The 57671-nt window shown below is 71.9% G+C and carries 49 protein-coding genes and 1 pseudogene (1 of these 50 running past the window's edge); 27 read left to right on the forward strand and 23 right to left on the reverse strand.

The genetic code is table 11. The features are described from left to right. Positions 1-16: 16 nt before the first annotated feature. From ACFVS6_RS29575 to ACFVS6_RS29620, 10 genes are all read right to left on the reverse strand, one after another. Complete coding sequence (locus ACFVS6_RS29575; protein WP_389708575.1) at positions 17-1261, reverse strand: cytochrome P450; 1245 nt, start codon at positions 1259-1261, stop codon at positions 17-19. A gap of 57 nt (positions 1262-1318) precedes the next feature. Then, complete coding sequence (locus tag ACFVS6_RS29580; protein WP_389708577.1) at positions 1319-2713, reverse strand: NAD(P)/FAD-dependent oxidoreductase; 1395 nt, start codon at positions 2711-2713, stop codon at positions 1319-1321. After that, a complete protein-coding gene (locus ACFVS6_RS29585) occupies positions 2703-2939 on the reverse strand; it encodes a ferredoxin (protein ID WP_389708579.1) in 237 nt (78 codons plus the stop codon). Before ACFVS6_RS29585 ends, ACFVS6_RS29580 begins: the two co-directional genes overlap by 11 nt. 136 nt (positions 2940-3075) lie before the next feature. Beyond that, positions 3076-3684: a hypothetical protein gene (locus ACFVS6_RS29590; RefSeq protein WP_389708581.1), complete on the reverse strand. Its 609-nt coding sequence runs from the start codon at positions 3682-3684 to the stop codon at positions 3076-3078. 102 nt (positions 3685-3786) lie between these two features. Continuing rightward, positions 3787-4704 carry a hypothetical protein gene (locus ACFVS6_RS29595; RefSeq protein WP_389708583.1) on the reverse strand — a complete coding sequence of 306 codons (918 nt, stop codon included), beginning with the start codon at positions 4702-4704 and terminating at the stop codon, positions 3787-3789. Between the two features lie 81 nt (positions 4705-4785). Continuing rightward, on the reverse strand, positions 4786-5877 hold the full coding sequence (locus tag ACFVS6_RS29600) for an LOG family protein (protein ID WP_389708585.1): 1092 nt from the start codon (positions 5875-5877) through the stop codon (positions 4786-4788). 26 nt (positions 5878-5903) lie between these two features. Continuing rightward, positions 5904-6986, reverse strand: coding sequence for a hypothetical protein (locus ACFVS6_RS29605; RefSeq protein WP_389708587.1), 1083 nt, complete (start codon positions 6984-6986; stop codon positions 5904-5906). Then, positions 6968-7717, reverse strand: a complete 750-nt coding sequence (locus tag ACFVS6_RS29610) for an ABC transporter ATP-binding protein (RefSeq protein ID WP_389708589.1) — start codon at positions 7715-7717, stop codon at positions 6968-6970. The genes ACFVS6_RS29605 and ACFVS6_RS29610 overlap by 19 nt, the downstream gene beginning before the upstream one ends. 222 nt (positions 7718-7939) lie before the next feature. After that, positions 7940-9319 carry an aspartate aminotransferase family protein gene (locus tag ACFVS6_RS29615; RefSeq protein ID WP_030227477.1) on the reverse strand — a complete coding sequence of 460 codons (1380 nt, stop codon included), beginning with the start codon at positions 9317-9319 and terminating at the stop codon, positions 7940-7942. Next, positions 9304-9807 carry an Lrp/AsnC family transcriptional regulator gene (locus tag ACFVS6_RS29620; RefSeq protein WP_281207348.1) on the reverse strand — a complete coding sequence of 168 codons (504 nt, stop codon included), beginning with the start codon at positions 9805-9807 and terminating at the stop codon, positions 9304-9306. Before ACFVS6_RS29620 ends, ACFVS6_RS29615 begins: the two co-directional genes overlap by 16 nt. Positions 9808-9976: 169 nt before the next feature. On the opposite strand from ACFVS6_RS29620, the gene ACFVS6_RS29625 reads away from it, so the two are divergent. The 3 genes and pseudogenes from ACFVS6_RS29625 (at position 9977) to ACFVS6_RS29635 (ending at position 13322) form a co-directional block, all read left to right on the forward strand. Continuing rightward, positions 9977-11416, forward strand: coding sequence for a gamma-aminobutyraldehyde dehydrogenase (locus ACFVS6_RS29625; protein WP_389708592.1), 1440 nt, complete (start codon positions 9977-9979; stop codon positions 11414-11416). 101 nt (positions 11417-11517) lie between these two features. Further along, positions 11518-12696, forward strand: a complete 1179-nt coding sequence (locus ACFVS6_RS29630) for a spermidine/putrescine ABC transporter substrate-binding protein (protein WP_389708594.1) — start codon at positions 11518-11520, stop codon at positions 12694-12696. A 79-nt stretch (positions 12697-12775) separates the two neighbouring features. Further along, positions 12776-13322 (forward strand): annotated as a pseudogene (locus ACFVS6_RS29635) (hypothetical protein). A gap of 40 nt (positions 13323-13362) precedes the next feature. Here the strand turns inward: ACFVS6_RS29635 and ACFVS6_RS29640 are convergent. The 5 genes from ACFVS6_RS29640 to ACFVS6_RS29660 all read right to left on the reverse strand — a co-directional run bounded on the left by ACFVS6_RS29640 (position 13363) and on the right by ACFVS6_RS29660 (position 18416). Further along, positions 13363-14577, reverse strand: a complete 1215-nt coding sequence (locus ACFVS6_RS29640) for a serine hydrolase domain-containing protein (RefSeq protein ID WP_389708596.1) — start codon at positions 14575-14577, stop codon at positions 13363-13365. A 148-nt stretch (positions 14578-14725) separates the two neighbouring features. Continuing rightward, the gene (locus ACFVS6_RS29645) at positions 14726-15448 is read right to left on the reverse strand and encodes a response regulator (RefSeq protein ID WP_389708598.1); all 723 of its coding nucleotides are present in this window, start codon (positions 15446-15448) and stop codon (positions 14726-14728) included. After that, positions 15445-16659, reverse strand: coding sequence for a sensor histidine kinase (locus tag ACFVS6_RS29650; protein ID WP_389708600.1), 1215 nt, complete (start codon positions 16657-16659; stop codon positions 15445-15447). The genes ACFVS6_RS29645 and ACFVS6_RS29650 overlap by 4 nt, the downstream gene beginning before the upstream one ends. A gap of 7 nt (positions 16660-16666) precedes the next feature. Next, a complete protein-coding gene (locus tag ACFVS6_RS29655; protein WP_389708602.1) occupies positions 16667-17356 on the reverse strand; it encodes a glycerophosphodiester phosphodiesterase in 690 nt (229 codons plus the stop codon). A 34-nt stretch (positions 17357-17390) separates the two neighbouring features. After that, positions 17391-18416 carry an adenosine deaminase gene (locus ACFVS6_RS29660; RefSeq protein WP_389708604.1) on the reverse strand — a complete coding sequence of 342 codons (1026 nt, stop codon included), beginning with the start codon at positions 18414-18416 and terminating at the stop codon, positions 17391-17393. A 109-nt stretch (positions 18417-18525) separates the two neighbouring features. On the opposite strand from ACFVS6_RS29660, the gene ACFVS6_RS29665 reads away from it, so the two are divergent. Next, complete coding sequence (locus ACFVS6_RS29665) at positions 18526-19227, forward strand: DUF4190 domain-containing protein (protein ID WP_389708606.1); 702 nt, start codon at positions 18526-18528, stop codon at positions 19225-19227. Between the two features lie 58 nt (positions 19228-19285). Here ACFVS6_RS29665 and ACFVS6_RS29670 read toward each other — a convergent pair whose 3' ends face one another. Together ACFVS6_RS29670 and ACFVS6_RS29675 are read right to left on the reverse strand one after the other, a co-directional pair. Further along, the gene (locus ACFVS6_RS29670) at positions 19286-19705 is read right to left on the reverse strand and encodes an NUDIX hydrolase (RefSeq protein ID WP_389708608.1); all 420 of its coding nucleotides are present in this window, start codon (positions 19703-19705) and stop codon (positions 19286-19288) included. Beyond that, entirely contained in the window at positions 19702-20256 is a 555-nt protein-coding gene (locus tag ACFVS6_RS29675; protein WP_389708610.1) for an NADAR family protein, read from the reverse strand. The genes ACFVS6_RS29670 and ACFVS6_RS29675 overlap by 4 nt, the downstream gene beginning before the upstream one ends. A gap of 182 nt (positions 20257-20438) precedes the next feature. Here ACFVS6_RS29675 and ACFVS6_RS29680 point away from each other — a divergent pair, with 182 nt between their 5' ends. The 8 genes from ACFVS6_RS29680 to ACFVS6_RS29715 all read left to right on the forward strand — a co-directional run bounded on the left by ACFVS6_RS29680 (position 20439) and on the right by ACFVS6_RS29715 (position 30297). After that, entirely contained in the window at positions 20439-21953 is a 1515-nt protein-coding gene (locus tag ACFVS6_RS29680) for a gamma-aminobutyraldehyde dehydrogenase (protein ID WP_389708694.1), read from the forward strand. A 49-nt stretch (positions 21954-22002) separates the two neighbouring features. After that, complete coding sequence (locus ACFVS6_RS29685) at positions 22003-23253, forward strand: spermidine/putrescine ABC transporter substrate-binding protein (protein WP_389708612.1); 1251 nt, start codon at positions 22003-22005, stop codon at positions 23251-23253. 83 nt (positions 23254-23336) lie between these two features. Then, a complete protein-coding gene (locus ACFVS6_RS29690; protein WP_389708614.1) occupies positions 23337-24506 on the forward strand; it encodes an ABC transporter ATP-binding protein in 1170 nt (389 codons plus the stop codon). Further along, positions 24503-25438, forward strand: a complete 936-nt coding sequence (locus ACFVS6_RS29695; RefSeq protein WP_389708616.1) for an ABC transporter permease — start codon at positions 24503-24505, stop codon at positions 25436-25438. The genes ACFVS6_RS29690 and ACFVS6_RS29695 overlap by 4 nt, the downstream gene beginning before the upstream one ends. Beyond that, positions 25438-26244, forward strand: coding sequence for an ABC transporter permease (locus ACFVS6_RS29700; protein ID WP_281207335.1), 807 nt, complete (start codon positions 25438-25440; stop codon positions 26242-26244). The genes ACFVS6_RS29695 and ACFVS6_RS29700 overlap by 1 nt, the downstream gene beginning before the upstream one ends. A 23-nt stretch (positions 26245-26267) precedes the next feature. After that, on the forward strand, positions 26268-27686 hold the full coding sequence (locus ACFVS6_RS29705) for an NAD(P)/FAD-dependent oxidoreductase (protein WP_389708618.1): 1419 nt from the start codon (positions 26268-26270) through the stop codon (positions 27684-27686). A gap of 243 nt (positions 27687-27929) precedes the next feature. Further along, positions 27930-28418: a hypothetical protein gene (locus tag ACFVS6_RS29710; protein ID WP_389708619.1), complete on the forward strand. Its 489-nt coding sequence runs from the start codon at positions 27930-27932 to the stop codon at positions 28416-28418. Between the two features lie 70 nt (positions 28419-28488). Continuing rightward, the gene (locus ACFVS6_RS29715; RefSeq protein WP_389708621.1) at positions 28489-30297 is read left to right on the forward strand and encodes a chitinase; all 1809 of its coding nucleotides are present in this window, start codon (positions 28489-28491) and stop codon (positions 30295-30297) included. Here the strand turns inward: ACFVS6_RS29715 and ACFVS6_RS29720 are convergent. Both ACFVS6_RS29720 and gabT read right to left on the reverse strand, forming a co-directional pair. Next, positions 30282-30875 carry a phosphatase PAP2 family protein gene (locus ACFVS6_RS29720; RefSeq protein WP_389708623.1) on the reverse strand — a complete coding sequence of 198 codons (594 nt, stop codon included), beginning with the start codon at positions 30873-30875 and terminating at the stop codon, positions 30282-30284. The genes ACFVS6_RS29715 and ACFVS6_RS29720 overlap by 16 nt on opposite strands. 409 nt (positions 30876-31284) lie before the next feature. After that, complete coding sequence (gene gabT / locus ACFVS6_RS29725; RefSeq protein WP_389708624.1) at positions 31285-32619, reverse strand: 4-aminobutyrate--2-oxoglutarate transaminase; 1335 nt, start codon at positions 32617-32619, stop codon at positions 31285-31287. Between the two features lie 242 nt (positions 32620-32861). Here gabT and ACFVS6_RS29730 point away from each other — a divergent pair, with 242 nt between their 5' ends. The 11 genes from ACFVS6_RS29730 (at position 32862) to ACFVS6_RS29780 (ending at position 49410) form a co-directional block, all read left to right on the forward strand. Beyond that, positions 32862-35231 (forward strand): ATP/GTP-binding protein, encoded by a 2370-nt coding sequence (locus ACFVS6_RS29730; protein ID WP_389708626.1) that lies wholly within the window; start codon positions 32862-32864, stop codon positions 35229-35231. Positions 35232-35327: 96 nt separating this feature from the next. Further along, the gene (locus tag ACFVS6_RS29735) at positions 35328-36908 is read left to right on the forward strand and encodes a PucR family transcriptional regulator (RefSeq protein WP_389708628.1); all 1581 of its coding nucleotides are present in this window, start codon (positions 35328-35330) and stop codon (positions 36906-36908) included. Positions 36909-37151: 243 nt separating this feature from the next. Continuing rightward, positions 37152-38597 carry an aldehyde dehydrogenase family protein gene (locus tag ACFVS6_RS29740; RefSeq protein WP_389708630.1) on the forward strand — a complete coding sequence of 482 codons (1446 nt, stop codon included), beginning with the start codon at positions 37152-37154 and terminating at the stop codon, positions 38595-38597. 164 nt (positions 38598-38761) lie between these two features. Then, positions 38762-40723: an acyl-CoA dehydrogenase family protein gene (locus ACFVS6_RS29745; protein WP_389708632.1), complete on the forward strand. Its 1962-nt coding sequence runs from the start codon at positions 38762-38764 to the stop codon at positions 40721-40723. A gap of 75 nt (positions 40724-40798) precedes the next feature. Next, positions 40799-42109, forward strand: coding sequence for a hypothetical protein (locus ACFVS6_RS29750; protein WP_389708634.1), 1311 nt, complete (start codon positions 40799-40801; stop codon positions 42107-42109). 21 nt (positions 42110-42130) lie between these two features. After that, on the forward strand, positions 42131-43384 hold the full coding sequence (gene dxr / locus ACFVS6_RS29755) for a 1-deoxy-D-xylulose-5-phosphate reductoisomerase (protein ID WP_389708635.1): 1254 nt from the start codon (positions 42131-42133) through the stop codon (positions 43382-43384). Further along, positions 43381-44682, forward strand: a complete 1302-nt coding sequence (locus ACFVS6_RS29760; RefSeq protein WP_389708637.1) for a M50 family metallopeptidase — start codon at positions 43381-43383, stop codon at positions 44680-44682. Before dxr ends, ACFVS6_RS29760 begins: the two co-directional genes overlap by 4 nt. 174 nt (positions 44683-44856) lie before the next feature. Next, positions 44857-46014 carry a flavodoxin-dependent (E)-4-hydroxy-3-methylbut-2-enyl-diphosphate synthase gene (ispG, locus tag ACFVS6_RS29765; protein WP_385572591.1) on the forward strand — a complete coding sequence of 386 codons (1158 nt, stop codon included), beginning with the start codon at positions 44857-44859 and terminating at the stop codon, positions 46012-46014. Between the two features lie 138 nt (positions 46015-46152). Next, a complete protein-coding gene (locus tag ACFVS6_RS29770) occupies positions 46153-46998 on the forward strand; it encodes a GNAT family N-acetyltransferase (RefSeq protein WP_389708639.1) in 846 nt (281 codons plus the stop codon). An 83-nt stretch (positions 46999-47081) separates the two neighbouring features. Further along, positions 47082-47666 carry a GNAT family N-acetyltransferase gene (locus tag ACFVS6_RS29775; RefSeq protein WP_389708641.1) on the forward strand — a complete coding sequence of 195 codons (585 nt, stop codon included), beginning with the start codon at positions 47082-47084 and terminating at the stop codon, positions 47664-47666. Between the two features lie 43 nt (positions 47667-47709). Then, a complete protein-coding gene (locus ACFVS6_RS29780) occupies positions 47710-49410 on the forward strand; it encodes a proline--tRNA ligase (protein ID WP_389708643.1) in 1701 nt (566 codons plus the stop codon). Here ACFVS6_RS29780 and ACFVS6_RS29785 read toward each other — a convergent pair. From ACFVS6_RS29785 to ACFVS6_RS29800, 4 genes are read right to left on the reverse strand one after another with little or no spacing between them, the layout of a single operon-like run. After that, the gene (locus ACFVS6_RS29785) at positions 49407-50258 is read right to left on the reverse strand and encodes a slipin family protein (protein WP_389708644.1); all 852 of its coding nucleotides are present in this window, start codon (positions 50256-50258) and stop codon (positions 49407-49409) included. The two genes, ACFVS6_RS29780 and ACFVS6_RS29785, sit on opposite strands and share 4 nt — an antisense overlap. Before the next feature lie 42 nt (positions 50259-50300). Next, positions 50301-51203 carry an aminoglycoside phosphotransferase family protein gene (locus ACFVS6_RS29790; protein WP_389708646.1) on the reverse strand — a complete coding sequence of 301 codons (903 nt, stop codon included), beginning with the start codon at positions 51201-51203 and terminating at the stop codon, positions 50301-50303. 45 nt (positions 51204-51248) lie between these two features. Next, positions 51249-51689 (reverse strand): ferritin-like domain-containing protein, encoded by a 441-nt coding sequence (locus tag ACFVS6_RS29795; protein WP_389708647.1) that lies wholly within the window; start codon positions 51687-51689, stop codon positions 51249-51251. After that, a complete protein-coding gene (locus tag ACFVS6_RS29800) occupies positions 51686-52255 on the reverse strand; it encodes a hypothetical protein (RefSeq protein WP_389708649.1) in 570 nt (189 codons plus the stop codon). The genes ACFVS6_RS29795 and ACFVS6_RS29800 overlap by 4 nt, the downstream gene beginning before the upstream one ends. Positions 52256-52413: 158 nt before the next feature. Here ACFVS6_RS29800 and rimP point away from each other — a divergent pair, with 158 nt between their 5' ends. The 4 genes from rimP to infB form a co-directional block, all read left to right on the forward strand. Next, the gene (gene rimP, locus ACFVS6_RS29805) at positions 52414-52926 is read left to right on the forward strand and encodes a ribosome maturation factor RimP (RefSeq protein ID WP_389708651.1); all 513 of its coding nucleotides are present in this window, start codon (positions 52414-52416) and stop codon (positions 52924-52926) included. A 2-nt stretch (positions 52927-52928) separates the two neighbouring features. Beyond that, the gene (gene nusA, locus ACFVS6_RS29810) at positions 52929-53990 is read left to right on the forward strand and encodes a transcription termination factor NusA (RefSeq protein WP_389708652.1); all 1062 of its coding nucleotides are present in this window, start codon (positions 52929-52931) and stop codon (positions 53988-53990) included. Between the two features lie 133 nt (positions 53991-54123). Continuing rightward, positions 54124-54411, forward strand: a complete 288-nt coding sequence (locus ACFVS6_RS29815) for a YlxR family protein (protein WP_281209765.1) — start codon at positions 54124-54126, stop codon at positions 54409-54411. A gap of 151 nt (positions 54412-54562) precedes the next feature. Further along, a protein-coding gene (infB, locus tag ACFVS6_RS29820; protein WP_389708654.1) for a translation initiation factor IF-2 crosses the window boundary here: on the forward strand, positions 54563-57671 show its 5' portion. It continues 14 nt past the right edge of the window; 3109 of the gene's 3123 nt are visible here — the first part of the coding sequence; its start codon is at positions 54563-54565; the stop codon falls past the right edge of the window.

Below are 57671 nucleotides of genomic sequence, written 5' to 3' on the forward strand. Positions count from 1 at the left end.
GCTCCGCCGAACGGGATCAGTCGCGGATGCCGTCGCAGGCGATCCGCAGGTGGCGGGGGCCGCGCAGCACCGCGTTCTGGCGGTACGGCGGCGGGTCCTCCAGCAGTCGGGGGTTCACCAGTCGACGGGCCAGCTCGCTCAGTGCCAGCTGGGCTTCGAGCCGGGCCAGCGGCGCGCCGAAGCAGCTGTGGATCCCGCTGCCGAGGCCGAGGTGCTGGATGTCCCCGCGGTCGGGGTCGAAGCGGTCCGGGTTCTCGAACTTCTTGGGGTCGCGGTTGCCGGACGCGAGGACCAGCCAGAGCGAGGCGCCCTTGGGGATGGTCACGCCGGCGACCTCGATCTCGGACAGCGTGGTGCGCTGCGGCAGCAACTGCACCGGCGGCTCGTAGCGCAGCAGCTCCTCGACGATCGGAACGGCCAGTTCGGGGTCCTGGCGCAGCCGCTCCAGGACGTCCGGGTGGCGCAGCAGGGTCAGCATCCCGTTGGTGATGAGGTTGACCGTGGTCTCGTGCCCCGCGATCAGCAGCAGCGCCGAGGTGCTCAGCGCCTCGATCGTGGTCATGGCGCCATCGGGCCCGTCCGCGGTCGCCAGGTGGGACAGCATGTCGTCCCCGGGGTTCTTGCGGCGCTCCTCGATCAGACCGGCCAGGTACATGCCGAGTTCCATCCGGGCGTCGGCCGGCACGCGGCGCTTCGTCGGGTCGGCGTCCGGGTCGGGGTCGAGGCTGGCGGCGATCGCGTCGGCCCATACGTGGAAGCGCGGTTCGTCCTCCTGGGGCACGCCGAGCAGCCGGCAGATCACCGTGACCGGGAACGGGTAGGCGAACTGGTCCACCAGGTCGATCCGGTCCATCGAGTCCGCGGCGACGATGCCCTCGATCAGTCCGGACACGATGCCGCCCAGCTCGTCCCGCATGTCGTGCACCTTGTGCGGGGAGTGCGGCGGCCCGAACGGCCGGTTCGTCATCCGACGGAGCCGGTCGTGGTCGGGCGGGTCGAGCTTGAGGAAGGACGGCGGCAGCGTCGTCGACCCCTCGTCCTCGCCGCCGGCCAGCGGGTCGCCCGCGGTGGACGCCAGGTTGGCGGCGTCGGAGCTGATCCGAGGGTCGTGCAGGAGGCTCTGGATCTCGTAGTACGTGCTGATCACGTACGGCCCGTCCCCGTCGTGGGCCACCGGCGTCTCGCGGAGTTTTTCGTACAGCGGATACGGATCTGCGCGGTTCGCGTAGTCCATGATCTCCCGCAGGATGGCTTGTGTCATGGCAGGTCCTCGTGCTCCTCGGAGTCCTCGGGGCGGGGCGGGCGGTGCACGTGCGGTTCAGTGGCGGGCGGGGGTGAAGGTCATCTTCCGGTCGTCCGGGGAGTACCCGCTGAGGGTGATCGTCGGGCCGTGCGTCGGCACCGACGGGTCCGGGAAGTCCGCGGGCATCGGCTTCTGCCCCTCGGGCCTGCGGTCCACGGTCGGGAACGGCGGCGGGAACGGCGTCGTGGACTCGATCATCTGCTGGTAGAAGGGCAGCCAGCGGCAGTTGTCGAAGGTCACCGCCCCGATCACCCGGCCCTGGTACCCGTACACCCCGGCGAAGTGCCGCTCGGAGCGCGAACCCTGGGTGATCATGATCTCGGTGCCCATCGAGGGCACCCCGACCGACTTGATGTTGACGCCGAACTGGGAGGACCAGAACGCCGGCACCCACATGTGCGGGCGACGGTCCGCGCTCTCGCTGAGCATGTTGTGCGCCGCCGTCTCGGCCTGGGCCACGGCGTTGCCCCAGTGCTCCAATGAGAGGAACTGGTACCCGAACAGGGCGTGCGGGGACCGTGCCACGTCACCCGCCACGTAGATGTCGTCGGTGACGATGCCCCGGATGTCGAAGGCCCGGCAGCCCGCGTCGCAGGCGATGCCGCGGGGCCCCGCCCCCAGCCCGGAGCCGGCCAGCCACTCGGTGTTGCGCTGCGCGCCGAGCGAGACGATCACCACGTCGGCCTCGATGGACGAACCGTCGGACAGGTGCGCGGTACGGACCCGACCGGCGGGATCGCCCTCCAGGCCCGTCACCATGACCCCGGTCCGCAGGTCGACGCCGTTCTCGCGGTGCATCTCGGCCGCGACGTCGCCGATGACCCCGCCGAGCGCGCCGACCAGCGGCGCCGCCCCGCGTTCGGCGACGGTGACGGGCAGCCCGCGTTCCCGGCAGGCCGAGGCGATCTCGGAGCCGGTGAATCCGGCCCCGATCACCAGTACCCGACGGGGACCGGCCGCGAGACTGCGTTCCAGTGCGACGGCGTCGTCACGGGTGCGCAGGACGAAGACGCCGTTGAGCGAGCCCTCCTCCTCGTTCGGCCAGGGCCTGGCCCGTACCCCGGTCGCGATGAGCAGCCGGTCGTACTCCACCTCCCCGCCGTCGGCGAGGAGGACCCGGCGGCCCGCCATGTCCAGCCCCGAAGCGGGGACGCCGAGCCGCCACTCGGCGCCGATGTCGCGGCGCCGGGGGAGCGCGGTGTGGTCCGCGGTCGCCTTGCCCAGCAGGACCTGCTTCGACAACGGGGGCCGGTCGTAGGGCTCGTAGGGTTCATCGCCGATCATGGTCAACGAACCCGTGAAGCCCTTGTCGCGCATGGTCTCGGCGGCCCGCAGGCCGGCCAGGGAAGCGCCGACCACGACGATGCGTCCGTCGCGCTTGAGCCGTTCCAGGTTCCCGTCAGCGTGCACCTTGCGCCTCCGGGGTGAGCGCCGACATGTCCCGCTCGTCGAGCTCGATGAGGATGGCCCCGACGGGACAGGCCGCGACGGCGCGCATGACGTTCTCGCGCTGCTCCTCGTCCGCCTCGGGGTTGTACAACAGCGATTCGTCGCCGTGCATGGAGAACACGTCCGGAGCGAGGAAAGCGCACTGGGCGTATCCCTGACAGCGGTTGAGGTCGACGACAAGCCTCATGAGGCACCAGCCCTTCCGTGGCCCGAACATGGCCGTTCGCACCTGTTCGTCCCCGAGTCCCCCGCAGCTTTCCCATCCAGAATGCACGGGGGAGGCGGGGTCCGCCTGCCGGGCGCGGGAGGGCCCGGGCGCACGGCTACCGCCGGGCGGAACGCATGATGTAGGCACCGACGATCACTGCCCAGGCGGGGAGGATCATCTCGCTCCAGGGCACGCCGGAGCCGATGACGATCAGGACCAGGCCCGTCAGGTACCCCAGCAGGGCGAGAGGGCGCGGGAAGATCCCCAGCCGGCGTCCGATGCTGGAGGTGGCGAAGACGAAGACGGCCGCCATGCGCATCGCGTACGTGGTCAGGATCGTGTAGGCGTAGTCGCGGCCGAAGGCGGTGTCGGTGCCCTCCTCCAGCACGGTGCCGGCGGCCCCGGCGGCGACGAACAGGGTGGCGACGAAGACGAATCCGCTGCCGAGGAAGACGGTGGAGACGAACCGGTCCTCGGCCTCTCCGGCGTGGGCGCGCAGGGCGCCCATGAACCAGAGGAACAGGATCCCCGCGAACGGGACGATCTCCAGGGCCAGCCGTACGGCCCACCGGTCACCGGGATCGACCGCGGCATCGGGGGCGCCGCCCTCCGGGACGGCGATGCGCATCAGCGTGATCGCCCCCGCGAGCAACACGGCGAAGGCGATCCCGGCCATGCCGGCGGCCCGGGGCGTGCGCAACCGCGCGGTCGTGGACTCCTCCATGGACCTCTCGCTCTCTCCCCCGTCCAGCAAGCGCCGGCGACGGGCCGGCCGCCACCAGGGGGCGGCCGGGCGGGTGAGCGAGGGGTCCGACGGGGAGCCGGGTCAGTGGACCGGTTCGGGGACGGGAGCCGCGACGGCCCCCTCCTCCTCGTCCTCCTCGGAGCCGTGCTTGCCGTACCAGGCCACGGCGACCGCGCCGGCCACCGCCAGGACGAAGCCGAGGACGGCCAGCCAGGCCAGGCCCGGCCGGGAGGCGTCGCCGAGCCAGACCACGCCGATGGCGCCGGGCAGCACGGTCTCGCCGACGACGAGGGCCGCGGTCGCGCCGTTCACCGAGCCGATCTGCAGGGCGACGGTGTGCAGGTACATGCCGCCGAAGCCGGCCGCCAGGATCGCGTAGAGCGCCGGGTCACCGAGGAGGGAGCCGAGGTCGAAGGGGTCGATCCCGTTCAGGATGCGGACGCCGACACCCAGGGCGCCGAAGCCGAGGCCCGACAGCAGACCCGCCAGGATCGCCGCGTTCCCGCCGAGGAGACGGACGGCGACCGTGCCGCCGACCATCAGGAAGAGGGTGATCCCCAGCAGCCACCAGTGGGTGGACATCGGAGCGTGGTGGCCGCCCTCGTGACCCGCCGCCGTGGCCAGCAGCACCAGCGCCGTGCAGACGACGCCGATCGACGTCCACTCCTTGCGGGTGAGCCGGATGCCGAGCATCTTCACGCTCAGCACGGCCGTGATCACGAGGTTGGCGCTGATGACCGTCTGCGAGAGGAACAGCGGCAGCATGCGCGCGGCCAGCGCGCCGAGCCCGAACCCCACGAAGTCGAGGATGGTGCCGACGATGAACTCCCAGGTCATCGCGGCCTTGGCGGTGGAAGTCAGGTTCGGTCCGCCGTGCGCGGTCACCCCGGCGGCGGCCGGTGACATCCGGGCCGCCCGCCGCGAGCCCACGGCTTGCAGGACGGATCCCGTGCCGTAGCAGATGGACGCCGCGACAGCGGTCAGCAGGCCTATGAGCACAGAGGGCTCCGTTCACGTCTGGCAGGTTTTCGCGTTACCTCTGCCAGACGTGAGAAACGGATGAGAAGTTGCCTCCGGGGGTCAGCCCATTGCGGCGAGTGCGGCCGGGACCTCGTCCACCGAGTCCACCAGCGCGATCCGGGACTCCATCGCACGGCCCCGGGCCAGTGCCGTGAGCAGCGGCCAGGCCGGCAGGTGCTCGGTCCAGTGCGTACGGTTCACCAGCACCATCGGGGTCGGCTCCCCGCGCGACGAGTAGTAGTTCGGCGTCGCGTTGTCGAAGACCTCCTGGACGGTGCCGGCCGCGCCGGGCAGGAACACGACGCCCGCGTTCGAGCGGGCCAGCAGCCCGTCCTCACGGGTGGCGTTCGCGAAGTACTTGGCGATGTGGCCCGCGAAGGCGTTCGGCGGCTCGTGCCCGTAGAACCAGGTCGGAATGCCGGTCGAGTCGCCGCCGTCGGGCCAGCGCTCCCGTACGGCGAAGGCCGCGCGGGCCCAGTCGGAGACCGACGGGACGAAGGAGGGCGCCTTGGCCAGCAGCTCCAGCGCCTCGGGCAGGGCCTCGTCGGCCGCGGGGGCCAGATAGGCGCCGAGGTTCGCGGCCTCCATGGCGCCCGGCCCGCCACCGGTGGCGACCGTGAAACCGGAACGGGCCAGGGTCCGCCCCAGCTCGGCCGCGCCGCGGTAGTCCGCGCCGCCGCGGGCCATGGCGTGGCCGCCCATCACGCCGACCACCCGGGCACCCGTCAGGTGCTCGTCGAGGGCGTCGGAGACGGCGTCGTCGTGGATCGAACGCAGCATCGAGGAGAAGACGTCGCCGTCGGTCCCTGTCTCCTGGAACCAGGCGTACGCCTGGGCGTCCGGGGTCGCCTCGTAGCCTTCGGCCAGCCCCGAGAACAGCTCCTCGGCCGTGTAGAGCAGGCCCCGGTACGGGTTGAACGGCAGGTCCGGTACCGGGGGGAAGACGAGCGCGCCGTCGGCGCGGACCTTCACGGAGGCGTCGGGCTCCATCGGGCAGCCCAGGAAGACGGCCGCGGAGGTGTCGGCCGACAGCAGCGCGAAGGTCCGCTCCAACAGGTTGACCGACTGGATCCGGTAGCCGCTCAGGGAACCCCTGGCGGCGACGCGGTCGAATTCGGCGAGCGTCTCGATCTCGATGTCTGCGTTGACCATTCGGCCCACACTAAGGGCCGTTTCGGTCAGCGCGTCAACGCCAGGGACGTCAGTTGCGCCACACCCCAGCTGAGCGGAAGGCACACCGCCAGCAGTGCTCCGGCACGCACCGTGGCGGCCGTACGCAGCACCGTTCCGGGGGTTCCGAGGTCGAGGAGGGCGGCCCGGGCGGCGGACCGGGACTGCCTGGATTCGACCGCCGATGTGAGAAGGGTCGCGGCCGCGCACAGCGCCACCAGGGCCGCGGCCGGCCAGGTCAGGGGACCCAGCGGGGGAAGCGGCCCGGTCCCGTCGCGCAATGCCAGGGCGGTCAGCGCGGCCACGGCGACCGCGCACAGCACCCCGAGGGGGCGGCCCAGCCGGGGCGCCTCCTCCTGCAGGGCCCGTCCGGCCAGCAGCCGCAGGGCGCCCGGACGGGCGGCCTGCACGAGGGTTCCGCAGGTGTAGGCCAGGCCGGGCCCGGCGAGGGCGAGTCCGGCGACGATCAGGGCCCAGCCCGCCGGCATCGCGGCGCCGTCCGGGCCCGTGTAGGCCTCGACGGTGAGTCCGCACGCGGTGAGCGCGACCCCCCAGGGCACCCCGGTCAAGGGGGCCGGTCCGGCGGGCGAGGCCCGGTGGCGCAGGGCGAGGGCCGTGGCGACCGACGCCGTCAGCGGGATCAGGGCCAGCAGGGTGAGCGCGGCCGCCACGGGCAGCGGCTGCTCGGCGTGGAGCAGCCGGGCGCCCGCGCCGTCGAAGGGCAGACCGGTCAGCTCGCCCCGCAGGTGCAGGAACACGGCCAGGGCCAGGAGGGCGCCCAGGGTGCAGGCGACGGCGGTGGAGACCGCCGCGGCCAGGCCGAGCCGTACGGGTCCCAGCCCGACGGCGTCCAGCCCCTGCCGGGGCCGGGTCGCCGGGTCGGTCCGGGCCACCGCCACGGCGAACTGCACGGTGGCGGCCAGCGGCACCAAGGCCCACAGCAGGCGGGGGAACGATCCGGCGGGCCGGTCCATCGCCCCCGCGAGGACGTACAGGAAGAGGAATCCGGTGCCGGCCGATGCGGTGGCGACGAGCAGCCGCCGCATCTGTACGAGGGGCCGGGAACCGCGGGCTAGGCGGAGAGCGAGCACGCGGCCTGGTCCTCCGTCGCCTGTGGGGGTGCGGCCGCGGCGGAGGCCGGGCGGCCGTCGAGCAGGGCCGTGGTGCGGTCGGCCGCGGCGGCGGTCTCCTCGTCGTGGGTGGCCAGCAGCACGGTGATGTCGTGCGAGCGGGCCGCCGTGGTGAGGGTGCGCAGGAGCAGGGACCGCTCGGCGCGGTGCAGGGGGGCCGTCGGCTCGTCGGCGAAGAGCACGGCCGGCTCGGACACGAGGGCCCGGGCCAGCGCCACCCGCTGCGACTCGGCCCGGGTCAGGGCGCCGGGGCGCTTGCGGGCGAAGGCGCCGATGTCCAGGCGCTCCAGCCATTCGCAGGCGGCGTGCTTCGCGGCGCGGTTCGCGGCGCCGGCCAGCAGCAGGGGCAGGGCCACGTTCTCCCACACCTTGAGCTCGGGCAGCAGCTGCGGCTCGGGCCCGATCCAGGAGAACCGGTCGCGGCGCAGGCGCTCGCGGGCCAGGGCTCCCATGGTGTGGACGGGAACGCTGTTGAACCAGACCTCGCCCTGTTCGGGGGCCAGCTGTCCGCTCAGGCAGCGCAGCAGCGTGGTCTTCCCGCTGCCGCGGGGGCCGGTCACGGCCAGGATCTCGCCCTGCCGGACTTCGACGGAGACCCCGATCAGGCCGGGGGAACCGCTGTGGGAGTAGTGCAGGGACCGCGCCCACAGGACGTCATTGTCAGGCGGGGCAGTGTCCGGTGGAGCCACCATGGCGTACACCTCCGTCCGGGGGAACGAAGCGGAGCCCTTTCAGTCACTGGCGCCGCAATGAGATGTAAAGAGATGAACCGCTTGGATGGTGACAGCACACGGCCCGGACCCTCGCGTTCTCACTCGAACGGAGGATCCGGGCCGTGTGTTCGGACCAGTCGTGCTCGGACCGGTCGCGCGCCGGGCGGTCGTCGTCGGACCGGACGGTCGTGCCGGGTGCTGCTACAGCTTGGTCCACGCCTCGGTGAGCACCGAGCGCAGGATGCCTTCGATCTCGTCGAAGGTCCCCTGGTCCGCGATCAGCGGCGGGGCCAGCTGGATGACCGGGTCCCCACGGTCGTCGGCGCGGCAGTACAGGCCGTTCTCGAAGAGCGCCTTGGAGAGGAAGCCGTAGAGCACGCGCTCCGTCTCCTCGTCCGTGAAGGACTCCTTGGTGACCTTGTCCTTGACGAGCTCGATGCCGTAGAAGAAGCCGTTGCCGCGCACGTCGCCGACGATCGGAAGGTCGTGCAGCTTCTTCAGGGTGTTGAAGAAGTTGCCCTCCTGGTCCAGCACGTGCTGGTTCAGGCCCTCCTTGTCGAAGATGTCGAGGTTGGCCAGCGCCACGGCGGAGGACACCGGGTGTCCGCCGAAGGTGTAGCCGTGCAGGAAGGTGTTGTCGCCCTTGTAGAAGGGCTCCGCGAGGCGGTCCGAGATGATGCAGGCGCCGATCGGGGAGTAGCCCGAGGTCATGCCCTTGGCGCAGGTGATCATGTCCGGCACGTAGTCGAACTTGTCACAGGCGAACATCGTGCCGAGGCGACCGAACGCGCAGATGGTCTCGTCGGAGACGAGGAGCACGTCGTACTCGTCGCAGATCTCGCGGACCCGCTGGAAGTACCCGGGCGGCGGCGGGAAGCAGCCGCCGGCGTTCTGCACGGGCTCCAGGAAGACGGCCGCGACGGTGTCGGCGCCCTCGAAGAGGATCTCCTGCTCGATCTGGTCGGCGCACCAGCGGCCGTAGGCCTCCGGGTCGTCGCCGAAGATCGGGGCGCGGTAGATGTTGGTGTTCGGCACCTTGTGCGCGCCGGGGACCAGCGGCTCGAAGGGGGCCTTGAGGGCCGGCAGACCGGTGATGGACAGGGCGCCCTGCGGGGTGCCGTGGTAGGCGACCGCACGCGAGATGACCTTGTACTTGGTGTGCTTGCCCTGGAGCTTGAAGTACTGCTTGGCCAGCTTCCAGGCGGTCTCGACGGCCTCGCCGCCACCGGTGGTGAAGAAGACCTTGTTCAGGTCGCCGGGGGCGTAGTGGGCGAGGCGCTCGGCGAGCTCGACGGCCTTGGGGTGCGCGTACGACCAGATGGGGAAGAACGCGAGTTCCTGCGCCTGCTTGTAGGCGACCTCGGCCAGTTCCTTGCGGCCGTGACCGGCGTTGACCACGAACAGGCCCGCGAGGCCGTCCAGGTAGCGCTTGCCCTTGTCGTCCCAGATGTAGGTGCCCTCGCCCCGGACGATGGTGGGTACGGGGGAGTTCTCGTAGGACGACATGCGGGTGAAGTGCATCCACAGGTGGTCGTACGCGGTCTTGGAGAGGTCCTGGCTCACGGTTATCTGGTTCCCCACATGTAGGTCTGCTTCTTCAGCTTCAGGTAAACGAAGCTTTCGGTTGATCGCACGCCGGGGAGCGTGCGGATCTTCTTGTTGATCGTTTCGAGCAGGTGGTCGTCGTCCTCGCAGACGATCTCCACCATCAGGTCGAACGACCCCGCGGTCATCACCACGTACTCGCACTCGGCCATGTCGGTCAGCGCGTCGGCCACCGGGTCGAGGTCGCCCTCGACGTTGATGCCGACCATGGCCTGCCGTCGGAGGCCCACGGTGAGCGGGTCGGTGACGGCGACGATCTGCATGACTCCCTGGTCGAGCAGCTTCTGTACGCGCTGGCGTACGGCCGCTTCGGACAGGCCGACGGCCTTGCCGATCGATGCATAGGGACGGCGGCCGTCCTCCTGCAGTTGCTCGATGATCGCCAGGGACACAGCATCGACCGAAGGGGACGGTTGTCTGTTCCTGGAATCTGCGCTTCGACTGACCACGACCTCACTGTGCACGAGGAGTCGTCTGTTCCGCAACCCATGGGCGATGAAATCCGTTGTGTGGAGTCTCTGATTACACGGATTTCGTAGTTCGGTGTGTCTGGCTCTGTCGAAAGCGTCGCCCGAGGGGCTAGGCTTGGGATTCGTCTCAATCATTGGACATGTGATCAGGAGAGTGGCTGTAGTGACCACCGAACTGCGTCGTCTGCGCAACTACATCGGCGGGGAGTTCAAGGACGCCGCCGACGGGCGGACCACCGAGGTGGTCAATCCCGCCACCGGCGAGGCGTACGCGACGGCCCCCCTGTCCGGCCAGGCCGATGTGGACGCGGCCATGGCCGCTGCCGCCGCCGCCTTCCCGGGCTGGCGCGACACCACCCCGTCCGAGCGGCAGAAGGCCCTGCTCAAGATCGCGGACGCCTTCGAGGCGCGCGCGGACGAGCTGGTCGCCGCCGAGTCGGAGAACACCGGCAAGCCGCTGGGCCTCACGGCCAGCGAGGAGCTGCCGCCGATGGTGGACCAGATCCGTTTCTTCGCCGGTGCCGCCCGTCTGCTCGAAGGCCGTTCGGCCGGCGAGTACATGGAGGGGATGACCTCGATCGTCCGCCGCGAGCCGGTCGGTGTCTGCGCCCAGGTCGCGCCCTGGAACTACCCGATGATGATGGCCGTGTGGAAGTTCGCCCCGGCGATCGCCGCGGGCAACACCGTGGTGCTCAAGCCGTCGGACACCACCCCGGCCTCCACCGTCCTGATGGCGGAGATCATCGACTCCGTCCTGCCCAAGGGCGTCTTCAACGTCATCTGCGGCGACCGCGAGACCGGCAAGGCCATGGTCGAGCACTCCACCCCGGCGATGGCCTCCATCACCGGCTCGGTGCGCGCGGGCATGCAGGTCGCCGAGAGCGCCTCGAAGGACGTCAAGCGCGTCCACCTGGAGCTCGGCGGCAAGGCTCCCGTCGTGGTCTTCCCGGACGCCGACATCGCCAAGGCCGTCGAGGACATCGCGGTCGCCGGCTACTTCAACGCCGGCCAGGACTGCACCGCCGCCACCCGCGTGCTCGTGCACGAGTCGATCCACGACGAGTTCGTGGCCGCGCTCGCCAAGGCCGCCTCCGACACCAAGACCGGGCAGCCGGACGACGAGGACGTGCTCTACGGCCCGCTGAACAACCCGAACCAGCTCAAGCAGGTCGCGGGCTTCATCGAGCGGCTCCCCGCGCACGCCAAGGTCGAGGCCGGCGGTCACCAGGTCGGTGACAAGGGCTACTTCTACGCCCCGACCGTCGTCTCGGGCCTGAAGCAGGACGACGAGATCATCCAGAACGAGGTCTTCGGCCCCGTCATCACCGTCCAGTCCTTCACGGACGAGGCCCAGGCCCTCGACTACGCGAACGGTGTCGAGTTCGCCCTCGCCTCCTCCGTGTGGACCAAGGACCACGGCCGCGCGATGCGGATGTCCAAGAACCTCGACTTCGGCTGCGTGTGGATCAACACCCACATCCCGCTGGTCGCCGAGATGCCCCACGGCGGCTTCAAGAAGTCCGGCTACGGCAAGGACCTCTCCGCCTACGGCTTCGAGGACTACACCCGCATCAAGCACGTCATGACCTCGCTCGACGGCTGATCCCGCGCGGTGATCACACTGATCACCGCAGGGCTCTGAAGGGGCGGGCAATAGACACCTTGTCTATTGCCCGCCCCTTCGGCTTGTTCGAGGCTGTGCGCATGCCTGAACTCGCCTTCTCCCGCCGCGCGGCGCTGCGCGGCCTCGGTGCCGCGGGCCTGCTGGCCGCCCTCACCGGCTGCGGTGTGCCCGCCGCCTACGTCCCCCAGGAGCGGCGCCGGGGCGAGGACGTCTCGGCCCGGGACCGGAGCGTCGCCTTCTCGAACTGGCCCCTCTACATCGATACCGACGAGGAGGACGAGGAGAGCCGTCCGACCCTGGACTCCTTCTCCGAGCGGACCGGCATCGAGGTCCGGTACACCGAGGAGATCAACGACAACGACGAGTTCTTCGGCAAGATCAGTCCGGCGTTGATGAACCACCAGGCCACCGGGCACGACCTCGTGGTCGTCAGTGACTGGATGGCCGCCCGCTTCGTCCACCTGGGGTGGGCCCAGCGGATGGACCGCTCGACGCAGGGCAACGTCAGCAAGTACCTGGACCCCCAATTGCGGTCCCCGGCCTTCGACGAGGGTCGGCTGCACACCGTCCCCTGGCAGTCGGGGATCACGGGCATCGCGTACAACCGCAAGGCGCTGGGCCGCGAGATCAAGTCGGTCGGCGACCTCTGGAAGCCGGACCTCGCGGGCAAGGTGACGCTCTTCTCGGGGCTGGACGAGTCCTTCGCCCTGCTGATGCAGGGCAACGGCGTCGACGTCACGCGGTGGACCGAATCGGACTTCCACCGGATGTGCGACCAGGTCGAGGAGTTGGTGCGCAAGAAGCACATCCGACGCTTCACCGGCAACGACTACACCTCCGATCTGAGCAAGGGGGACGTCCTGGCCTGTCAGGCGTACTCCGGCGACGCCATACAGCTCCAGGCCGACAACCCCGACATCGAGTTCGTCGTTCCCGAGGAGGGTGCGGAGCTCTGGGCGGAGAGCCTGCTCATCCCCAACCTCGCCCGGCACAAGGCCAATGCCGAGGCCCTCGTCGACCACTACTACGACCCCGAGGTGGCGGCGGAGCTGGCCGCGGCCGTCAACTACGTCTGCCCCGTGCCCGCCGCCCGCGAGGTGCTGGCCGGCTCCTCGGACAAGGAGACCGCCGAACTCGCCGAGAACCCGCTGATCTTCCCCGACGAGGACATGCGCGGCCGCCTCGTCGTGGCCCGGGACATCTCCTCGGCCGAACGTCGGAGCCTCGCCAAGCGCTGGAACTCCCTCGTCGGACTGTGATCCGAACCACCCGGAGAGGAATTGAACACGTTCACGAAATTGGCTGAACATGTTCAATTCTGGGAGTAGGGTGACTTCCATGAGCGAGAGAAGCGCCCTTGAGCGGCGGATCCGTGCCTGGCTTGCCCTGTTCCTCGTCTGCCTCGTCCTGAGCGGACTCACCGCCTTTCCGCTGGTCACCGAACTCCGGTGGGCCAACGCCCTGGTCTCCAACGAGTGGCTCCAGCGGGTCGGGGACGGCCTCATCCGGGCCGACAGCGAATACCCCTTCCTCCTCTACGGCACCGACTGGCTGGCCTTCGCCCACCTGGTGATCGCCGTCTTCTTCTACGGCGTCCACCGCGACCCCGTGCGCAACATCTGGATCGTCGAGGCCGGCATGGTGGCCTGCGCCGGGATCATCCCGCTGGCACTGATCTGCGGCCCCCATCCGGGGTATCCCCGTCTGGTGGTCGGTCATCGACATGTCGTTCGGTGTCTTCGGGGTGATACCCCTGCTGATCCTGCGCCGCATGATCAAGCGACTGGAGGCCCTGACCGCCGGGGCTCCGACCGCCGGGGCCGTGCCGGCGGAGGTCCCGCGCCCCGGGGTGGGGACCCGATCGCAGCCGCAACCCCAGCCGTAACCCGGGCCCCGGCCCCGCCCCGGCCGCGAGGCCGGAACGGCTACTTGGCGAAGGCCGCGTACACGATGGCCTCGGCGACCTGGTTCATGTTCCGGCCCTTGGCGTCGGTGGAGTTCACCGAGTACACGAGGGTCCGCGACAGGTCGCGGGTCCCGCCGATCACTGTGTTGTAGCCGTGCCGCCCGCCCGTCTTGCCCCAGGCCTCCTTGCCGCCCGGCAGGACGAACCGCTTCATCCCGGCCGTCAGTCCAGCGGGTTGTCCGGTCTCGAAGTCCGTCACGGCGGGCACCGTGAACATCTCCTCCAACTGCGCCTTCGGTACGAGGCGCCCCCCGAACAGGGCCTTCGTGAAGCGTTCCAGGTCCGCGGTGGTCGAGATCAGGTCCCCGGCGGCCCACTCCCAGGAGGAACCCCACACCGAGACGTCGACCAACCTCCTGCCACCGTCGGGCAGCGGCACCGCCTGGTAGCCACGGTTGTGCGCACCCGGTATGCGCGTCTGCGTCCGGCTCGGCAGCGACGTGTCGCGCAGGCCGAGGGGCACCAGGATCCGGGCGGTCACGGCCTTCTCGTAGGACGTGCCGGTCACCTTCTCGATCAGCACGCCCAGGACCGTGTAATCGATGTTCAGGTAGTGCTGCCTGGTCCCCGGATCGAACTCCGGTCCCTTGGCGACCGCGTTGGCGATCATGGCGCGAGGATCCTCGATATCGAACCGGTGGGCGTACGCCGCCTCGAAGGTGTCGCCCGGATGGTCCGCCGGGCGGATACCGCTGGTGTAGTTCAGCAACTGCCGGACGGTGACCGGCTTGAACGATCCCGGCAGGAGGCCGGGCAGGTACTCCTGCACCGTGCCGTCCAGGCGCAGTCGGCCCTCGGCGGCCAGTTGCAGCACCACCGCCGACGTGAACGTCTTGGTCACCGAACCGGCCCGGAAGCGGCCCTCCGCGATCGCCGGACGCCCCGAACGGACGTCGGCGACACCGGAACTGCCCCGCCACTCACCGCTGGTGCCGCCCACCCGGACCAGCGCGGCCGTCGCATGCTCGTGCCGGGCTCCGAGGCCCGTGATGGCCCGCTCCAACGCGGCCGCGTCGGGAGGTGTGGAGAACACGGGCGGGGTGGCGGCCACCGACACGGCCACCGACGCGGCCGAGGGCGCCGGCGCCGAGGCCGCGTGCGCCGCGACCGCCGGGCCGGACGCGATCCCCAAGACGAGGGCGGCGGCGATCAACGTACGGGTCGTTGCGTTCATGGTGGTTCCCCCTGTGGTGCGGTCCGCGGGGCTCGCTGCCCCGATGACCACAATGTTGCTGCTCACAGGGCTGGTTGCGGATCACCGATGAGAGGGGTCTTCAGCGGTACGACAACTCACCGACGCGGGGGAGTCGACACGCCGCTCCTCACTCCCGAGAGGGAGAACCCAGCGCGGCGGCGGCGCCGCCCGGCGAACCGGCGGTGGCCCCCGCCGCTATCAGCCCCGTCTCGTACGCGCAGATCACCGCCTGGATCCGGTCGCGCAGCCCCAGCTTCGCCAGCACGTTCCCCACGTGCGACTTCACGGTGTGCTCGCTCACCACCAGCGACGCGGCGATCTCCGCGTTCGACAGTCCCCGTCCCAGGTGCAGCAGGGTCTCCCGTTCCCGGGCCGTCAGCACCTCCAGCCGGTGAGCGGACAGCTCCCGGGCCGCCGGGGGTCGGGCCGTCGCCGCCGTGTACTCCTCGATCAGTCGCCGTGCCACCGAGGGCGCCAGCAGGGACTCGCCCGCCGCCACCACCCGTACCGCGTGCACCAGGTCGTCCCGCCGCACGTCCTTCAGCAGGAACCCGCTCGCCCCCGCGTGCAGCGCCTCGTACACGTACTCGTCCGAGTCGAAGGTCGTCAGCATCACCGTCCTGCACGTGCCCCGCGCCGTGATGCTCCGGCACGCCTCGATCCCGTCCAGCACCGGCATCCTGACGTCCAGCAGGGCCACGTCCGGGGCCAGCCGCTCCACGGCCTCCACGGCCGCCGCCCCGTCCCCGACCTCCGCCACGACCTCGATGTCCTCCTGGACGTCCAGGATCATCGCGAAGCCGCTGCGCACCAGCTCCTGGTCATCGGCCACCACCACGCGGATCGTCAAGTCCCCACCTCCAGCGGCGACGTTACAAGAGACACCCGCACCACGAACCCGGTGCCGCCCGGACCCGGTCCCGACCACGCCGTCCCGCCGTGCGCCGCCGCCCGCTCACGGATGCCGATCAACCCGTGCCCGCCCGCCGCCGCCCCGCCCATCGCCGCCCGGCCCGCGACCGGCCCGCCCGACGCGGCCCCGCCCGGGCCCCGGCCGTCGTCCGCGACCGTCACCGTCAGCTCCGCCGGCCCGTATGCGAGCCGTACGTCCACCGAGGTGGCCCCGGCATGCTTCACCACGTTGGTCAGGGCCTCCTGCACCACCCGGTGGACCGTCGCCTCCAGCGCCGCCGGCAGCTCGCGGACCTCGCCCGTCCGCTCGTAGGAGACCCTCGGACCGCTCGCCCGCACCCGGTCCAGCAGGGCGGGCAGCGCTCCGATCCCCGGCTGCGGCGCACGCGGCGCGGACTCGTCCGTGCGCAGCACGCCCAGCATGGTCCGCAGCTGCGCCATCGCGTCCCGTCCCGTCTCCGCGATGGCCTCGAAGGCCGCCTCGGCGCGGGCCGGAGCGCGGCGCACCGCGAGCGGGCCCGCCTCGGCCTGCACGATCATGATGCTGACCGCGTGCGAGAGGATGTCGTGCATCTCCCGCGCGATGCGCGCCCGCTCGCGCGCCGCCGCCTGCTCCGCCTCGATCCGGTTCGCCCGCTCCAACTGCTCCGCCCGGTCCTCGACGGCGGCCGTGTAGGCCTGACGGGTGTGCCGCGACCGGCCCAGCGCGTACGCGGAGCCGCCCACGAACAGGGTGAAGAACAGCTCGCGGGCCGACCCGGTGTTCCAGTACACGGCGAGGCACGACGCCACCACGACGGCCGCGGACACCACCAGCCTGGTGCGCCGCGGACAGAGGACGGCCACCGTGTAGAAGGCGACCAGCGGTCCGTAGGGCAGCGGTTGGCCGGGGCCGTCCATGCCCAGGTTGTAGGCGAAGCCGACGGCGGAGATGGCCGCCAGGACCGTCACCGGGGCCCGCCGCCGCCAGATCAGCGGCAGCAGGCCCGCCGTGGTGAACGCGTACGCCGCCCAGCTCTTGGGCGATCCGCCCGGCTGCTCGGGCAGGACGAACGGCATGGTGGAGACCAGCTGCACCAGCAACGTCAGCCCCAGGTCCTGCCACCGCGGATCGGCGCGCCGGACCCGCTCCGTCAGCTCGCGTATCACCCGCGCGTCAAACGCCGAGGCCGGCGCGCACGGCCGCCAGGGCGTCCAGCCGGTTCGTGGTGATCGAGTCCACGCCCGCCGCCACGAGCGCCCGCATCGACCGCTTGGTGTCCGGGGTCCACGCGGAGACGAGCAGCCCGTCCCGGTGCAGGGCGTCCGTCAGCTCGCGGTCGACCAGCCCGAAACGGTAGTTGAGCCAGCGCGGCGCCACCGCGTCGATCAGCACCCGGCGCGGCGGTGACAGCGTCGTCCAGGTGAGCGCGATCTCCGCGCCGGGATCGGCGGCGCGCACCGCCAGCATGGTGCCGGGGCCCGCGCAGTAGTACGTGCGCTCGCCCGCCCCGCATTCGCGCACCAGGCCGACGACGGAGCGCACGGCCTCCGTCGTGGCGCCGGGCAGGTCGAGCATCAACCGACCGGCCCCGGCCGCCATCAGGGCGTCCCGCAGCGTCGGGACCCGGCCTTCCGTCAGCTCCTTCAGCTGCGGGGCCGTGACGGCGTCGAGCCGTACGTCGTGGCCCCACAACCGCTGGAGGGTGTCGTCGTGCAGCAGGACCGGCACCCCGTCGCGGGTGAGCCGTACGTCGACCTCCACCGCGTCCGCCCCCAGGGCGAAGGCGGAGCGGACGGAGGCGAGGGTGTTCTCACGGAAACGGTAGGGGTCGCCGCGGTGCCCGACGGCGGTGAGGGTGCTCATGCCCCCATTCTGGCGGCAGGCACGAGCAGTTGGGTCAGCGCGCGAGCCAAGCGGCGGTGTACGTGTCGATCTCGTCGCTCAGCTTCGCCTTGCCGGCCGCGTCCAGGAACGAGGCCTCGACGGCGTTCTTCGCGAGCTGCGCCAGGCCGAGCTCGTCGAGCTCCAGGAGCCGGGCGGCCACCGCGTACTCGTTGTTGAGGTCGGATCCGAACATCGGCGGGTCGTCGCTGTTGATGGTGACGAGGACGCCCGCGGCCACCATCTCCTTCACCGGGTGCGCGTCGAGGTCGGTGACGGCACGGGTGGCGATGTTGGAGGTCGGGCAGACCTCCAACGCGATGCGGTGCTCGGCGAGGTAGGCCAGCAGCTCCGGGTCCTGGGTGGAGGTGGTGCCGTGGCCGATGCGCTCGGCACCCAGCTCGTGGATGGCGTCCCAGACGGTCTGCGGTCCGGTGGTCTCGCCGGCGTGCGGCACGCTGTGCAGTCCGGCGGCGCGGGCGCGGTCGAAGTACGGCTTGAACTGCGGGCGCGGGACGCCGATCTCGGGGCCGCCGAGCCCGAAGGACACCAGGCCCTCGGGGCGCAGGTCGACGGCGAGGCGGGTGGTCTCGGCGGCCGCCTCCAGCCCGGCCTCGCCGGGAATGTCGAAGCACCAGCGCAGGACGACGCCGAGCTCGGTCTCGGCCGCCCTGCGGGCGTCCTCGATGGCCTCCATGAAGGCCTTCTCCTCGATGCCGCGGCGGGTCGAGGAGTACGGCGTGATGGTCAGCTCGGCGTACCGGATGTTCTGCCGGGCCATGTCACGGGCCACCTCGTACGTCAGCAGCCGTACGTCCTCAGGGGTACGGACCAGGTCGACGACCGACAGGTAGACGTCGATGAAGTGCGCGAAGTCCGTGAAGGTGAAGTAGTCGGCGAGCGCCTCGGGATCCGTGGGGACCTTCGAATCGGGGTGGCGGGAGGCGAGTTCGGCCACGATGCGCGGGGAGGCCGAGCCGACGTGGTGGACGTGCAGTTCGGCCTTGGGCAGCCCGGCGATGAAGGGGTGCAGGTCGGGCATGGGTGCCTCCGTATGGACGCGGGTGCGGTCAGGTCGGCTTCATCGTAGGCAGCGCCGGGGGGTGTCGGCGGCAGCGCCTAGCATGGCTGTACGAGAAGGGGGGCGCCGCATGACCGACCACAGCCCAGAACCGAGGGACCCGTGGGCGCCGCCCGAGCAGTCCGCGGCGAACCCGGGCAGGACGCCGGCGACCCCGGGCGGGCGGCCCGTGCCGCCCGTGCCACCGGTGCACGAGCAGGTGACGATGACCGGGATACCCGGCGCGCCCGGCCCCTCCGGGTACGCCGCGCCCGCGCCCCACGAGCCGCCCCCGCCCTCCGGGTACGGACCCGGGCCGACGCCCGCCTACGGGTACCCGGCGCAGCCGGATCCGGCGGGCCCGGCCTACCCGGCCGGAGCGGGGTACGCCTACCCCGGGTACGCGGCGCCCCCGGCCGCCGGGCCCCCCGGGTACGCGTACGCGGCCGCGCCCGGGTACGCGTACCCGCCGCAGGGCCCGCCCGCGAGCAGCGGCATGGCGGTGACCGCGCTCGTGCTCGGCATCGCCTCGGTGGTGCTCTGCGTGACCATGGTCGGCTCGATCGCCCTGGGCATAGCCGCGGTCGTCTTCGGCGCGCTGGGGTGGGGGAAGGCGAGCCGCGGTCAGGCCGGCGGTGGCGGCATGGCCATGGCCGGCGTCATCCTCGGGTCCGTGGGCATCGTCCTGGGCCTCGTCATGACCCTGCTCGTCCTGTTCGACACCACCGACGACTCGGGCGAGCTCGACGGAGGCGACCCGCCCTCGGTCTCGCAGGTCCGCGAGCGCGTCTGACCGCTCCGGATCCGGCGCCCACGGTTCCGGCCGGAACGGCTCACCCCGCGGGGCGGGGTCAGTCCGGGACGGCCGACAGCAGGGTCGGCACCATGTGCGGGCCGTCCGGGGCGCTCCGCGCGAGCGGCACCCACGTGAGCCCGACCATCCGGGGGCAGGCGCACTCCAGGTCGCCGTCCACCCCGAGGCGGGGCTCCCCGGGCGCCACCTCGACCCGGAAGCAGGAGGTCCAGCCCGAGGGGTAGGGGGCCTCGTACGCGTACCGCACCTCCAGGGCGCGCAGGCCGGTCTCCTCGGCCACCTCCCGGCGCACGGCCGTCTCCAGGTCCTCGCCGACCTCCACGCCACCGCCGGGCAGGGTCCAGTACTCCGGTCCGTCGTGCAGGCCGGACGGCCCCCTGCCGCGCTCGCGGACCATCAGGACGCACCCGTCCCGGATGATGACGGCGGCCACCCGCTGCCGCGGCCGCCCGGTCACCCGGTGCCTTCGCGCAGCCGCTCCCGGGCTGCCATCAGGGCGAACCCCAACAGGTTCAGGCCGCGCCAGCGCGCGGGGTCCAATGCCCGCTCGTCGTCGGCGGCGAGTCCGATGCCCCAGACGCGGTCCATCGGGCTCGCCTCGACCAGCACCCGCGAGCCGGTGCCCAGCAGGTAGGAGCGCAGGGCCGGGTCCGAGCCGAACTTGTGGACGCTGCCCTCGACGACCAGCGCGAACCGCTCCCGCGCCCATATCGCGTCGTCGAAGCCGCGCACCGACCGCCCGACCGCCTTCGCCTGCGCGGGGGTCCCGGCCCCCAGCGCGGCCCGCTCCGCCTCCGGGTCCTCGAACAGCCGAGCCTTGCCGGCCATCATCCAGTGCTCGGCGGTGGGATACCGGACGTCACCCACAGTGAAAGCGGACGGCCACCACTGACTCAAGCAGCTCGGCCCCAGCCGCCCGTCCGGTGTCGGCCGGTGCCCCCAGAACGGCAGGTACTTGACCTTCTCACCGCGCCTGACCTGCTCGATCAACTTGTCGACCATCTCCATGCACGCGAGTCTGACAGTCACCACTGACACTTCGTACGGGATTTCGGGCGTGCCTCGACACATGGTCGACCGATTCCGTCGCGTAATCAAAAGGCAACAACGGAATCCCTTGGCGGAGGGGAACACCTCTGCCAGGATCGGCACTCAATTCGAGCTGTAGCTACGGAGAGCGTGAGAGCGTGATGGGTAACCGCTTCCAGGTTAAGGACCGCTTCGCAGACGGCGCGCAGTACATCGACGGGCAGCTCAGGTCCGGTACCTCGGGCCGTTCGCACACCGTCGTCGATCCGGCCACCGGTGAGGACGTCCTCACCTACGAACTGGCCGGGACGGCGGACGTCGACGCGGCCGTCGCCGCCGCCAAGCGCGCCTTCCCCGTGTGGTCGGGCGCCACCCCGGGCGAGCGTTCGGACGCCCTGCACCGGCTGGCCGCCGTACTGGCCGAACAGGCGGAGGACTTCGCGCACGCGGAGTCCCTGCAGTGCGGGAAGCCGCTCAAGCTGTCCACGGAGTTCGACGTACCGGGGACCATCGACAACACCGCCTTCTTCGCGGGCGCCGCCCGCCACCTCCAGGGCCAGGCGGCCGCCGAGTACTCGGGCGACCACACCTCGTACGTACGCCGCGAGGCCATCGGTGTCGTCGGCTCCATCGCCCCCTGGAACTATCCGCTCCAGATGGCCGCCTGGAAGATCCTGCCGGCCATCGCCGCGGGCAACACGATCGTCCTGAAGCCCGCCGAGCTGACCCCGCTGACCTCCCTGATGTTCGCCCAGGCGGCGAAGGAGGCGGGACTGCCCGACGGCGTGATCAACATCGTCACCGGGGCCGGCCGGGACGCGGGCGAGCACCTGGTGGGCCACCCCGACGTGGTCATGACGTCCTTCACAGGCTCCACCGCCGTCGGCAAGCGGGTCGCGGAGATCGCCACCTCCACCGTCAAGCGACTCCACCTGGAGCTCGGCGGCAAGGCGCCCTTCCTCGTCTTCGACGACGCCGACCTGGAGGCCGCCGCCCACGGCGCGGTCGCCGCCTCGCTCATCAACACCGGCCAGGACTGCACCGCGGCCACCCGCGCCTACGTCCAGCGGCCCCTGCACGACGCCTTCGTCGCCCGCGTCGCGGAGCTGATGGAAACCGTCCGCCTGGGCGACCCCTTCGCGCCCGGCACCGACCTCGGCCCGCTGGTCTCGCACGCCCAGCGCGACCGGGTCGCCGCCTTCGTGGAGCGGGCCCGCGCGTACGCCACCGTCGTGACCGGCGGCGAGGTCCCGGTCGGCGAACTCGCCGCGGGCGCGTACTACCGGCCGACGCTCATCAGCGGCGCCGCGCAGGACAGCGAGGTCGTCCAGTCCGAGATCTTCGGCCCGGTCCTGGTCGTGCTGCCGTTCGACACCGACGACGAGGGCCTCGACCTGGCCAACGACACCCCCTACGGGCTCGCCGCGTCCGCCTGGACCCGCGACCTGTACCGGGCGAACCGGGCCACCCGCGAGATGAAGGCGGGCTGCGTCTGGGTCAACGACCACATCCCGATCATCAGCGAGATGCCGCACGGAGGCTACAAGGCGAGCGGCTTCGGCAAGGACATGAGCTCGTACTCGTTCGAGGAGTACACGCAGGTCAAGCATGTGATGTACGACAACACCGCGGTCGCCGCGAAGGACTGGCACCGCACGATCTTCGGGGACCGATAGCCGAGTACCGCCCGACCGGCGGCACACCCATCCCGAAAGGGCATTGCGCATGGAGCAGTTCGAGCCCGACCGTCTCTCGGCGGCGCAACTCGCCGCGATGCGACGCAGTCTGACCAGCGGGCGCGGCGCCCTCACCCGCCGCTCCCTGCTGCGCGCGTCCGGAGTCGGCGCGCTCACCCTCGGAGGTCTGTCCGCCCTCACCGCCTGCGGGATCCCGCCCGCCAAGCGGGAGGGCGACACGGCGGCGGCCTCCGACGACCGCTCGGCGCAGGAGAAGGAGCTCAACTTCTCCAACTGGACCGAGTACATGGACACCAGCGACGACGAGAAGAGCCGTCCGACCCTGGACGAGTTCACCAAGCGCACCGGAATCAAGGTCAAGTACACCGAGGACATCAACGACAACGTCGAGTTCTTCGGCAAGGTCCGCCCGCAGTTGGCCGCGGGCCAGGACACCGGCCGAGACCTGATCGTCGTCACCGACTGGCTCGCCGCCCGCATCATCCGGCTGGGCTGGGCCCAGAAGCTGGACCCGGCGAACCTGCCGCACGCCTACGCCAACCTGATCCCGCAGTTCCGCAGCCCCGACTGGGACCCGGGCCGCTCCTACAGCTACCCCTGGACCGGCATCGACACCGTCATCGCCTACAACTCCAAGGCCACCGACGGGAAGACGGTCGACTCCGTCACCCAGATGCTGGACGACCCCACCCTCAAGGGCCGCGTCGGCTTCCTCACCGAGATGCGCGACAGCGTCGGCATGACCCTCCTCGACCAGGGCAAGAACCCGGCGAACTTCACCACCGCCGACTTCGACGGGGCGATCGGCCGGCTCCAGAAGGGCGTGGACACCAAGCAGATCCGCCGCTTCACCGGCAACGACTACACGGCCGACCTCGACAAGGGCGACCTCGCCGCCTGCCTCGCCTGGGCGGGCGACGTCATCCAGCTCCAGGCCGGCAACCCGGACATCAAGTACGCCATCCCGGCCCCCGGTTACATCACTTCGAGCGACAACCTGCTGGTCCCCGCCAAGGCCCGGCACAAGGCCAACGCCGAGAAGCTCATCGACTTCTACTACGAGCCCCCGATCGCCGCCCAGCTCGCCGCCTTCATCAGCTACGTCTGCCCGGTCGAAGGCGTCAAGGAAGAGCTCGCGAAGATCGATCCCGCGCTCGCGGACAACCCGCTGATCGTCCCGGACAAGGCGATGGCCGCCAAGGCCCACGCCTTCCGCTCCCTGACGAGCGAGGAAGAGACCGCGTACGAGGAGAAGTTCGCCAAGCTCATCGGCGCCTGACGGATCCGCCTCCCGCACGGTGCACCGCCTCCCGCACCCGTGCCTCCCGCCCCTTCCGACGAGACCACCGAAGGCCCAGGCCCATGACTGACAAGACCGCGAGCGGGGACGTCCGCCTCGCCGGGATCAGCAAGCACTACGGATCCTTCACCGCAGTGCACCCGCTGGACCTCACCATCCCCCAGGGCTCCTTCTTCGCCCTGCTCGGCGCCTCGGGCTGCGGGAAGACCACCACCCTGCGCATGATCGCCGGCCTGGAGGAGCCCTCCACCGGCACGGTCAGCCTCGGCGAACGCGAGGTCACGCACCTGCCGCCGTACAAGCGCCCCGTCAACACGGTCTTCCAGAGCTACGCGCTGTTCCCCCACCTCAACATCTTCGAGAACGTCGCGTTCGGTCTGCGCCGCCGGGGCGTGAAGTCCGTCAAGAAGCAGGTCGACGACATGCTGGAGCTGGTCCAGCTCGGCCAGTTCGCGCAGCGCAAGCCCCACCAGCTGTCCGGCGGCCAGCAGCAGCGCGTCGCCGTCGGCCGGGCCCTCATCAACCACCCCCAGGTGCTGCTCCTCGACGAGCCGCTCGGCGCCCTCGACCTCAAGCTGCGCCGCCAGATGCAACTGGAGCTCAAGCGCATCCAGACCGAGGTCGGCATCACCTTCGTCCACGTCACGCACGACCAGGAGGAGGCCATGACCATGGCCGACACGGTCGCCGTGATGAACGGCGGCCGCGTCGAGCAACTGGGCGCCCCCGCCGAGCTCTACGAGAACCCCCGGACCACCTTCGTCGCCAACTTCCTCGGCACTTCCAACCTCATCGAGGCGCAGGTGCTGGAGGCGGGATCCGCCGACGTCACCGTCGGCTCGGCCGGCACCCGGCTCAGGCTGCCCGCCGCACGATGTTCGACCACGCCCCGCGCGGGCGGAAAGCTCCTGGTCGGCGTCCGCCCGGAGAAGATCTCCCTGGTCCACGCGGACGACGAGCACACCATCGCCGCGGGCCGCAACACCATCGCCGGCCGCATCGCGGACTCCTCCTTCATCGGCGTCTCCACCCAGTACGTCATCGACAGCCCGGTCTGCCCGGAACTGGAGGTGTACGCGCAGAACATCGAACGCGACGCCCGCCTGGTCCCCGGCGCCGAGGTCGTCCTCCACTGGAACCCGGAGCACACCTTCGGCCTGGACGCCGGTCAGTCCCTGCTTGCCGGGACGACGGGCGACGCCGGCGTCGAGACCGTCGAGGAGAGCGCGTGAGCGCCACCGCCGCGCCGCCCCAGGCGCCCGCCCCGGCCGCAGCGGAGCCGCCGGTGCACAAGCCCTCGCTGCGCAAGCGACTCGTCCCGTACTGGCTGCTGCTCCCCGGCATCCTGTGGCTGCTCGTCTTCTTCGTGCTGCCGATGGTCTACCAGGCCTCCACCTCCGTGCAGACCGGATCCCTCGAAGAGGGCTTCAAGGTCACCTGGCACTTCAGCACGTACTGGGACGCCTTCACCGAGTACTACCCGCAGTTCCTGCGCTCCCTGCTCTACGCGGGCACCGCGACCGCGCTGTGCCTGCTGCTCGGATATCCGCTGGCCTACCTGATCGCCTTCAAGGCCGGACGCTGGCGGGGACTCCTGCTGGTGCTCGTCATCGCCCCGTTCTTCACCAGCTTCCTGATCCGCACCCTGGCCTGGAAGACGATCCTGGCGGACGGCGGGCCGGTGGTCTCCGTCCTCAACGGCATCGGCTTCCTCGACGTCACCAGCTGGCTCGGCATGACCGAGGGGGAGCGGGTCCTCGCCACCCCGCTCGCGGTCGTCTGCGGTCTGACGTACAACTTCCTGCCGTTCATGATCCTGCCGCTGTACACCTCGCTGGAGCGCATCGACACCCGCCTCCACGAGGCCGCCGGCGACCTGTACGCCCGCCCGGCGACGGTGTTCCGCAAGGTGACCTTCCCGCTGTCGATGCCCGGCGTCGTCTCGGGGACCCTGCTGACCTTCATCCCGGCGAGCGGCGACTACGTGAACGCCGAACTGCTCGGCTCCACGGACACCCGGATGATCGGCAACGTCATCCAGTCGCAGTACCTGCGGATCCTCGACTACCCCACAGCGGCCGCGCTGTCCTTCATCCTCATGGCCATCGTGCTGATCATGGTGACCATCTACATCCGCCGAGCGGGAACGGAGGACCTGGTCTGATGAACAAGCCCCTGGCCTGGCTGCGCCGTCATCTCGTCGTCATCGCGGGACTGTGCACGCTCTCCTACCTGATCCTGCCGAACCTCGTCGTCACGCTGTTCTCCTTCAACAACCCCACCGGCCGGTTCAACTACTCCTGGCAGGAGTTCTCGCTCGACGCCTGGAAGGACCCCTGCGGCGTCGCCGACCTGTGCGGCTCCCTGGCCCTGTCCCTCCAGATCGCCCTGTGGGCCACCATCGGCGCGACCGTCCTCGGCACCGCCATAGCCTTCGCGCTCGTGCGCTACCGGTTCCGGGCGCGCGGCGCGGTCAACTCGCTGATCTTCCTGCCGATGGCCATGCCGGAGATCGTGATGGCCGCCTCGCTCCTCGCGCTCTTCCTCAACATGGGCATCCGCCTGGGCTTCTGGACCATCCTGATCGCCCACGTCATGTTCTGCCTGAGCTTCGTCGTCGCCGCCGTCAAGGCGCGCGTGCTGTCCATGGACCCGCGCCTGGAGGAAGCCGCACGCGACCTCTACGCCGGCCCGGTGCAGACGTTCCTGCGGGTCACTCTGCCCATCGCGGCGCCCGGCATCGCGGCGGGAGCGCTGCTCTCCTTCGCGCTCTCGTTCGACGACTTCATCATCACCAACTTCAACTCGGGCAACACCGTCACCTTCCCCATGTTCGTGTGGGGATCGGCCCAGCGCGGTACGCCCGTGCAGATCAACGTCATCGGCACGGCGATGTTCGTCATCGCGGTGCTGGTGGTCCTCGCCGGCCAGATGGTCGGCAACCGCCGCAAGAAGGCGCAACCGAAGTAGACCCCTGTAGGGAGTTGGAAGACATGGCCCCAGTCGCCATGCGTAGTGTCGCGAACTCACTTTCCGAAGCGAAGCCCGTCCCGTACTGGCTCGACGACCCCGGCAAGCCCGCCCCGCAGCCCGCCCTCACCTCCGACGAGCGCTGCGACCTGCTCGTCATCGGCGGCGGCTACAGCGGCCTGTGGACCGCGCTGCTCGCCAAGGAGCGCGACCCCGGCCGGGACGTCGTCCTGATCGAGAGCAAGGAGGCGGGCTGGGCCGCCTCCGGGCGCAACGGCGGTTTCTGCGCCGCCTCCCTCACGCACGGCTTCGCCAACGGGCTGGCCCGCTGGCCCAAGGACCTGGCCAAGCTGGAGGAGCTGGGCGCCCGCAACCTCGACGCCATCGAGGAGGCCGTCGCCCGCTACGACATCGACTGCGACTTCGAGCGCACCGGCGAGATCGACGTGGCGACCGAACCGCACCAGGTCGAGGAACTGCGCGAGCTCCACGAGGAGGCCCGCCGCCTCGGCCTCGGCGACGGCTCCGAATGGCTGGAAGGCGACGCCCTGCGGGCCGAGGTCAACTCGCCGACCTTCCTCGCCGGCCTGTGGGACCGCGACGGCGTCGCCATGCTCAACCCGGCGAAGCTGGCCTGGGGCCTCAAGCGGGCCTGCCTCGACCTCGGCGTACGGATCTACGAGAACACCCGCGGCCTGAGGATGTCCCCGGCCGGGGCCGGGATGACCGTGGAGACCCCGTACGGGGTGATCCTGGCGCGCCGGGTCGCGCTCGGCACCAACATCTTCCCGTCGCTGGTCAAGCGGATCCGGCCGTTCACGGTCCCGGTCTACGACTACGCGCTGATGACCGAGCCCCTGACGCAGGAGCAGCTCGCCGCCATCGGCTGGCGGAACCGGCAGGGGCTGGGCGACAGCGCCAACCAGTTCCACTACTTCCGCATCACCCGGGACCACCGCATCCTGTGGGGCGGCTACGACGCCATCTACCCCTACCGGGGCAAGCTCGACTCCGAGTACGACCACCGCCCCGAGACCTACCTCAAGCTCGCGGAGCACTTCTTCACCGCCTTCCCGCAGCTGGAAGGGGTCAGATTCAGCCATGCCTGGGGCGGTGCCATCGACACCTGCTCACGGTTCTCCGCCTTCTTCGGCACCGCGCACTCGGGGAAGGTCGCCTACGCGGCCGGGTACACCGGTCTGGGCGTGGGCGCCACGCGCTTCGGCGCGGACGTGATGCTCGACCTGCTGGACGGCGTCCCCACCGAACGCACCCGGCTGGAGATGGTGCGCTCCAAGCCGCTGCCGTTCCCGCCCGAGCCCTTCGCCTGGACCGGCATCACCCTCACGAAGTGGTCGCTGGCCCGCGCGGACGCCAAGGGCGGGCACCGCAACCTCTGGCTCAGGACCCTGGACAGGCTGGGCCTCGGGTTCGACAGCTGATCCGCGGCTGATCCGCGGGCGCGCCGGTCCGCGGCCCGCCGAGGCCGCGTCCGGCCGGTCCGCCTCGGCGGGCCCGACCGGACGATCAACGGATGAGCCCACCGCCGCACGCCGGGCGCACGCGCGATCACCGTGTGACCCGCTTCACCACCACGCGGTGACGCAACCCGCGTCATAGCCGGGCCCGGCCCCGCTCTCTCCCGGTGAGACCCCTCACCGCACGAGACGAACGGAGGCCGGGCGATGACGCTCGCGGGCACCAAGACGGCAGTGGAATGGCTGGTATCGGTGGCGCCGGATCCCGACGCCTGCCGCCGGGAGTGGGAGCGCAACCCCCTGGGGGTCACCCTCCTCCCGGCCGGCCGGAGCTGGGACGTGCTCATCCTCCCGGGGGAGCTGGGGCAGGCCGCCCTCGACGTGATGCACCGACTGCCCGGCGGACCGGGCCCGGTGCTGGCCGACTTCGGGGACTCCCGGGTCGGCTTCTTCGTACCGCCGGGGACGGCCTCGCGCTGGATCGGCACCGGCGTACGGGGAGCCGGATGCGGCACCTGGATCGTGGTCCCGTACCCCGGCAGGGCGACGGGCGGGGTCCGCTGGCTGGTGGTCCCGGACGGCAGCGGAACCCTCACCGACCCGGCCGTCCTGGAACTCGCCATGCACGAGGCGGCGGCGAGCGCGGCGGACGCCGCCGCGGGCGGTCCGCGGGAGCCGGAGGGTCGGAAGCCTTGACAAGCGCATTGGTCTGGACCATCTTGGGCGCCGCTGACCCCCTCCATCCCCCCATGCTCCGGAGGCAGTTGTGCGCAGAGCCTGGTCCATCCTTACGGCCGCCGCCCTGGCGGCGGCCGGCTTCCTCGCCGCGGGCCCGCCGGCCGCGGCGGCGGACGCCGATCTCGTACGCAACGGCGGCTTCGAGGCGGGCCTCGACGGCTGGAGCTGCTCCGGCGGCACCGGAGCCACCGTCACCAGTCCGGTCCACAGCGGGAGTTCGGCGCTCAGGGCGACCCCGGCCGGTCAGGACAACGCCCGCTGCTCCCAGACCGTCACCGTCAAGCCCGACTCGACGTACACGCTCGCCGCCTGGGTCCAGGGCGCCTACGTCTACCTCGGGGCGACCGGCACGGGCACCACCGACACCTCGGTCTGGACCCAGAGCGCGGGCGCCTGGAAGCAGCTCACCACGGCCTTCCGCACCGGCCCCTCGACCACCTCGGTGACCGTGTACACCCACGGTTGGTACGGGCAGCCCGCCCACCACACCGACGGCGTCACCCTGATCGGCCCGGACCCCGGCGGCCCGGGCCAACCCCAGCCGCCGGCCGCCCCCACCGGCCTGACCGCGACCGTCGGCTCCGCCGGATCGGTGGCCCTCACCTGGGCCTCGGTCCCCGGAGCCACCTCCTACCGGATCCACCGCGCGGGCGCCGAGCCGCAGACCGCCTCCGGCACCTCGGCCACGGTCACCGGGCTCGCCCCCGCCACCACGCACACCTTCCAGGTCAGCGCCGTGAACGCGGCGGGCGAGTCCCCGCGCAGCGCCCCCGCCTCCGCCACCACGCCCCCCGACGGCGGCGGCCCGGGCGGCCCCGGCCTGCCCGCGCACGCCCTCGTCGGCTACCTCCACGCGAGCTTCGCCAACGGCTCCGGCTACGTGCGCATGGCCGACGTCCCCGCCTCCTGGGACGTCATCAACCTCGCCTTCGGCGAGCCGACGTCCGTGACCTCGGGCGACATCCGCTTCCAGCTGTGCCCCGTCGCCGAGTGCCCGAACGTCGAGTCCCCGGCCGAGTTCAAGGCCGCCATCAAGGCCAAGCAGGCCGCGGGCAAGAAGGTCCTGATCTCGATCGGCGGCCAGAACGGCCAGGTCCAGCTCGCCACCACCGCGGCCCGCGACGCCTTCGTCACGTCCGTCGGCAGGATCATCGACGAGTACGGACTCGACGGACTCGACATCGACTTCGAGGGCCACTCCCTCTCCCTCGCCACCGGCGACACCGACTTCCGCGCCCCCACCACCCCCGTGATCGTCAACCTGATCGCCGCGGTGAAGACCCTCAAGGCCAAGTACGGCCCGGACTTCGTCCTGACCATGGCCCCCGAGACGTTCTTCGTGCAGCTCGGCCACCAGTTCTACGGTTCCGGCCCCTGGGGCGGCCAGGACCCGCGCGCCGGCGCCTACCTCCCGGTCATCCACGCCCTGCGCGACGACCTGACCCTGCTCCACGTCCAGGACTACAACTCCGGGCCGATCATGGGCCTCGACAACCAGTACCACTCCATGGGCGGCGCCGACTTCCACATCGCCATGAACGACATGCTGCTCACGGGCTTCCCCGTCGCCGGCAACACCGCCCGCGTCTTCCCGCCCCTGCGGCCCGACCAGGTCGCCATCGGCCTCCCGGCGACCACGAACGCCGGCAACGGCCACACCTCCCCGGCGGAGGTCAACAAGGCGCTGGACTGCCTCACGAAGAAGCAGAACTGCGGCGGCTACCAGACCCACGGCACCTGGCCGGCCCTGCGGGGCCTGATGACCTGGTCCATCAACTGGGACCGCTTCGGCGGCTGGGAGTTCAGCCGGAACTTCGACTCCTACTTCGGCGGCTGACCCGGGCCGCCGACGCCGCGCGTGCGTCCACCCCGGCCCACCGCCCGGTGGACGCACGCGAGGAGCGGGGCGCACAGCAGGAGGCTGGCCAGGACGTCCAGGGGCCAGTGGAAGCCGCGCAGGATCAGACCCGTCGCGGTCAGGGCGGTCAGGGCGGCCGCGAGGGGCAGGGGCCAACGGCGGCGCGCGTACGGGGCGACGAGCAGGGCCGCGCCCACGTAGGCCGTCAGGGCGGTGGCCGTGTGGCCCGAGGGGAAGTAGCCGGCGGCCCAGGGCTCCAGCGGGCCCGGCCTGGCGGTCCACTCCTTGAGCGGAATGACGAGGGCCGGCACCGAGACCATCGCCACGGCGGCCGCGAGCGGCCCGCGGCGGTCCCCGCGGTACAGGGCGTACGCGATGGCGACGAGCAGGACCGGCAGGGCGACGGGCACGTTCCCGAGGTCCGCGAGGGCTTCGGTGACCGCGTCGGGGACCGTGCGGACGAGCGCGCGGCTCAGCTCCCGATCAGGTGCGAGCAGCGGGCCGGTCACCAGGACCTGCCAGGTGATCAGGGCGAAGAGGAGGGGGCACAGGCCCACGAGGAGGAGGATGGCCGGCCGTCCCGGAACAGGGGGGATGGTTCCGGGACGGCCGCCCGGATCGGGTTGCCGCGCGCCCCGGGGGGTTTGGGGCGGACGGCCGTCCGATCGGTGAGGAGTGTGCGCGAACGCATACCCAGTACGGCGCTGGGGAAGCCCGGTACTGGTGTCGTCCTCGGTTTCCCGCGAACGGTCTGTCTCACTCATCTGCAGAAACCGTACGCCAACGGAAGGGGGGCCGACAGCGGGAACGCGCTCCCGCCATCGGCCCCGCACAGCTTCTTCACAGTGCCCGACCGTTACCGCCGGTAGGGTCGGGATGTTGCGACCGGACGTTCTAGCCGTTCGCTCAAGTGCCCGTGAAGCGGATGCCCGTGGATCCGATGCCCGTGGATCGGATCCGCGGGGATCAGATCCCCGCGAACGCGGTCTCCAGGATGTCCAGGCCCTCGTTCAGCAGGTCCTCGCCGATGACGATCGGCGGGAGGAAGCGGAGCACGTTGCCGTAGGTGCCGCAGGTGAGGACGAGCAGGCCCTCGGCGTGGCAGGCCTTGGCGAGCGCGCCGGCCGCCTCCGGGTTCGGGGTCTTGGACGCGGGGTCCTGGACCAGCTCGATCGCGATCATGGCGCCGCGGCCGCGGATGTCGCCGATGATGTCGTACTTCTCCTGCATGGCCGTCAGGCGGGACTTCATGACGGACTCGATCTTCTTCGCCGCGGCGTTGAGGTCGAGCTCCTTCATGGTCTCGATGGAACCGAGCGCACCCGCGCACGCCACCGGGTTGCCGCCGTAGGTGCCGCCCAGACCGCCGCCGTGGACGGAGTCCATCATCTCGGCGCGGCCCGTCACGGCGGCGAGCGGCAGACCGCCCGCGATGCCCTTGGCGGTGGTGATCAGGTCGGGGACGATGCCCTCGTCCTCGCACGCGAACCACTGGCCGGTACGGCAGAAGCCGGACTGGATCTCGTCGGCGACGAAGACGATGCCGTTGTCGTTGGCGAACTTCACGATCGCCGGCAGGAAGCCCTTGGCCGGCTCGATGAAGCCGCCCTCGCCGAGGACCGGCTCGATGATGATCGCGGCGACGTTGTCGGCGCCGATCTGCTTGCTGATCTGGTCGATCGCCTGCGCGGCGGCCTCGGGGCCGCAGTTCTCGGCGCCGGTGGGCCAGCGGTAGCCGTAGGCGACCGGGACGCGGTAGACCTCGGGGGCGAACGGACCGAAGCCCTGCTTGTACGGCATGTTCTTCGAGGTCAGCGCCATCGTCAGGTTCGTACGGCCGTGGTAGCCGTGGTCGAAGACGACGACCGCCTGGCGCTTGGTGTACGAACGGGCGATCTTGACGGCGTTCTCGACGGCCTCGGCGCCGGAGTTGAACAGCGCCGACTTCTTCGCGTGGTCACCCGGGGTCAGCTCGGCGAGGGCCTCGCAGACCTCGACGTAGCCCTCGTAGGGGGTGACCATGAAACAGGTGTGCGTGAAGTCGGCGAGCTGCGCGGAGGCGCGGCGCACGACGGCCTCGGCGGAGGCGCCGACCGAGGTCACGGCGATGCCGGAACCGAAGTCGATCAGGCGGTTGCCGTCGACGTCCTCGATGATCCCGCCGCCCGCGCGGGCCGTGAACACGGGCAGCACGGAGCCCACGCCGCCGGCCACCGTCGAAAGGCGGCGGGCCTGCAGCTCCTGCGACTTGGGGCCGGGGATCGCGGTGACGATGCGGCGCTCCTGCGGGACAGCGGTCATAGGGGGCTCCTGGGGGGTGTTTTCGGACGCACTTGTGTCTTTGTCCGCAGGTTAGGTCCGGGGGAGGGGGTAAGGCATGCTCCGTTCGGGAGTGGTGCCGGCGTGTCCTTGTCCGCGACGGCCATAGGACGCGACCCGCCGGTGTCTCGTGGATCATGCCCGGCCACGGGCCGAAGGCCCCGGCCGGGCACTAGATTGAGCGCCGCAGCGCAGCGCACGGCACGGGTAGGGGGCAGGGGTTCATGGACACCGACGGTGCGTACGACGGACAGGCGACCCGCGCGGGGCAGGTGCCGCGGCCGGCGGGGGCGCCGGATGGGGCGCCGCCGATGCCGACGAGGCCTCCGGCGGTGCGGGGATCCGGTGCGGCTTCGCCGTTGGTCGACTGGCTCCGTACGCCGAGGCCCTTGGCGGATCCGGGGGTCTGGCGGCCGGGATACCACCCCCGTCAGGGGGTCCAGGAGGAACCCGCCGCCGACCGTGCGCTGCTGAGCGGTGCGGTCATCTCGTTTCTGGCGTGCGTGCTCATCTGGTCGCTGCTGAGCAACAACTACATTCCCTACACGGACCTGCCCCTCAAGCTCTTCACCCCCCGGGACTGGTGGGAACTGCGGGGTGGTCCGGCGGACGGGCGTGGTGTCGCCGCGCTGCAGGCTTACATGACGCTGGTGACGGTCCTGTTGGTGATTTGGTTCAGCCGCCTCGGTTCCTGGCGCCTTGCCTTCGTCCGGCTGGTCGCCGCGCGCGGGCGCAGGGCCAGGGTCCTGGGTGCGGCCGCGGGGGCTCTTTTCGTCCTGCTGCTCATCTGGACGAGGACGCTGCCGCTGCTCGGTCTCGTCGCGGATCATCTGCCGTACCAGGACATGAGTGCGGGCACGGTCACCCTGGTGGGCAACCTGTCCTACCTCGTGGTTTCAGCGCCGATCATCGTGTACTTCCTCCGGCTCGCCCGGGTGCCCCTGCCGCCCGGCCCGGGCGGAGCGGACACCACAGCCCCCGCGGCGGTGATGGCGAACCCCTCCGACGACCCCCTCGCATGGGTCGAGCTGCGGGAAGCCGGGCTTGGGGATGTTGCCGATCGGCTTGGGGGGGAGGTCGTCGGTGGGGGGATGAATGACGTCGACTACGTGCGGATCCGGCGGGCCTGGGAGTCCGTGCGGGTCGAGCCGTCGCGGCGGCAGGCGTTCGCGGAGGCCGTGCGGGACAACGGGGCCGCCGCCTGCGTGCACCCGTCCGGGGCCCGGGACCTGCCGGTGCGGGTCGCCCGGCACGACCTGCTGGCGCGGCAGGTGCTGCTCGGGACCGTCGAGGACGGCGAGCGCAACCCCTACGCCCGACGCGGCACCTCCCTGGCCCTCGACCCCGGGGTGCTCGGCACCTCCCTCCTCGCCGTGGGGCCCTCCGGCAGCGGCAAGACCTCCCGGCTCGTGCGGCCGGTCGTCGAGAGCCTGGCCCTGCAGGCGCTGGCCGGGCAGGTCGCCTTCGTCGCCGTCGGCGCGGCCGGGGCGCAGCTCGGGCCGGACGCGGCGTACGACGTCGTCGTCCGCGTCGGGGATCCCGGTTCCCTCTACGACCTCGACCTCTACGGCGGCGCCGTGGACCCCGACGAGGCCGCCACCCTCCTCGCCGAGGCCTTCGTCGGGGACGTGCCCGGCGTCGACGTGCGCCGCGCCGCCACCGCGCTCGCGCAGCTGCTGGGGCCGTTCCACGCCGCCCACGGCCGGTTCCCCGCCGTGCCCGAGCTGCGCGAGCTGCTCGACGGGTTGCCGCCCGCCCTCGCCGCGCTCCGGCGGGCGCTGGAGGCCGCCGAGGGTGCCGAGGGCGTCGGGCGGCACGCCATGCTCCGCGAGCTCGACGCGCGGGCCCGCCAGCACGGGGCCCACGGAGACCCCGGCCCGGCGCTCGCGGACCGGCTCGCCCTCCTCGACCGGCCCGCGTTCGCCGGGTTCTTCGACACCGGCGGCCAGAGCCGGCCGTTCTCGATGCGCGCCCTGGAACACCCGATCCGGGTCCGCGTCGACCTCCCCGAGCGCGGCCACGCCGACGCCTCGCGGATGCTGTCCCGGCTGCTCCTCGCCCAGTTCAACGCGGCCGCCGCGGCCCGTGGCGACCGTTCGCTCTTCGCCTTCCTCGCCCTCGACGACGCCTCGCACACGCTGACCCCGGAGACCGTGCGCGGCGTACAGCGGCTGCGGTCCGCGAACGCCGGGGTGCTGTTGACCCTGCGCACCCTGGACGACGTACCGGAGGGCCTGCGCACCCCGCTGCTCGGCGCGGTGGGCTGCCGGATGGCCTTCTCCGGGGTCACGACCTGGGACGGCAAGCGCTTCGCCGAGGCGTGGGGCACCGAGTGGGTCGAGACCCGTGACGTGACGCACCGGACCGTCTTCGCCGACCAGCCGCTGACCCGGGCCATCCACGCCTTCCGCAAGCTCGTCACCGGCAAGGCCGTCACCACGGACGCGGTGACCGTGCGCCAGGTGGAGCGCGAACGCTGGTCGGCCTCCGACCTCGCGCACGCCGTGCCGCCCGGCTGCGCGGTGCTGTCGTTGACCTCCGTACGCGGGGAACGGGCCGCTCCGCTGCTGCTGCGACTGGCCGGGAAGGGCTGAGCGAACCCGTACGGGGTGGCAGAATCGGAAGAGTCGTTCATACGACACGGCGAAAACCCCGATACCCGCCCTCCCGCGTTAGGCACCTGGTACCCGATGCCGCTCACCCTCGCCTCGCTCGTCCAGCACTCGGCGCTCAAGCTCAGCGTCCGGGCCGGTGAGACCCGGCTCGACACGCCCGTGCGCTGGGCCCACGTCAGCGAGCTGGCCGACCCCGTCCCCTACATGGAGGGCGGCGAGCTGCTGCTGGTCACCGCCATGAAGCTGGACGCGGACGACCCCGAGGAGATGCGGCGCTACGTGCGCCGGCTCGCGGCGGCCGGTGTCGTCGGCATCGGCTTCGCCGTCGGGGTGAACTACGACGCCGTTCCCGACGCGCTCGTCGAGGCCGCCCGGGAGGAGGACCTGCCGCTGCTGGAGGTGCCGCGCCGGACCCCGTTCCTGGCCATCAGCAAGGCCGTGTCGGCCGCGCTCGCCGCCGACCAGTACCGGGCCGTGACGGCCGGCTTCGAGGCGCAGCGCGAGCTGACCCGGGCCGCCCTGTCCGCCGACGGGCCCGCCGAGCTCCTGTCGAAGCTCGCCGCGCACGTCCACGGCTGGGCCGCGCTGTACGACACCTCCGGCGCGGTCGTCGCCGCCGCCCCCGACTGGGCCGCGCGCCGCGCCGCCCGGCTCACCCCCGACGTGGAGCGCCTGCGGGAGCGGCCCGCGCCCGCGAGCGCGGTCGTGGGCGGCTCCGAGGACCGGGTGGAACTCCAGTCCCTGGGCACGGGGCGCCGGGCCCGGGGCGCGCTCGCCGTCGGTACGGGCGCCCCGCTGGGCACCGCCGAGCGGTACGCGGTGCACTCGGCCGTCGCCCTGCTGACGCTGACCACGGAACGCTCGCGGTCGCTGCACGACGCGGAGTCCCGCCTCGGCGCGGCCGTGCTGCGGATGTTGCTGGAGGGGCAGGCGGAGCAGGCCCGGGCGGTGGCCGGGGACCTGTACGGGGCCCTGCTGGAGGCGCCGTTCCGGATCGTCACGGCCGAGCCGGCGCTGCCGGGGACGGCGCAGCCCGAGGGGCTCGCGCTGCTCGCCGACGCCGTGGAGTCGGCGGCTGCGCGGACCGGCGAGGCGCTGCTGGTCGTCCCGGAGGAGGGGCGGCTCGTGGTGCTCGCCGCCGACGGGGGGTCCGCCGTACAGGCGTGCGCCGACCACGCGGAGGCCCTGGAGGCCCGGCGCGGCCGCGACGCGACCGGACCCGAGCCGGACGAGCTGGTGGTGGGCCTGTCGGCGCCCGCGGCCGCGACGGGGGTGGCCGCCGCCTTCAAGCAGGCGGACCAGGCCCTCGCCGTGGCCCGGCGGCGGGGCCGGCCGATGGTGGAGCACGAGGACCTCGCGGCGGGCTCCGTCCTGCCGCTGCTCGCGGACGACGCCGTACGGGCCTTCGCGGACGGCACCCTCAGGGCGCTGCGGGAGCACGACGCGACCGGCCGCGGGGACCTGGTGGCCTCGCTCCAGGCGTGGCTCTCCCGCCACGGCCAGTGGGACGCCGCGGCGGCCGACCTGGGCGTCCACCGGCACACGCTGCGGTACCGGATGAAGCGGGTCGAGGAGATCCTCGGGCGTTCCCTGGACGACCCGGACGTCCGGATGGAACTGTGGCTCGCCCTCAAGGCCGCCACCCCCGCCGCCTGAGCCCCGAGCCCCGTCCCGCCCACCCCGTCCCGTCCGCCCCACCCCGCCCGACCACCCGCGCGCGACCGCTCCGCACGCCCGGTCCGGCCCACGACACTGACAAACCGGCGAAGCCGGACAGGTCGCCGCTCCACGTCGGATAAACAAGGAAACCCCGACGGCGTCCTACCGTGGTGGGGACAGGACCCGCCTCCGGCTGCCGCTGCGAGGTACCCCCGCACAATCCGAAGGGCCGGGATTCGCATGACCTCCACCCACGCCTTCTGGCTCGCCGGCCGCCAGGCCTCCGGCGAGGACAGCTTCGACGTCCACAACCCGTGGGACGGCCGGCTCGTCGGTACCGTCAGCGTGCCGACCGACGCCCAGGTCGAAGAGGCCGTGGCCGCGGCGCACGCCGTGACGGCGGAGTTCTCCGCCACCCCCGCCCACGTACGTGCGGCGGCCCTGGACCACGTGTCGCGCCGCCTCGCCGAGCGCACCGAGGAGATCGCCCAGCTGATCTCCGCCGAGAACGGCAAGCCGGTCAAGTGGGCCCGCGGCGAGGTCGGCCGTGCGGTGTCCGTGTTCCGCTTCGCGGCCGAGGAGGCCCGTCGCTTCAACGGCGGAGAGGCCCAGCGCCTGGACACCGACGCCGGTGGCGTCGGCCGGCTGGCCCTGACCCGCCGCTTCGTCAAGGGCCCCGTCCTCGGCATCGCGCCCTTCAACTTCCCGCTGAACCTGTGCGCCCACAAGGTGGCCCCGGCCATCGCCGTCGGCGCGCCGATCATCCTGAAGCCGGCCCCGGCCACCCCGCTCTCCGGGCTGATCCTCGGTGAGCTGCTCGCCGAGACCGACCTCCCGGCCGGTTCCTGGTCGGTCCTGCCGGTCGCCAACGAGAAGATGCCGGCGCTGGTCAAGGACGAGCGCCTGCCCGTCATCTCCTTCACCGGCTCCGACACCGTCGGCTACGCCATCCAGCAGTCGGTGCCGCACAAGCACTGCACCCTGGAGCTCGGCGGCAACGCCGCGGCCGTCGTCCTCGCCGACTGGTCCTCCGAGGCCGACCTCGAATGGGCCGCGACCCGCATCGCGACCTTCTCGAACTACCAGGCCGGCCAGTCCTGCATCTCCGTGCAGCGCGTGATCGCCGACGCCTCCGTCTACGACCGCCTCGCCGAGAAGGTCGTCGCGAAGGTCCGCGAGCAGGTCACCGGTGACCCCTCCGACTCCGCCACCGACGTCGGCCCCCTCGTCTCCGAGGACGCCGCCAAGCGCGTCGAGGCCTGGGTCGACGAGGCCGTCGCCGCCGGCGCGAAGCTGCTCACGGGCGGCAAGCGCGACGGCGCCACCGTCGAGCCGACCGTCATCGCGGACGTCCCGGCCGGCGTGAAGCTCGCCACCGAGGAGGTCTTCGGTCCGGTCCTGACCCTGCTGCGCGTCGAGGACACCGACGAGGCCTTCGCCGCCGTCAACGACTCGAAGTTCGGTCTCCAGACCGGTGTCTTCACCCGCGACATCCAGGTCGCCTTCCGCGCCCACCGCGAGCTGGAGGTCGGCGGCGTGATCATCGGCGACGCGCCCTCCTACCGGGCCGACCAGATGCCGTACGGCGGCGTCAAGCAGTCCGGCGTGGGCCGCGAGGGCGTCCGCTACGCGATGGACGACTACACCTACGAGCGCGTCCTGGTCCTGACCGGCCTCGACATCTGATCTCGTACGGTCCCAGACCGACGGCCGGAGCCTACTGTGCGGGGGCTCCGGCCGTCCCCTTTTCCCGGACGGCCCACGCGGCCTTTTCCCGCGCCCCGGAATCGGGTACGACTCACAGGTAGCACCGATCGGTAGTGTCCCGATGCGGCGAGGTGAGTACCCGGATGTCGGCAACACAGCCCGTACGGCCCGTACAGCCCAAGGTGACCGAGCGCGAGGCGCGGCAGGTCGCGGAAGCGGCCCGGGAGCAGGACTGGCGCAAGCCAAGTTTCGCCAAGGAGCTCTTCCTCGGCCGCTTCCGGCTCGATCTGATCCACCCCCACCCGCTCCCCGCGGACGAGGACGTCCGGCGCGGGGAGGCCTTCCTGGCCCGGCTGCGGGAGTTCTGCGAGGCGATGCTCGCCGACGGAACCGCCGCCCGGATCGAACGGGAGGCGAGGATCCCGGACGAGACGGTCCGCGGGCTCAAGGAGCTCGGCGCCCTCGGCATGAAGATCGACCCCAAGTACGGGGGCCTCGGCCTCACCCAGGTCTACTACAACAAGGCGCTCGCCCTCGTCGGCTCGGTGAGCCCGGCCATCGGCGCACTGCTCTCCGCGCACCAGTCGATCGGCGTGCCCCAGCCGCTGAAGATGTTCGGGACGCAAGAACAGAAGGACGCCTACCTCCCGCGCTGCGCCACCACCGCCATCAGCGCCTTCCTGCTCACCGAGCCCGACGTGGGCTCCGACCCGGCGCGCCTGGCCACCACGGCCGTCCCGGACGGGGACGACGCGTACGTCCTCGACGGCGTGAAGCTGTGGACCACGAACGGGGTCGTCGCGGACCTGCTCGTCGTGATGGCCCGCGTCCCGAAGGGCGAGGACCACCGGGGCGGGATCACCGCCTTCGTCGTCGAGGCCGACTCGCCCGGCATCACCGTGGAGCACCGCAACGCCTTCATGGGCCTGCGCGGCCTGGAGAACGGCGTCACCCGCTTCCACGGCGTCCGCGTGCCCGCCGCCCAGCGGATCGGCGCCGAGGGCGCCGGCCTCAAGATCGCCCTGACCACCCTGAACACCGGCCGACTGTCGCTGCCCGCGATGTGCGTCGGCGCCGGCAAGTGGTGCCTGAAGATCGCCCGGGAATGGTCCGGGGTCCGCGAGCAGTGGGGTCGCCCGGTCGCCCGGCACGAGGCCGTCGGCGCCAAGATCTCCTTCATCGCCGCCACCACCTTCGCCCTCGAAGCGGTCGTCGACCTGGCCTCGCAGATGGCCGACGAGGACCGCAACGACATCCGCATCGAAGCGGCCCTCGCCAAGCTGTACGGCTCCGAGATGGCCTGCCTGATGGCCGACGAGCTCGTCCAGATCCGCGGCGGCCGCGGGTTCGAGACCGCCGAGTCGCTGGCCGCGCGCGGCGAGCGGGCCGTCCCGGCCGAGCAGATGCTCCGCGACCTGAGGATCAACCGGATCTTCGAGGGCTCGACCGAGATCATGCACCTGCTCATCGCCCGCGAGGCCGTCGACGCCCACCTCGCCGTCGCCGGCGACATCATCGACCCCGAGAAGGACCTCGGCGACAAGGCCCGGGCGGGCGCCCGCGCGGCCGGCTTCTACGCCCGCTGGCTGCCCCAACTGGCCACCGGAGCCGGTCAACTTCCGGGCACCTACCGAGACTTCCATCCGACCGGCCACCCCGACCTGGCGACCCACCTGCGCTACGTCGAACGCGGCTCCCGCAAACTCGCCCGCTCGACGTTCTACGCGATGTCCCGCTGGCAGGGCCGCATGGAGACCAAACAGAACTTCCTCGGCCGCATCGTCGACATCGGCGCCGAACTCTTCGCGATGAGCGCGGCCTGCGTGCGCGCAGAACACCTGAGGGCGACCGGCGACCACGGACGCGAGGCCTACCAGCTCGCCGACGCCTTCTGCCGCCAGTCCCGGGTCCGCGTCGAGGAGCTCTTCGGCCGGCTCTGGTCCAACACCGACGACCTCGACCGCAAGGTCGTCGAAGGGGTCCTCGGCGGCGCCTACACCTGGCTGGAGGAGGGCGTCCTGGACCCCTCGGGTGACGGCCCCTGGATCGCGGACGCCACTCCGGGCCCGTCCGTGCACGAAAACGTCCACCGCCCCCTACGCTGACCTGCCATCATCGGCAGTAGCCCGGACTGATGTACGACCCCGGGCGCAGGTACGAGCGCGAGGCGGGCGAGGACGATGCCGACGGCCGAGGAGGACCGGGTCAGCAGGCGGCTGGCCTGGTGCGTGGCCCACCTGCTGCGCCACGCGCCGCAGCAGGTGGTGGGCGAGCTGCTGGACCGGCTCGACGGGCCGACGCGCAAGTACCTGTGCCGCGACCAGTGGCTGCCCGCCTCGGCCGTCACCCTGCTGCTGCGCGGCGGCGCCGAGGCGGACCGGCACTACATCGCCCGCAACCCCCACGTCGTCGGCCGCCCGCTGCCGGGCCTGCCCGGCACGGCCCGGTACGCCGCCCGACCCGGCCCCTCCCCGGAACTGCTCCGGGCGACGGGACCGGAACCCCTCGACTCCGCCGGGCTGATCGCCCTGCTGCGCCGGCACGCCCGCCGACCCCGGGTCCCGCTCACCCTGCTGCGCATGCCGCACGACCTCGACCCCGAGCAGCTGCTGCGCGAGCACGCCCGCGCCCCGCTGCCGCCGGGAGCCGTGGAGGCCCTGCTGCTGACGGCCGGGCTGCCCCGGGAGGCCTGGCCCGCGCTGCTCGACGCCCGCGCGGGCGACCCGTACGGGCGCCACTGGTACCGGCCCGCCGTCCGCGCGGTCCGGTCCGGGCTGCTGACCTGCGACGAGATCGTCGCCCACGTGGCCCCCGCCGCCCGGACGCTGCTGCTGGGACACCTGCCCGTCACGCGCGGGCTGCGCTGGAGCCTGCCCGAGCAGGCCGAGATGCAGTCGGCGGTGCAGCGGGCCCTGCGGCCCGCGCTGGGGGAGGACCCGAGACTGTGGGCCGAGCTGCCGCGCCGGGCCCCCGGCTACCGGGGCACCCTGCCCGAGCTGGCCGCGGAACTGGCCGCCGACTCCCTGCCGCCGCTGGGCCTCGTACGGCACGACCCGGCGCTGGGCCGGGCCGTGCGCCGACTCGCCCCCGACACCGCCTCGGCGGAGCCGACGGGCGGCTGGGAGCGGGAGCTGGCCCTGGTCAGCCTCGCCGTCCCGATGGAGACCGTCGAGGAGGACGTCCGCTGGGTCCGCGACTGCCTGGACCGCGGCCTGATCACCGGCGCCGACGTGGTCCGGCACAAGGTCCCCGCCTGCTGGGCGTTGGACGAGGACCAGTGGCTCGGCGACATCGGCCACCCGGACCGCCACGACCGGCCGGCCGCCGTCCTCGCCGCCCGGGCGGAGGCCGACCGGTTGTTCGACGCCGCGCTCGGGAACGATCCGCGGGCCTGGTGGCGGGCGGCCCGCGCGCTCCCCGACTTCGCCGGAACGCTCCCCGAACTCCTCGCCCGCGTCACCGACGGGGACTCCGTGTCCAAGCGCTCCTGAGTTGCGGCCACAATGGGGTGCATGACCGACAGTCCAGCCCCCCTCGCCGACCCGCACCTCCTCTTCGACGCCTCGGCCGGCCGCCGGGACATCGTCGTCCTCGGGTCGACCGGGTCCATCGGCACCCAGGCCATCGATCTCGCCCTGCGCCACCCGGACCGCTTCCGGGTCACGGCCCTGTCCGCCGCCGGCGGGCGCGTCGGGCTGCTCGCCGAGCAGGCGCGGCTGCTGCGCGTGGGGACGGTGGCCGTCGCCCGAGAGGACGTCGTACCGGCCCTGAAGGAGGCGCTCGGCGCCCAGTACGGCCCGTCCGAGCCGCTGCCCGAGATCCTGGCCGGGCCCGACGCGGCCGCCGAGCTCGCCGCCTCGCCGTGCCACACCGTCCTCAACGGCATCACCGGATCCATCGGCCTGGCGCCCACCCTCGCCGCGCTGCGGGCGGGCCGGACCCTGGCCCTGGCCAACAAGGAGTCGCTGATCGTCGGCGGCCCGCTGGTCAAGGCGCTCGCCGCGCCCGGGCAGATCATCCCCGTCGACTCCGAGCACGCCGCGCTCTTCCAGGCGCTGGCCGCCGGAACCCGCGCCGACGTCCGCAAGCTCGTGGTCACCGCCTCCGGCGGCCCCTTCCGCGGCCGCACCCGCGCGGACCTGGCCGGGGTCACCGTCCAGGACGCGCTCGCGCACCCGACGTGGGCCATGGGCCCGGTGATCACCGTCAACTCGGCGACCCTGGTCAACAAGGGGCTGGAGGTCATCGAGGCGCACCTGCTCTACGACATCCCCTTCGAGCGCATCGAGGTCGTCGTCCACCCGCAGTCCTACGTCCACTCCATGGTCGAGTTCACGGACGGCTCCACCCTCGCCCAGGCCACCCCGCCGGACATGCGCGGCCCCATCGCGATCGGCATCGGCTGGCCCGAACGGATCCCGGACGCGGCGCCCGCGTTCGACTGGACCAAGGCGTCGACGTGGGAGTTCTTCCCCCTGGACACCGAGGCCTTCCCGGCGGTCGACCTGGCCCGCCGCGTCGGCACCCTGGGCGGGACGGCCCCCGCGGTGTTCAATGCGGCGAACGAGGAGTGCGTGGAAGCGTTCCTGGCCGGTCGGCTGCCGTTCACAGCAATCATGGATACGGTCTCTGCCGTGGTCGATGAACACGGCGTGCCGCGAGCGGGAACCTCGCTGACCGTCGAGGACGTCCTGGAAGCGGAGACCTGGGCCAGGGCCCGGGCACGGGAGATGGCGGCTCGCGCCGCCGTGGAGGCGAGCGCATGACGATACTGCTGACCTTGATCGGTGTGGTCGTCTTCGTGGTCGGCCTGCTCTTCTCGATCGCCTGGCACGAGCTCGGCCACCTCTCCACGGCCAAGCTCTTCGGCATCCGCGTGCCCCAGTACATGGTCGGCTTCGGTCGGACCATCTGGTCGCGCAAGAAGGGCGACACCGAGTACGGGATCAAGGCCATCCCGATGGGCGGATACATCCGCATGATCGGGATGTTCCCGCCCGGCGAGGACGGCAAGGTCACCGCCCGCTCCACCTCGCCGTTCCGCTCGATGATCGAGGACGCGCGCTCGGCGGCGTACGAGGAGCTCCAGCCCGGCGACGAGACGCGGCTCTTCTACACGCGCAAGCCGTGGAAGCGCGTGATCGTGATGTTCGCGGGCCCGTTCATGAACCTGGTGCTCGCCCTCGCGATCTTCTTCGGCGTCTGGATGACCTTCGGGATCAACCGCACCACCACCCAGATCGCCACCGTCTCGCCCTGCGTGATCCAGCAGAGCGAGAACCGGGAGGTCTGCAAGGACAGCGACCCGGTCGCCCCGGCCAAGCAGGCCGGCCTCGCGGCCGGTGACCGCATCGTCGCCTTCGACGGCCGCAAGGTCGCCGACTGGTCGGCCCTGCAGCAGCGGATCCGCGACACCGTCGGCCCCGCCACGGTCACCGTCGAGCGCGACGGGCGCGAGCTGACCCTGCCGGTGAACCTGATCGAGAACAAGGTCGCCAAGACCGACGGGCACGGCGGCTACGTCAAGGGCGAGTACGTCACCGCCGGCTGGCTCGGCTTCAGCCCCCGGACCGAGGTGGCCGCCCTCGGCTTCGGCGAGTCCGTGGAACACATGGGCGGGATCGTCGAGGGCAGCGTGCAGGGCCTGATCCAGCTCCCCGCCAAGATCCCGGCGCTGTGGGACGCGGCCTTCGGCGGCGCCGAACGCGAGCAGGACTCCCCGATGGGCATCGTCGGCGCGGCCCGCATCAGCGGCGAGATCGCCACCCTTGACATCCCCGGCGAGCAGCGGATGTCGATCATGCTGAACGTCCTGGGCATGTTCAACCTCTCGCTCTTCCTGTTCAACATGCTGCCCCTGCTGCCCCTGGACGGCGGGCACATCGCCGGCGCCCTGTGGGAGTCCCTGCGGCGCAACGTGGCAAGGCTCCTGCGGCGCGCCGACCCCGGGCCGTTCGACGTGGCTCGGCTGATGCCCGCCGCCTACGTGGTCGCCGGACTCTTCGTCTGCTTCACGCTGCTGGTCCTCGTCGCGGACGTGGTGAACCCCATCAAGATCACCTAGCCGCCGTTTCCCTACAGCAGGCAGGACGGAGCCGGGCACGCATCGTGCCCGGCTCCCTACGTTCGGGTGGCACACCCCCTCGGATGCAAGGGGCGCGTGCTGATTGGCGTAATCTCGAAGACTGGAGCCCGCCGATCTCGGGACCTCGATCCACACCTTGGGGTTGCACAGCAGATGACTGCCATCTCACTCGGAATGCCGGCCGTGCCGACGAAGCTTGCCGACCGCAGAGTCAGCCGCAAGATCCAGGTCGGTTCCGTGGCCGTCGGTGGCGACGCACCCATCTCGGTGCAGTCGATGACCACCACCCGCACGTCCGACATCGGCGCCACGCTCCAGCAGATCGCCGAGCTGACCGCCTCCGGCTGCAACATCGTCCGCGTCGCCTGCCCGACGCAGGACGACGCCGACGCACTCGCCGTCATCGCGAAGAAGTCGCAGATCCCGGTCATCGCGGACATCCACTTCCAGCCCAAGTACGTGTTCGCCGCGATCGACGCCGGCTGCGCCGCCGTCCGCGTGAACCCGGGCAACATCAAGCAGTTCGACGACAAGGTCAAGGAGATCGCGCGGGCCGCCAAGGACACCGGCACCCCGATCCGCATCGGCGTGAACGCCGGCTCCCTCGACGCCCGACTGCTCAAGAAGTACGGCAAGGCCACCCCCGAGGCGCTGGTCGAATCCGCGCTGTGGGAGGCCTCCCTCTTCGAGGAGCACGGCTTCGGCGACATCAAGATCTCGGTCAAGCACAACGACCCGGTCGTCATGGTCAACGCCTACCGCCAGCTCGCCGCCGCCTGCGACTACCCGCTGCACCTGGGCGTCACCGAGGCCGGCCCCGCCTTCCAGGGCACCATCAAGTCCGCCGTCGCCTTCGGCGCGCTGCTCTCCGAGGGCATCGGCGACACCATCCGCGTCTCCCTCTCCGCCCCGCCGGTCGAGGAGGTCAAGGTCGGCAACCAGATCCTGGAATCGCTGAACCTCAAGCCCCGCCGGCTGGAGATCGTCTCCTGCCCCTCCTGCGGCCGCGCCCAGGTCGACGTCTACAAGCTGGCCGAGGAGGTCACGGCGGGCCTGGAGGGCATGGAGGTCCCGCTGCGCGTGGCCGTCATGGGCTGCGTCGTCAACGGCCCCGGCGAGGCCCGCGAGGCCGACCTCGGTGTCGCCTCCGGCAACGGCAAGGGCCAGATCTTCGTCAAGGGCGAGGTCATCAAGACCGTCCCCGAGTCGAAGATCGTCGAGACCCTCATCGAAGAGGCGATGAAGATCGCCGAGCAGATGGAGAAGGACGGCATCCCCTCCGGCGAGCCGACCGTGGCCATCGGCGTGTAGTTCCCACGACCGCGGCCCCGGCCCCGTTCCCCCAGCTCGGGGCCGGGGCCGGGGCTCTTTCGTGACCCCGGGAGGCGGCATCCCGAGGCCTCGCCGGGTACAGTGCGGAGATCAGCGGACTTGCATGGTGAGGCCCCAGTGTTGACGCAGACCACGACCCGGGTCCTTGAGCCCAGTGATCTCGACGCCGCCCTCGAAGTCCTCGGGCGCGCGCCGGTCGAGAACGCCTTCGTCGCCTCCCGGGTCCAGGTCGCGGGCCTCGACCCCTGGCGCCTGGGCGGCGAGATGTGGGGCTGGTACACCGACGGCGAGCTACGCTCCCTCTGCTACGCGGGCGCCAACCTGGTCCCCGTCTGCGCCGAACCCGACGCCGTGCGCGCCTTCGCCGAACGCGCCCGCCGCACCGGCCGCCGTTGCTCCTCCATCGTCGGCCCCGCCGAGGCCACCCGGCTGCTGTGGCAGCTCCTCGAACCCAGCTGGGGCCCCGCCCGCGACGTACGCTCCCGCCAGCCGCTCATGGTCATGGAACAGCCCTCCACCACGGTCACCGCCGACCCCCGCGTCCGCCGGGTCCGCCGGGACGAGATGGACCTGATCATGCCCGCCTGCGTCGCCATGTTCACCGAGGAGGTCGGCATCTCCCCGATGGCGGGCGACGGCGGACTCCTCTACCAGGCCCGCGTCGCCGAGCTCGTCGGCACCGGCCGCTCCTTCGCCCGCATCGACGACGGCAAGGTCGTCTTCAAGGCCGAGATCGGCGCCGCCACCGCCCGCGCCTGCCAGATCCAGGGCGTGTGGGTCGACCCCGCCCACCGGGGCCGCGGCCACTCCGAGGCCGGCATGGCCGCCGTCGTCGCCCACGCCCTGCGCGACGTGGCGCCCGTCGTCAGCCTCTACGTCAACGACTTCAACACCGCCGCGCGCGCCGCCTACCGGCGGGTCGGCTTCCGCGAGACCGGCGAGTTCATGAGCGTCCTGTTCTGAACCGGCCGCCCGCGCCCCCGCCGCGGCCGTTTTCGCCGCCCGGGCCGTACCGCACCGCCCCTACCCCGAAGTAAGGTCGCCGCATGCTGCCTACCCCCGGGGGCGACGACCCCGCACGGCCCGCCGGACTCCGCATCGGCCCCCTCGACCTCGCCGAGCGCGTGGACGAAGCCCTGCGCGTGCAGGCCGTGGCCTTCGGGCTCAGCGAGGAGGAGGTCGGCATCCGGCGCTACATCGTCCAGCGCCACATGACCAGCCGCGGCGCCCGCGCGCTCGGCGCCTTCACCGACGACGGAGCCCTCGCCGCCTTCGTCTACGGCATGCCCAACGACCGCGGCCACTGGTGGTCCACGATCGTCGAGCCGTACCTGCGGGCCTGCGGCGCCGACGGCTGGCTCGACGAATCCTTCGTCATCACCGAACTGCACGTCCACCCCGGATTCCAGGGCCGCGGCGTCGGCCGCGCCCTCATCACCCGGATCACCGACAGCGCCGACGAACCCCGCTCGATCCTCTCCGCCATCGACACCGACAGCCCGGCCCGCGGCCTCTACGCCGCCCTCGGCTACCAGGACCTCGCCCGCCGCGTCCAGTTCCCGAGCGCGAGCCTCCCGTACGCCGTCATGGGAGCCCCCCTGCCGCTGCTCCGGCCCGGCCACCGGACCTGAAACGGGTTGTCGGGGCCCCCGCCGCCCCCGGTAGCCTCCGGACATGTCTACGCAACACGTGCAGCGCATGTCCCGCCTCATGGCCAAGACCCTCCGCGAGGACCCGGCCGACGCCGAGACCCTCAGCCACCGCCTCCTGGTCCGGGCCGGCTACGTACGGCGAAGCTCCGCCGGCGTGTGGACCTGGCTGCCGCTCGGCAAGCGGGTCCTGGACAACGTCACGCGCGTCGTCCGCGAGGAGATGGACGCCATCGGCGCCCAGGAGGTGCTGCTCCCCGCGCTGCTGCCGAAGGAACCGTACGAGGTCAGCGGTCGCTGGACGGAGTACGGCGACCTGCTGTTCCGGCTCAAGGACCGCAAGGGCGCCGACTACCTGCTCGGCCCCACCCACGAGGAGATCTTCACCCTCGTCGTCAAGGACCAGTGCACCTCCTACAAGGATCTGCCGGTCATGCTCTACCAGATCCAGACGAAGTACCGCGACGAGGCCCGCCCCCGCTCCGGCGTGCTGCGCGGACGCGAGTTCCAGATGAAGGACTCGTACTCCTTCGACGTCTCCGACGAGGGCCTCGCCGAGTCCTACCGGCTCCACCGCGAGGCGTACGTACGGATCTTCCAGCGGCTCGGGCTCGACCACCGCATCGTGTCGGCCGTGTCCGGGGCCATGGGCGGTTCGGCGTCCGAGGAGTTCCTCGCGCCCGCCGGGGCCGGCGAGGACACCTTCGTGGACTGCCCCTCCTGCGACTACGCGGCCAACACCGAGGCCGTCACCTTCGCCCTCGCCCCGGTCACGGGCGAACACGGGCCCGTCGAGGAGCTGGACACCCCCGACACCCCGACCATCGAGTCCCTGGCGGCCTTCCTCGACGTCCCCGCCTCGGCGACCCTGAAGAACCTCCTCGTGAAGGTCGACGGCGAGATCGTGGCCGTCGGCGTCCCCGGCGACCGCGAGGTCGACCTCGGCAAGCTCGGCGAACACCTGGCCCCCGCGGTCGTGGAACTCGTGACCGCCGAGGACTTCGCCGACCGTCCCGACCTGGTACGCGGCTACGTGGGCCCGCAGGGCCTGGAGAAGGTCCGCTACCTCGCCGACCCCCGCGTGGCGCCCGGCACTTCCTGGGTGACCGGCGCCAACAGGGCGGGCACCCACGCCCGCAACGTGGTCTGCGGCCGCGACTTCGAGGTGGACCGGTACCTCGACGTGGTCGTCGTCGAGCCGGGCGACCCCTGCCCCGCCTGCGGGGCCGGGCTGCGGCTCGACCGGGCGATCGAGATCGGTCACATCTTCCAGCTGGGCCGCAAGTACGCGGACGCCTTCGGCCTCGACGTCCTCGGCCGCGAGGGCAAGCCGGTCCGGGTCACCATGGGCTCCTACGGCATCGGGGTCTCCCGCGCCGTCGCCGCGCTCGCGGAGCAGACCGCCGACGACCGCGGACTGTGCTGGCCCGCCGAAGTGGCCCCGGCCGACGTGCACGTCGTCGCCGCGGGCAAGGCCGTCCCGCTCGCCCTCGCGGAACGGGCGGCCGACGCGCTCGCCGCAGCCGGCCGACGGGTCCTGCTCGACGACCGCCCCGGCCTGTCACCCGGCGTGAAGCTCACCGACGCCGAACTGATCGGCGTTCCCCACATCCTGGTGGCGGGCCGCCGCTCGGCCGACGGCGTCGTCGAACTCCAGGACCGGGCCACCGGCACGCGGGAGGAACTCCCCCTGGAGGAGGCGCTGGCCCGCCTCACGAACGCCTAGGCAGTCCCTCCGGCGTCCTCCGCGCCGCTCTCCGCCCCGGCCTCCACCTCCGGTGGGGCCGGCGGCGGGGGCGGGGGCGGCGGGGCGCCCGGCGCCGCGCGTTCCAGGAAGCGCAGCAACTCCACCGGGAACGGCAGCACCAGCGTCGAGTTCTTCTCCGCGGCGACCGCGACCACCGTCTGCAGCAGGCGCAGCTGGAGCGCCGCCGGCTGCTCCGACATCACCGCCGCCGCCTCCGCCAGCTTCTTCGACGCCTGCAGCTCCGCGTCCGCGTTGATCACCCGGGCGCGACGCTCGCGGTCCGCCTCCGCCTGGCGCGCCATCGACCGCTTCATCGTCTCCGGCAGCGACACGTCCTTGATCTCCACCCGGTCGATCTGCACGCCCCACCCGACCGCCGGACTGTCGATCATCAACTCCAGCCCCTGGTTCAGCTGCTCGCGGTTCGACAACAGGTCGTCCAGATCCGATTTGCCGATGATCGACCGCAAGGACGTCTGCGCCATCTGGGACACCGCGAACCGGTAGTCCTCCACCTCGACGATCGCGTCGGCCGCGTCGACGACCTTGAAGTAGACGACCGCGTCGACCCGCACCGTGACGTTGTCCCGGGTGATGCCCTCCTGGGCCGGCACCGGCATCGTCACGATCTGCATGTTCACCTTGCGGAGCCGGTCCACCCACGGCACCACGAGCGTGAATCCGGGGCCGCGGACACCCTCGCGCAGCCGGCCGAAACGGAACACGACGCCCCGCTCGTACTGCTTCACCACCCGGGCGGCGGCCGCCGCGTACGCGACCACCCCGACACCCGCGGCGATCGCCGCTGTCAGCAGTTCTTCGACCATGACGGCCCCCTGCCGGACATACCTTCCTACCTACGGTATGCCCTACAACCAGGCCGCGAACTCCAGCAACAGCTCCGCGTCCCGACGCCGTCCGGCGGCCAGCGCGCGGTTGCCCGACTCCACCGCGCGGAACACCGTCCAGCCCCGCAGCCGCTCGCGGTCCACCTCCAGCGAGTCCGCCAGCTTGTTCACCCGCCGCCGGGCCCCGGCAGCCCCCGTGGAGGACGCGACCTGGTCCTCCAGGCGGTCCCGGACCAGTCGGGCCAGGTCGTACGCCCGCTCGCCGACCAGCGGATCGGGACCCACCGTCAGCCACGGCGCCCGCTCCCCGGCCAGCACCTTGCCCTGCCGGAAGTTGCCGTGCAGCAGGAGCTCCTCGCCCGGCACCGCCGTCAGCTCGCCCCGCAGTGCCACGGCCGTGTCCGCGAGCGCCCGGAGCTCCGGCGGAGCCGTGCGCAGGGCCTCGCACTGGGCGGCCGTCCGCTCGGCCACCGTCTCGAACCCGTGCTCCCGCGGCGGCTCCACCCACAGCCGCCGCAGCGTGCCGCAGGCCTCCAGCAGCGCCTTCGCCTCGGGCAGCGAACGCAGCGACACCTCGGGGTGGAGCCGCTCCAGGAGCAGCCCGCCGTCGTCCTCGTGGTGGCGCGAGTCGAGGACCCGTACGGCCCCGAAGCCGCCCCAGTGCGCCAGCGCGGCGAGCTCCCGGTCCGGCCGGGCGGCCGGCGGGGCCATCTTCAGAGCCGCCGGCGTGCCGTCGGAGTAGTGGACGAGGAGCACCAGACTGCTGCGGCCGCCGGGGGCCTGGACCCGCTGGGCGGACACGTCCCGCCGGGCGAGTGCCTCCTCGGCGAGCCGGGGCAACTGCCCCAGCCAGTCCGTGTCCTGCGCCGTCCCGGGCATCTCGCCGAGCGCCCGTACAAGCCGCTGCGGCGGTTCGAAAGCCATGCGTGCGTGGTCCCTTTCAGCTGTGCCGGGCCCCGTCGCGCCTCCTCAGCGCTTTTCCGTGAGCCCAGGGAAGGCTACGCCGACACCGCGCCAGCGTGCCGCGCGGACGGCCGCGGCGCTCAGCGCGTCGGCCGCCTCGCGGCGCAGCGGACCGTCCGCCGCCCGGACCAGATCCGAGTACGCGCCCGCCACCCGGTCCTCGATCTCGGCGGCCAGCCGCTCGGCGTCCGCCGGCCCGCGCAGCTCGAAGGGCAGGGCGTACGCCGCCTCCGAGGGACGGGGCGAGCCGCCCAGTTCCCGCACCGTCCGGGTCAGGGAATCCCGGCGGGCGAGGTGGCCGCCGTAGGCCTCGCGCGCCTCGGCCGCCCGGGCCGTCGAGGCACGGGCGCCGATCACCCCGTAGGCGTACGCCGCCGAGTGCTCGGCGGCCAGCGCGGCCTGCGCGGCCTCCAGGGGGCGGCCGGCGGGGGAGGGTTCGGGCTTCACGAAGCGGCTCCCGGGGTCGGGGTGGAGGTCAGCAGGTAGGTGTGGACGGCACCGCACGCGGCCACCGAGGCCAGCAGTCGGGCCAGTTCCCCGGGCGCGCCGGCCAGCGACACGGTGCGGGCCTCGGACAGGTCCCGTTCGGCGTCCGCCAGCGCGGTCAGGGCGTCCGCCTCCTTGGGCGGGACCGGGTCGGGGCGCGCCGACGGCGACCCCGAGGGCGTCCCGGAGGCACCGGCGGACAGCGGCTTGCCCGTGGCCGAAGGCGTGGGGGCGGTCGGGCCCGGCAGGGCCAGGGCCGCGACGTGCGCGGCGACGGCCGTCCGCAGCGGCGCGAGGCGTGCGGCGAGCGCCGGATGGGCGGCGGTGGTGGCGTCGTAACGTTCCAGCAGCCGCTCGCTGTCACGAACGGCGGCCTCCCGCATGCGCCGTTCGAGCGGTGCGCCGGTGTCGGCGTCCGACGGGTCGCCCCCGCCGGAGCACCCGGGGAGCAGTACGGCCCCGGCCGCGCCGGCGGCTCCGACGAGCAGGCGCCTACGCGAGAGCCTCAAGGGCAGGGTCCAGGGCACGGGCGTCGTCCTCGGGGTGAAGGCGGGACAGGGTGTGATCACGGTACCCGGGGGTGCCGTCCGCAGCGCGGACGGCAACACCCCCCGCGACCGGATACCCTTTGACCTGACACGCGACGGAAAACCACAACAGCACACGCGGCCGAGGAGTCACCCGGATGAGCACCACCCAGAGCGACAGGCTGCGCGGACTGCTGGAGCCGCTCGTCGCCGCCAAGGGCCTGGACCTCGAGGAGATCGAGCTGTCCAAGGCGGGCAAGCGCCGGATGCTGCGGGTCATCGTGGATTCCGATGAGGGTGTGGAACTCGACGCCTGTGCCGAGCTGAGTCGTGAGGTGTCCGACGCGCTCGACGCCTCCGACGCGATGGGCGAGGACGAGTACGTCCTCGAAGTCAGCTCCCCGGGCGCGGACCGCCCGCTCACCGAGCACCGTCACTACGTTCGGGCGACCGGCCGTCTCGTCAAGTTTCAGCTGGCCTCCGATGGTGAAAAGGGTGCCGGTGAACTGATCGCCCGCATCCTCGACGTCGATGACGAGGGCATGGACCTGGAAGTTCCGGGTGTGAAGGGCCGCAAGGCGACCACCCGCCGCATCGCGTTCGCCGACATCGCCAAGGCGCGTGTCGAAATCGAGTTCAACCGCAAGGACAAGAAGGAAGAGGAGGCGTAGCCGTGGACATCGACATGAGTGCCCTGCGGGGTCTGGTCCGCGAGAAGGAGATCTCCTTCGACCTGCTCGTCGAGGCGATCGAGTCGGCCCTCCTCATCGCGTACCACCGCACCGAGGGCAGCTTCCGCCGCGCCCGTGTGGTGCTCGACCGCACCAACGGTCACGTGGTGGTGTGGGCGACGGAGGATCCGAGGGACCTCGAAGAGGGCCAGGAGCCCAAGGAGTTCGACGACACGCCGTCGGACTTCGGGCGCATCGCCGCGACGACCGCCAAGCAGGTGATCCTCCAGCGTCTGCGCGACGCCGAGGACGACCTGACCTTCGGCGAGTTCGCCGGCCGCGAGGGCGACGTCATCACCGGCGTCGTCCAGCAGGGCAAGGACCCCAAGAACGTCCTCGTCGACATCGGCAAGCTGGAGGCCATCCTGCCGGTGCAGGAGCAGGTGCCCGGCGAGGAGTACACGCACGGCCTGCGCCTGAAGGCGTACGTCGTACGGGTGGCGAAGGGTGTCCGCGGTCCGTCCGTGACCCTGTCGCGCACCCACCCGAACCTGGTGAAGAAGCTCTTCTCGCTGGAGGTCCCGGAGATCGCCGACGGCAGCGTCGAGATCTCCGCGATCGCCCGTGAGGCCGGTCACCGCACCAAGATCGCCGTTCGGTCGACCCGCTCCGGCCTGAATCCGAAGGGCGCCTGCATCGGCCCGATGGGCAGCCGTGTGCGCAACGTCATGGCCGAGCTGCACGGCGAGAAGATCGACATCGTCGACTGGTCGGACGACCCGGCGGAGATGGTCGCGAACGCCCTGTCACCCGCCCGGGTGAGCGCGGTCGACGTCGTGGACTGGGACACGCGCTCCGCGCGGGTCACCGTGCCCGACTACCAGCTGTCGCTGGCCATCGGCAAGGAGGGCCAGAACGCCCGCCTCGCCGCCCGCCTCACCGGCTGGCGCATCGACATCCGCCCGGACACCGAGCCGGCCGCCGACGGGGACGACCGCGACCGCGGTTCGGACCGCGGCGCCGACCGTGACGGCGGCCGCGACCACGGGCGCGGCCGGGAATAAACCGGTACCGGTCGGGGGTTCTCGGCCGGTAGACAGGGACTCCGAAACATCGGAGTCCCTTGAGGATCACCACGACGTCCGTTCGATTTTTCACCTGAAGGGGTGAGGTCGCTACGGGGAGGTAGACTTAGGCGTGTCTGGCCGGACGCAAGCCCGCGCATGCCCCGAACGAACCTGTGTGGGGTGTCGGGAGCGAGCGGCCAAGAGCGATCTGCTGCGCATCGTGGCGATCGGTGACCAATGCGTCGCCGATCCACGCGGTACGCTGCCCGGCCGGGGTGCCTACGTGCACCCCGCCGTGGTCTGCCTCGACCAGGCGGTCCGCCGCCGGGCGTTCCCCCGGGCCCTCCGGTCCGCCGGAGCGCTCGACACGGCGGAACTGCGCACAGCTTTGGCCGTACCGGCCGAGGCGACACCGTAAGAGCAAGAAGAACGGCACGGGTAACCCGTGCGGTCAGGTACCTCGCGAGTTGGAAGTAGGTCGAGATTGCGATGAGCACTCGATGAGTACGCGATGAGTACGCCCATGAAGTAGCGACGGTCCGGCGTAACCCGGACCTAAAAGGAGCGAAGTGGCTAAGGTCCGGGTATACGAACTCGCAAAGGAGTTCGGAGTTGAGAGCAAGGTCGTCATGGCCAAGCTCCAGGAACTCGGTGAGTTCGTCCGTTCGGCGTCCTCGACGATCGAGGCGCCGGTTGTACGCAAGTTGACCGACGCACTGCAGGGGCCCGGCGGCAACGCCGGCAAGTCCGCTGCGAAGCCGGGTGCGCCCCGCAGCGCCGCACCCGCCAAGCCGGGGGCTCCGTCCCCGGCGCGTCCCGCTGCCCCCAAGCCCGGTGCACCGGCCCCCAAGCCGGTCGTCGCCGAGGCTCCGGCCGCCCCCGCGGCGCCCGCCCCGGTGACTCCGGCCGCCTCCGGCCCGCGTCCCGGTCCCAAGGCTCCGGCCGCCCCGAAGCCCGCTCCGGCGGCGCCCGTGGCGACCGAGTTCTCCGCGCCCCCGGCGGCTCCGGCCGCTCCGGCGCGCACCGAGCGTCCCGCCGCCGCCCCCGGCCCCCGTCCGGCGCAGCAGCGTCCGGCCCAGGGTCAGGGTGGCCAGGGTGGCGCCCGTCCCGGCGCCCCGCGTCCGGCCGGCAACGCCCCCGGTGGTCAGGGACAGCGTCCCGCCGCCGGCGGTGCCCAGTCCCCGCGCCCCCAGGGCGCCCGTCCGGCCGGTCCCCGTCCGGGCAACAACCCGTTCACCTCCGGTGGCTCGACCGGCATGGCGCGCCCGCAGGCGCCCCGTCCGGCCGGCGCTCCCCGTCCCGGTGCCCCCGGCGCCGGTGGCGGCCAGGGTGCTCCCCGTCCGCAGGGCGGCCCCGGTGGCGCTCCGCGTCCGCAGGGTGGTCCCGGTGGCGCCCGTCCGACCCCGGGCGGCATGCCGCGTCCGCAGGGCGGCGCCCCGCGTCCCGGTGGTGCTCCCGGTGGTAACCGTCCCAACCCGGGCATGATGCCGCAGCGTCCCGCTGCCGGTGGTCCCGGTCCCCGTCCCGGTGGCGGCCCCGGTGGCCGTGGTCCCGGTGCGGGCGGTGCCCGTCCCGGTGGCGCCGGTCGTCCCGCGGGCGGCGGCTTCGCCGGTCGTCCGGCCGGTCCGGGCTCGCGTCCCGGCGGCGGTGGCGGCTTCGGCGGTCCCCGTCCCGGCGGTGGCTTCGGTGGCGGTCCTGCCGGCGCCGGTGGCGGCGGTCGTCCCGGCTTCGGCGGGCGTCCCGGTGGTCCCGGTGCCCGTGGTGGCACGCAGGGTGCCTTCGGCCGTCCCGGCGGTCCGGCCCGTCGTGGTCGCAAGTCCAAGCGTCAGAGGCGCCAGGAGTACGAGGCCATGCAGGCCCCGTCCGTCGGCGGCGTCATGCTGCCGCGCGGTGGCGGCGAGACCGTGCGCCTGTCGCGCGGTGCCTCCCTCACCGACTTCGCGGAGAAGATCAACGCCAACCCGGCGTCGCTCGTCGCCGTGATGATGAACCTCGGCGAGATGGTCACCGCCACGCAGTCCGTCTCCGACGAGACGCTCGAAATGCTGGCCGGCGAGATGAACTACGTCGTCCAGATCGTCAGCCCGGAGGAAGAGGACCGCGAGCTCCTCGAGGGCTTCGACATCGAGTTCGGCGAGGACGAGGGCGGCGAGGAATACCTCATGCCGCGTCCGCCGGTCGTGACCGTCATGGGTCACGTCGACCACGGTAAGACCCGACTGCTCGACGCCATCCGCAAGACGAACGTCGTCGCGGGCGAGGCCGGCGGCATCACGCAGGGCATCGGCGCCTACCAGGTGGGCACCGAGGTCAACGGTGAAGACCGCAAGATCACCTTCATCGACACCCCCGGTCACGAGGCGTTCACCGCCATGCGTGCCCGTGGTGCCAAGTCGACCGACATCGCGATCCTCGTGGTCGCGGCCAACGACGGCGTCATGCCGCAGACGATCGAGGCGCTCAACCACGCCAAGGCCGCCGGCGTCCCGATCGTCGTCGCGGTCAACAAGATCGACGTCGAGGGTGCCGACCCGGTCAAGGTGCGCGGTCAGCTCACCGAGTTCGGTCTGGTCGCCGAGGAGTACGGCGGCGACACGATGTTCGTCGACATCTCCGCCAAGCAGGGTCTGCACATCGACTCCCTGCTGGAGGCCGTCGTCCTCACCGCCGACGCCTCGCTCGACCTGCGCGCCAACCCGGAGCAGGACGCTCAGGGTATTGCGATCGAGTCCCACCTCGACCGTGGTCGCGGTGCCGTCGCCACCGTCCTCGTCCAGCGCGGTACCCTCCGCGTCGGCGACACGATGGTCGTGGGCGACGCCTACGGCCGCGTCCGCGCCATGCTCGACGACAAGGGCAACAACATCGAGGAAGCGGGTCCGTCGACCCCCGTCCTGGTCCTGGGTCTCACCAACGTCCCCGGCGCCGGCGACAACTTCCTCGTCGTCGACGAGGACCGCACCGCCCGTCAGATCGCCGAGAAGCGTGCTGCGCGTGAGCGCAACGCCAACTTCGCCAAGCGCGTCCGCCGGGTGTCCCTGGAAGACCTCGACTCGGTCCTCAAGGCCGGTCTCGTCCAGGAACTCAACCTCATCATCAAGGGTGACTCCTCCGGTGCCGTCGAGGCTCTCGAGTCCTCGCTGCTCCAGCTCGACGTCGGCGAAGAGGTCGACATCCGCGTCCTGCACCGCGGTGTGGGTGCGGTCACCGAGTCGGACATCTCGCTGGCGATGGGCTCCGACGCCATCGTCATCGGTTACAACGTCCGTGCGGTCGGTCGTGCCGCGCAGATGGCGGACCGCGAGGGTGTCGACGTCCGCTACTACTCGGTGATCTACCAGGCCATCGAGGAGATCGAGGCGGCCCTCAAGGGTCTGCTCAAGCCGGAGTACGAAGAGGTCGAGCTCGGTACGGCGGAGGTCCGCGAGGTCTTCCGTTCGTCCAAGCTGGGCAACATCGCGGGTGTCCTCATCCGCTCCGGCGAGGTCAAGCGCAACACCAAGGCGCGGCTCCTGCGCGATGGCAAGGTCATCGCCGAGAGCCTCACCATCTCCGGTCTGCGCCGCTTCAAGGACGACGTCACCGAGATCCGCGAAGGCTTCGAGGGCGGTATCAACCTCGGTTCCTACAACGACATCAAGATCGACGACGTCATCGCGACGTACGAGATGCGCGAGA

It is taken from the genome of Streptomyces sp. NPDC057939 (assembly GCF_042887545.1).
GTDB lineage: Bacteria > Actinomycetota > Actinomycetes > Streptomycetales > Streptomycetaceae > Streptomyces.

Excerpts from the sequence above, each read along its gene's own strand:
- ACFVS6_RS29630 (WP_389708594.1), top strand. The coding sequence starts at position 11,518 with ATGCCTGAACTCGCCTTCTCCCGCCGCGCGGCGCTGCGCGGCCTCGGT.
- ACFVS6_RS29585 (WP_389708579.1), bottom strand. The coding sequence starts at position 2,939 with ATGAGGCTTGTCGTCGACCTCAACCGCTGTCAGGGATACGCCCAGTGC.
- ACFVS6_RS29760 (WP_389708637.1), top strand. The coding sequence starts at position 43,381 with ATGACGATACTGCTGACCTTGATCGGTGTGGTCGTCTTCGTGGTCGGC.
- ACFVS6_RS29780 (WP_389708643.1), top strand. The coding sequence starts at position 47,710 with ATGTCTACGCAACACGTGCAGCGCATGTCCCGCCTCATGGCCAAGACC.
- ACFVS6_RS29665 (WP_389708606.1), top strand. The coding sequence starts at position 18,526 with ATGACCGACCACAGCCCAGAACCGAGGGACCCGTGGGCGCCGCCCGAG.
- ACFVS6_RS29675 (WP_389708610.1), bottom strand. The coding sequence starts at position 20,256 with ATGGAGATGGTCGACAAGTTGATCGAGCAGGTCAGGCGCGGTGAGAAG.
- ACFVS6_RS29600 (WP_389708585.1), bottom strand. The coding sequence starts at position 5,877 with ATGGTCAACGCAGACATCGAGATCGAGACGCTCGCCGAATTCGACCGC.
- ACFVS6_RS29740 (WP_389708630.1), top strand. The coding sequence starts at position 37,152 with ATGACCTCCACCCACGCCTTCTGGCTCGCCGGCCGCCAGGCCTCCGGC.
- ispG (WP_385572591.1), top strand. The coding sequence starts at position 44,857 with ATGACTGCCATCTCACTCGGAATGCCGGCCGTGCCGACGAAGCTTGCC.
- ACFVS6_RS29710 (WP_389708619.1), top strand. The coding sequence starts at position 27,930 with ATGACGCTCGCGGGCACCAAGACGGCAGTGGAATGGCTGGTATCGGTG.
- ACFVS6_RS29590 (WP_389708581.1), bottom strand. The coding sequence starts at position 3,684 with ATGGAGGAGTCCACGACCGCGCGGTTGCGCACGCCCCGGGCCGCCGGC.
- ACFVS6_RS29660 (WP_389708604.1), bottom strand. The coding sequence starts at position 18,416 with ATGCCCGACCTGCACCCCTTCATCGCCGGGCTGCCCAAGGCCGAACTG.
- ACFVS6_RS29640 (WP_389708596.1), bottom strand. The coding sequence starts at position 14,577 with ATGAACGCAACGACCCGTACGTTGATCGCCGCCGCCCTCGTCTTGGGG.
- ACFVS6_RS29680 (WP_389708694.1), top strand. The coding sequence starts at position 20,439 with ATGGGTAACCGCTTCCAGGTTAAGGACCGCTTCGCAGACGGCGCGCAG.
- rimP (WP_389708651.1), top strand. The coding sequence starts at position 52,414 with ATGAGCACCACCCAGAGCGACAGGCTGCGCGGACTGCTGGAGCCGCTC.
- dxr (WP_389708635.1), top strand. The coding sequence starts at position 42,131 with ATGACCGACAGTCCAGCCCCCCTCGCCGACCCGCACCTCCTCTTCGAC.
- ACFVS6_RS29690 (WP_389708614.1), top strand. The coding sequence starts at position 23,337 with ATGACTGACAAGACCGCGAGCGGGGACGTCCGCCTCGCCGGGATCAGC.
- ACFVS6_RS29735 (WP_389708628.1), top strand. The coding sequence starts at position 35,328 with ATGCCGCTCACCCTCGCCTCGCTCGTCCAGCACTCGGCGCTCAAGCTC.
- ACFVS6_RS29790 (WP_389708646.1), bottom strand. The coding sequence starts at position 51,203 with ATGGCTTTCGAACCGCCGCAGCGGCTTGTACGGGCGCTCGGCGAGATG.
- ACFVS6_RS29610 (WP_389708589.1), bottom strand. The coding sequence starts at position 7,717 with ATGGTGGCTCCACCGGACACTGCCCCGCCTGACAATGACGTCCTGTGG.
- ACFVS6_RS29700 (WP_281207335.1), top strand. The coding sequence starts at position 25,438 with ATGAACAAGCCCCTGGCCTGGCTGCGCCGTCATCTCGTCGTCATCGCG.
- gabT (WP_389708624.1), bottom strand. The coding sequence starts at position 32,619 with ATGACCGCTGTCCCGCAGGAGCGCCGCATCGTCACCGCGATCCCCGGC.
- ACFVS6_RS29750 (WP_389708634.1), top strand. The coding sequence starts at position 40,799 with ATGCCGACGGCCGAGGAGGACCGGGTCAGCAGGCGGCTGGCCTGGTGC.
- ACFVS6_RS29705 (WP_389708618.1), top strand. The coding sequence starts at position 26,268 with ATGGCCCCAGTCGCCATGCGTAGTGTCGCGAACTCACTTTCCGAAGCG.
- ACFVS6_RS29575 (WP_389708575.1), bottom strand. The coding sequence starts at position 1,261 with ATGACACAAGCCATCCTGCGGGAGATCATGGACTACGCGAACCGCGCA.
- ACFVS6_RS29775 (WP_389708641.1), top strand. The coding sequence starts at position 47,082 with ATGCTGCCTACCCCCGGGGGCGACGACCCCGCACGGCCCGCCGGACTC.
- ACFVS6_RS29785 (WP_389708644.1), bottom strand. The coding sequence starts at position 50,258 with ATGGTCGAAGAACTGCTGACAGCGGCGATCGCCGCGGGTGTCGGGGTG.
- ACFVS6_RS29730 (WP_389708626.1), top strand. The coding sequence starts at position 32,862 with ATGGACACCGACGGTGCGTACGACGGACAGGCGACCCGCGCGGGGCAG.
- ACFVS6_RS29685 (WP_389708612.1), top strand. The coding sequence starts at position 22,003 with ATGGAGCAGTTCGAGCCCGACCGTCTCTCGGCGGCGCAACTCGCCGCG.
- ACFVS6_RS29745 (WP_389708632.1), top strand. The coding sequence starts at position 38,762 with ATGTCGGCAACACAGCCCGTACGGCCCGTACAGCCCAAGGTGACCGAG.
- ACFVS6_RS29655 (WP_389708602.1), bottom strand. The coding sequence starts at position 17,356 with ATGAGCACCCTCACCGCCGTCGGGCACCGCGGCGACCCCTACCGTTTC.